Source organism: Corynebacterium sp. HMSC068H04 (assembly GCF_001811255.1).
Classification (GTDB): Bacteria; Actinomycetota; Actinomycetes; order Mycobacteriales; family Mycobacteriaceae; genus Corynebacterium; species Corynebacterium hesseae.
In genome coordinates, this window is sequence record NZ_KV804020.1 from 54,456 (window position 1) to 97,641 (window position 43,186).

Here is a 43,186-nt window from a genome sequence, read left to right on the forward strand (position 1 = left end):
GTGGCCAATCAGCACACGTGCGATGAACTAGGCACAGCGCGCTTCAGCTCCGCACACGTCCTATCGCGCAGGTCCTGAGGGGGCGTCGGCAAGCTCGGCGCTTGCGGCTGTACCTCCACCGCGCCGAGCACATCTGCGGTGAGGTCCGCGGGGGATCCGTAGGTATTTGCCGCCACACTATACCCAGGACCGAAAGAGGCGCTCGCATGCACCTGCCGGTCATCTGACCACCCAAATTTCGTTCCGATAATGCCCGGAATCCGCGCGGTGCCGAAGTCCTGACGATATCCGTCGGATGCCACAGGCGCTGCCGTCGCCATACCTTTCATGAGCGGTGCAGCAACTGGGTCACCAGATATCACCCCAATAAAGCGAGCGAGATCCTCCGTCGACGTCGTGGTATTGCCCCAGTAGTCGTTGTGATGGGTCTCCCCCAAGCGGTATTCCCCGATGATGGAAGGTATGGCCTGTGGGTACTTCCGCTCCAGGTCGCTAGCGGTGCCATCCTCAGAGAAGCGAACCATGTTTTCCACCCGCGCTTTATCCTCCGGCGCGCCATATTTCAGGACCCACATTCCTAGGTACAGCTTCGCGAGGGATAGCGCAGGACGAGACTTGTGACCATTTCCGGTGGAAACCGAGTTTCCGTCGGCATAGCGCACGGTCATTTGAGTGCGTGGCGGAACCTTTCCAGGATCAAACGTCAGGGCCTGGGCGGAGGGCGCAGCGACGGTCGCTAGCGCAAGACCAGCAATAAGGGAGCGGAGTTTAAGCACTTTCATAGATTAACTCAAGCCACAGCTTCAACAGGTTTGATTGGGGCATAAACGTCGCTGCCCTAGGGATTCAGCGCACACTTCCCCACGCTAGGGTTCGAACATTTATTTTATTAGCTTCTTACCCAACAAACCCCTCCCAACGAAGCTCAAAGCGGCGGAAGGCTGGGTAAATGCAATACCGGTAGGCACATGCACCTCTCTAATCACAACTTTCCGCCAGGGTATAGACTTTCCAAACGGTACAGAATAAACTCATTTTTCGAAACAGGATTCGGACAGTGGGGGTTCGGTCCTTCTCAATATCTCTAACGAAAGAGGGGGTTGAATTGTCTTCCACTACAGAAGCCGTTGTTTTCTATTTCTCTCATTCCAATCCGAACGACCCGGTCTGCATGAAAGGTAAAGCCATACGCCAAGCAGACTACGAGTTTTGGTCTAGCGTCCTTCCCGCCTTGGACGAGGACTCAGATACAGCGTGCATGCGCCTTGGGCTAAAGACCGGCAAGGCGGCCGGGGCGGTTGCTCGCATAATCATGGGGATTTACCGCCTGAAAGAGCTACCCCAGCTCAAGGCCCTGCAAGATGCAGATTTTTTGCTGGACTTACCCGCTTTGATTGCCATCGACCAGGTCATGGCTAAACTCGGCCAACCTTCCACTGAGGTAGTAGCCGCCATTGACGCTGCGTTGGCCCGTTGGCTTACGCCTACGAAGCCAAATCAGGTATTTCCCACCACGTCGCAGATTCGTCGCCGCATGCGTGACCTTGTCAAGGTCCATGATGACTCCATCGCAGTGGAGGATAAGCGCACAAAGAATCGATATTCCATTCTCACCCGCGACCAACGCGCCACCATAGAACTAGAGGTGGATAGCAGCGTTGGAATCATCATCCATGAGGCCATTAAGGCAGCTGCTGAAAAGCATGAGGTGTCTATGGCAGAAGCACTTATCCTCTTAACGACTGGAAAGGTAGAACCAGAAGCTGCCCGAGTAGTGCTCCACACTTATCAAGCGAGTGATGTCGAAGACGCGCCAGTATATGTAGAAGGGCACGGCTGGCAGGTAGAGAGAATCCCAGCACAAGCCGTAACGAAAAGGGACTTGAGCACCAAGCCAGAAGCCACTAATGGCTACGGACCAGCCACGTTGGTTCGCAAATATGTTGAAGGGCGCGATGGCACATGCCGTGCAGCTGGCTGCGGAATGCCGGCGTGGCTGTGTCAGTTAGACCACCGTATTAACTACGCCGATGGTGGGCCAACGCATCCAGACAACATGGTGGCGTTGTGCCAGCATCACCACAACATGAAGACCGATGGGCGGGCGTTCTATTTTTTGGACCCCGATACCGGGGATGTGGTCTGGCTCTTTGAGGATGGAACCTGGGCAATCACGGAACCTTCCGGGCCACTAGCCCCAAAGAACAAGCGCTGGGCGCGAAGCGTTGCGCAAGATATTGAAGGTTACCGCGCTAGGAAGCACCGGGAAGCTCAGGAGCTTAAAGCCGAGCTAGATCAAGAACAGCAAGCAAACACAAATAAGAAGACCGCTTATGGCAAGGGAGATGAAGAAATCCCCTTCTAGATAACTAGGTTCGTCGCTTAAAACGACGAACCACATTGGCGCTCAGCTTAGAGGAGGTAATTGAGGTCCGCCGCATCCAGCCCGCATTCAGCGAGCACCACACTGTCGCCGCGGTGTGGAATGCCTTCGGCATCCCAATGGGCTTGGGCAGCGGAGGTGTGCGCGCGACCAGTACTGTTGACCACACGCCACCAGGGCAGATCTTCGCTTTTCGCCATCACCCAGCCCACATAGCGCGCGCCGACCCCTACGACTTTGGCGATCTCTCCGTAGGTGGAGACGTTGCCAGGCGGAATGCGGAGCACAACTTCCGTGACCCTAGAGCTCGACGGGTTCTTCAGGGGCATCCTCGACCTCGCACAAGGTAAGCGTCGCACCCGTGGAATCCTCAATCAGGCACAATCGGCCGAATGGTGAATCGTGGGGCTCGCGGATAACCTGCCCGCCATTCTCCACAACAGCCTTCGCTGCTTGCTCGATGTCCCGCACACCCAAGTATGTTTGCCAGAAACTCGGCAAACCTTCCGCATGCCAGAACCCAGCGAAGGCAGCGCCTTCTTCCTCCGCAACCGCATAATGCTCATCACCACGGATTTCCCAATCGAAGAGCTCACCATAAAAGTCCAGCGCTGAGTGAAAATCCTCCGAGACCGTCAGCTCGTGCCACACCGGGGTGCCAGGCTCACCGCCGGCGACGAAGCGGTCGAGCTCCGGCTGCGTCAAGCCAAACATGGCACCGGACTTGTCGAGTACGAGCGCCAGCGGGGCACCTAAAGCGAGGATTTTTCCGCCGAGTTGTTCTACTCGGGCGCAATCGGCTTCCAAGTCGCGGGAGAGGAAATAGGTAGCCCAGGTGTCTTGACCCGGAACAATTTCTGCGATCGGCAGACCTTGAAGGCGGGCGATGCCATCTTCGAATTCCCAGCCCAGCACGGCCGAGTAAAACTTCTCGGAGGCTTTCACATCAGAACTGGCCAGAGTAATCCAGTAGGGCATTCCTACTTCAGCTTCAAAAGCGGGCATTAAAGGTTCCTCCACTTCTCCGGGTCGAAGTCATCATCGGCGGTGGCCTCATCAAAATAATCGTCGTCGTCTTCGACGACGCGGGCGCAAGTGTCGGAGACGCAGATGACGTCGCCAAGCGCCAGCGTTGCTCCGCGCTGCTTAGTCACTTCCCCATTGACGGTGACCTGCCCCTGCTCGATGAGTTCTTTGGCCTCTCCCCCGGTGGCGACCAAGGAGGCCAGTTTGAGGAACTGGCCGAGCTTAATGGATTCTCCCTTAATTGAGACTTCTAGCATGTTGACCAGCATACCCAGCTCAAAGCGCAAGAATTCCCTCTGCCAGAATGATAACGCCAAGCAGGGCAAACACAACTCCGCTGAAGATATCTACCCCAGCGGAGTTCTTTGCCATCCACTTCGCCACTGCACGGGTGCTCAACGCTACGCCGACGAAAATAATGAGGCTTTCAATAACCAACACAGAGCCAACCGTGGCATTCGCGCTCAAGCCCATGCCCGGATCGATGAAGTTGGCGAAGATAGCGCCGAAGAAGATGAGCACCTTGGGATTAGAAAGATCGCTGACCAAGCCCATGCGGTACGCCGTGCCGAGTCTGATGATGCCGTCCGGGGTGAACCCGCGCGGTTGAGGATTCATGGTTGCTGGAGCACGACGCTCTTTAATGCCGCTGCTTATTGCAGAAAATGCCATCCATAGCAGATAGCTACCGCCGGCAATCTGCAGCGCCACAAGGATTTCAGGATGGGCCGAAATCAGCGCGGTAAGCCCCGCCAGCGAAGCAACGGTCCATATCATCAAGCCAGTCGTGCTACCTATTGCGGCCCACACCGCTGCACGCGTGGAACGCGCACCCAAACGAATAATCTGAACCACATCTGGCCCCGGCGAAGCCATCGCCGCGAACCACACACCCATCAAGGCCACTATGGCGCTGAAAGCCACCTAACACCCCCATACTCACATGCGTTTTCACTAACACATGCCACTATAAGAGGCGTCTCACCTGCAGCGAAACAGGTAAATTAGCTTTGCGTGCGCGGCTTAATAGTCATGGTGTCAATGTTGACGTGCTCCGGCAGGGACGCCACCCAACGCACTGCCTCAGCGATGTCTTCTGCGGTGAGGTTGAGCTCGCCGTCATAAACTTGTGCAGCACGTTTGGCGTCACCCCGAAAACGATTGAGGGAAAACTCCTCCGTGGCTACACGGCCCGGGTCAAGTTCGGTAACGCGAACGCCGTGCTCTTCAATACGCAGTGCACGAGAAATCACGCGGACGCCATGCTTGGCGGCATTGTAACCGGAACCGCCCTCGTAGACGTTCCACCCGGCCACGGATCCCATGTTGATAATGAGCCCGCCCCGCAGCTTCGGCATGAGAGCCTGGATCATCCGAACGGTGCCAAGGACGTTGACGTCATACATCCACTGCCAATCCTCGATGGTGGTGTCCACGAGGGGCTCCAGGCCCTTAGCGCCACCGGCGTTGTTGACCAAGAGGTCAATGCGGTCGAGGTGGGAAACGAACTCGGCCACGGACTCGTCCGAGGTTACGTCGAGGGCATATGCCTCGCCGCCGATGTCATTCGCGAGGGCCTCAAGGCGCTCGACGCGCCGCGCGCCGACGACGACACGCCAGCCGTCAGCCGCCAACGCTCTTGCCGACGCCTCCCCAATCCCCGAAGACGCTCCTGTAACGACTGCCACTTTTTCCATGCGCCCTAGGATAGGGCTTCTTCCAGCTCGGCGCAGATGTTTTCGACGATTCCACTCTTGAAATCAGCCGGGGTGAAGGTGCCATCCTTCATGTCGGTATTTAGCGAGATATCCAACTGAGTGCGCAGCTGCGGCATGGAGAAGTTCGCCATGATAAGGCGCCACGCCTCTACCGCGCGGATGCCGCCGCTGAAGCTGTAGCCCACGTAAGCAATCGGCTTGGCCACCCACTCGGCACCGAGGGAATCAACGGCGTTCTTGAACGCGCCCGGCACGGAGTGGTTGTACTCCGGGGTGACGAAGATAAAGGCATCGCAGGAATCGATAGCATCGGACCAGGCCTGCACATTCGGGTCCTCGTAGTTTTTGTTTGCCGCCATAGGAATGACAGAGGTGGTGAGGATCGGGACATCGAAAGCCTTGAGGTCAATGAGCTCGTAGTCCACGTCGCGGCCCTGAGCGAGGTCGGTGACCCACTGGGCGATGGCCAGCCCGGCGCGGTCGTCGCGGGTAGAGCCGAGGATGATGCCGATTTTCGCCATTAAAGTACCTTTCTTAATTTGTTAACGCGTCAACGTCTGAGGGTACGCCGATATGTCGACGCAATCGACAAGTCACCCAGATATGTCGAAAATTCTAGAAAAAAACGACATATCCGCTCAACATGTCTATTCTTTTACCATGCCAACCTATAGCCCGGACACCCCCTACAATGGGCTTCCGCCCCTCCCACCAGCAGAAGTGGTGGAAACCGTTCCCGTGCTTAAGGCCATCATCGATGCTAAGGAAAAACTGGCTGAACTGCGTACGGCCTGCCAGCTCATTCTCAACCCGGAGATCATCACCTCAACGATTCCACTGCGTGAGGCTCGTGCTTCCTCCGAGATTGAGAACATCGTCACCACTAATGACGAGCTCTTCCGTGCGGCGTGGCACGTCGATGCTGAGCCGACTCCTGCCACCAAGGAGGCTCTTCGCTATAACGCCGCGCTCCACGCTGGACTTTCCTCGCTATCGCAGCGACCTCTATCCGAGAAGACGGCAAAAATCGTATGCAGCACCCTTCTAGATACTCAGGCCGAGGTGCGTTCACTTCCGGGCACATTTATCGGTAACCCTGTAACGAAGGAGCGGCTCTACACCCCACCTGAAGGAAAGGAGATTATCGAGGGCCATCTCGCAGCGTGGGAGGACTATATATATTGCAGCCACGACGTTGATTCCCTCGTAAAGATGGCACTGCTTCACTATCAATTTGAAGCAATCCATCCTTTCTACGATGGCAATGGGCGCACTGGACGAATCCTTAACGTCCTCTACCTCATTCAAGAAGATCTTCTTGAGCTGCCGGTTTTATACCTGTCCGGGTATATCGTCGACAACAAAGCAGACTACTATCGCTATCTCAACGCTGTTACAGCCAAGGGAGCATGGCAAGACTGGCTTCTCTTTATGATCCGCGGCGTTCACGCAGCGGCTGCCGACGCCTCCTCAATGATTACCCAGCTTCGGGCTATCCAGGAAAACACTGCGCAACGAATACGTTCTGCGGGCGTGATTAACCATCCGCTCGAGATGGCCGAGCTCATTCTTATCAAGCCCTATGTACGCATTACTGACGTGGTAGAGATGGGCTTCGTCAAACGCCAAACTGCCAGCGCGTGGCTGGCACATCTCGTAGATTTAGGAATCCTCGAAGAAATCCAACAAGGCCGCTCCAAGGTTTTCCTTCACCGTGCCGCTCTCGATGTTCTGACTCGAGACTAAGACGAGGGAATAGGATGGCTGACATGCATCACCCAGACGAAGGATCCTTTGAGCGCATGACCAGCGGGCAGTGGTTCATGCCCGGTGTCAACGAGGAGGTCAGCGCCGAACATCGCCGCGGCTTCCTGCTGGTCAAGGAGCTCAATGAGCTGCACAACACCAACCCAGAGCGCGCGAAGGAGATCTTGCGAGAGCTGCTTTCGCCCGAGTCCGAGGTTCCCGGGCTGCACGTCCCGCTCAACTTGGAGTATGGCTGCAATGTGACCATCGGAAAGGGCGTCTTCATCAACTTTGGCGCGACGATCCTGGCGCAGGCGCCTGTAACCCTCGGAAATCACGTCATGATCGGCCCGAACTGCTCGCTTATTACCGTGGGGCATCCTGTCAACGACCATGAGATGCGAGCAGAAGGTTGGGAGATTGCGAAACCTATCAGCGTCGGCGATAATACGTGGTTTGGTGCCAATGTCACTGTGCTGCCGGGCGTGACAATCGGCAAGAACTGCGTCGTGGGAGCGGGCACGCTGGTGACTAAGGATATCCCGGATAACTCGCTGGTCTTGGGCTCACCGGGACGTGTGGTGCGCAAGCTGGAGGACAACGAAGATAGGTGGGAGCGCTAGGATCTCGATGTTTGATCTCAAGGCGATCGGCAAAGGACTCCCCGTCCTAGAGACTATTGATTCGCTTCCTTCCGAAGGCCACGTCGTCGTCCAGGCCCCGCCCGGCACGGGTAAGACCACGCTCGTTCCGCCGGCGTTGGCGAACCAGGCAAACGGCAAGGTTCTCGTCACCGCACCACGCCGCGTGGCGGTGCGTGCCGCGGCCAACCGCTTGCAGGAGTTGTCAGGCCAGCGCATCGGCTATGCGGTGCGCGGTGATTCCCGCAAAGGCGCGGACGTCGAGTTTGTTACCCCAGGTGTTTTGTTACGCCGACTGTTGCGGGATCCGGAACTCACTGGTGTTGATTCCGTAGCCATCGACGAGGTGCATGAACGCCAGCTCGATACCGATCTGGTGCTGGGCATGTGCTTGGAGTTGGCTCAGCTCCGCGATGATTTCCGGGTCATTGCCATGTCCGCGACTGTCGACGCCTCTCGCTTCTCCCAGCTCATGGGAGGGGCGCCGATCCATTCCACCGAGGCCGTAACGTACCCGCTCGACATTTCCTATGAACCGATTCCGGGACGTGCCGCGGGCGATCGAGACTTTTGGAAAAGCGTGGCCAAGGTTGCCGCGCGGCAGCACGAGTCCACTCTGGTCTTTGTGCCGGGTGTGCGCGAGGTCAACCTGGTGTGTGATGCCTTGAGCGGCCACAACGTTTTCCCACTCCACGGCCGCCAAACCACGCAGGAGCAGGACGCGGCCCTGTATACGCGAGAACAGCGCATCGTGGTGGCGACGTCTATTGCGGAGTCCTCGCTGACCGTGCCGGGCGTGCGCACCGTCATCGATGCTGGATTGTCCCGCGTTCCCAAGCGGGATGCGCAGCGCGGGATGAGTGGGTTGGTGACGGTGTCGACGTCGAAAAGCAGCGCCGATCAGCGCGCTGGACGTGCCGGGCGTGAGGCGCCGGGTACCGTCGTCCGTTGCTATTCGCAGGAGGATTACCAGCACTTTTCTCCGCACGTGATTCCAGAAATCCTTTCCGCGGACCTCACGCAGGCAGCGCTGTTTATGGACTGTTGGGGCGCGGGACCGGACTTCCCCTTGCTTGATCAACCGCCGAAGGCCGCGCTTGCCGACGCCCACCGCACCCTAGATCTGCTTCATGCCACTGAAGAGTTGGCGCTTTTGCCGGTGCACCCGCGATGGGGCGCGGCACTGTTGAAGTACGGTGCGGGGGCAGCACGCACGATTGCTCGTCTGGATGATTCGGACCCGAAGCGGCTTGCCCGCCTGGTGCCCGACAAGGGGCCGGTGGACCCAGGCGTGGTGGTCGCTACCGCTTTCCCAGAGTTCGTGGCTAAGCGCGTGGGTGACAAGGAGTACTTGTTAGCGAGCGGTACCCGCGCGCGGCTACTCAACGGTGAACAGGGAGCTGACTGGTTGGCGGTGGCTGAGGTGTCGTTGGCGCAATCCGGTAACGCCGTCATTCGTGAAGCAGTGCCTATCGCGGACAAGGATGCGCTCGAGATCGTCGGCGTCACGGAGGAGACGCGAGCGTTTCTCGACGGCTCCAAGGTCCGCGGCGTGCGCGTGCGTGCGGCAGGTGCCATCGTGTTGTCGGAGACGCCAGTGAAGGTCTCTGGCGATGAGGCCGTGGAGGCATTGCGCAGGTCCGGACAGGGCTTAAGCTTGTTCCACTTCAGCGAGAAGGCCCAGAACCTGCGGGAACGTCTGCGGCATCTGTATCGGGCATACGGTGAGCCCTGGCCAGATATCGACAATGCCAACCTGGAGTGGCTGGAGCCGGAGCTGCATGATCTGGCTGCTGGGAAGCGCCCAGATATGTACCCGGCCCTGCAGCGCTTGCTGCCGTGGCCCGAAGCCAGCCGCTTGGATGAGCTCGCTCCGGAACGTTTGCCGGTGCCGTCCGGGCGTGATGCAAGGATTGATTGGTCCGGCGAGCGCCCGGTGGTTTCCATCAAGTTGCAGGAGTGTTTTGGTTTGGCGGAGTCCCCCGAATACTGCGGCCACCGCGTGCAATTCCATCTACTGTCTCCCGCCGGGCGGCCGCTCGCCGTCACCGATGATTTGGCGAGCTTCTGGTCCGGGCCCTATGCCGGGGTGCGCGCCGACATGCGCGGGCGCTACCCCAAACACCCGTGGCCCGAGGACCCGTGGAATGCGGTGGCCACCGCAAAGACGAAGAAAAGGATTTAACCCCACTGCTGCCAGGCTAGGTACACGCTCATCACCACGACGAGGGTGAGGAGTGCATAGCGGATGAGCTTGGTGCCTCCGCCGAGGACTGTTCGCGCGCCCAGCTGCGCGCCGAGGATATTTGCTGCTGCGAGAACTAAGGCAAGGCCCCATACCACGTGCCCGCCCAGGATGAAGGCGATGAGCGCGCCAACGTTGGTGCACGTGTTGACCACCTTGGACATCGCGGCGGAAGTAAGGAAGTTCTGGGAGAAGATGGCTGTAAATGCCATGATGAGGAACATGCCGGTGCCGGGGCCAAAGACGCCGTCGTAGAAGGCAATGGCCGCCACGGCGGCTAACCCCGCCCACGTGCGCCAACCGCCGCGGATTCCCTCTCCTTCGCCGCTTCCGAAGCTTGGACGGAAAGCAACGAAGGTACCCACCGCCACCATGAGCACGATGATGACTGGGCGCATGATGTCTTTGTCGATGAGCGCGACCGCCGTGGCGCCGAGGCTGGAGCATACAAGGGCAAGAAGGCCCATACGGATGAGCTCGCCCTTCGGCGGGCGGACTTTCTTGACGAGCGTAATGGCCGCTGACGCTGTGCCAGATACCGCCGCCACCTTGTTTGTGGCTAGGGCGGCGGCGGGAGCAAGCTGCGGTGCCACCGCCATGATGAGCGGAATAAGGACGAGGCCGCCGCCACCAATAACGGCGTCGATCCATCCGGCCACGGCAGCTCCAATAGTGAGAATCGCCCAACCACTCAATCCAAAGCCCATGACCATCATTAAACTCGATTGCATGTCTGTGCGTGCAAGGTGGGCCATCGTTGCCCCGGGATCTGTGGCTCTCGGGGCAGTATTCAGCTACCTGCACGTGCCCGCCGCCTGGATTCTGGGCGCCATCGTGGTCTCCGGCGCCATGGCACTGACGACGGGCAAGGAACTCACCGTCAACGATCGCTTCTATGCTGTCGCTCGCGGTTTCATCGGAATGATGGCGGGCATACCGCTGACTCTTGTGCCTGCCTCCACCCTCATTGGCTTTGTGCCGGCTGCGGTGACGATGTCCCTTATCACCGTGCTTATCGGTGTCGCCGGCGGTGTTCTGCTACACCGCTCACAGCCGAAGGATATTTCCTGGGAGACGGGCATTTTATCCATGCTGCCCGGCGGGGCCTCGCTCATGCCCGCGCTGGCTAGCGAGCTGGGTGCGGACTACCGCTACGTGGCGCTGACGCAATATCTGCGCCTTCTGGCGGTGTCGGTATCGCTCCCTTTGGTGGTTTCTTTGTTAGATGCTCCTGCGGGCGAAGGCGTCGACATGAGCGTTGACGGCGAGGTCACGTGGTGGATTGTGCTGCTGACCCTCGCTATCGCCGTGGTTGGTGAGAAGCTAGGCAAGCTCGTGCGTTTGCCTGCGGCTGCGGTGCTAGGTCCGCTCATCTTGACGGTGCTGGTCGCGCAGATTATCCCAGCCGGCCACACTTTGGAGCCGCTCTACGTGTTCAAGATCATGGCATTCATGTCCATCGGCTGGGTCTGCGGTGGCGGGCTTTCCGTGCCGGCCTTGCGGGCCTTCGCCAAGCAGCTGCCCGCGACGATCCTCTTCATTGTCGTGGTCATCGGCGTGTGTGCGCTGACCGCCCTGCCATTGACCGCATGGCTGGACATCACCTACTTTGAGGCTTACCTCGCCACCTCGCCCGGCGCGCTGGAGACGGTTCTCGCGCTGTCCGCAGAAGGAGGGGCGGGTCCCGCCGTGGTGGCCGTGCAGATTATCCGACTCATCATCGTGCTGGTCATCGCCGGCTACCTGCCGCAGATTCTGGGGCTATTCCGCAAGCGCCGCTAGTGGTACCACCCAGACCCCATCCGGACGTTGGAAAGCTGGACCGCTGGGAATCACAACTATCAGCGCTGCTGGAGGCGAAGAAAGCTTAGCGGCTACGTGCTTAAGGTGTGCTGCCGCTGCATCGACCTCGTTGTGCGAAAGTTTCGCCTCAAATCCCACCCACGAACCATCTCGAAGCTCCACTACTGCATCAATTTCTTCGCGCCCCTTCATATCCCTCAGGTGGAATACTCCGCGCGCACGCAGTGCCTGCGCATAGACGCGCAGATCGTGCACAAGTTGCGCCTCGAAGAGGATGCCTAATGTCTCTAAATCCCCAAGCAGTTTATCTGGACCCGTTCCCAACAAAGCAGCAGCCAAACCGGGATCGGCAAGCTGGCGTTTAGGCATTTGGACCATGGAAGTCTTCGACCTCGTACGCGGTGACCAAGCTGGTTGATCCTCAATAAGGAAGAGGCGCGTAGCAAAATCGTGAATGACGTTCACAGTTTCTGCGGCTGGTGTCGAGGTAGCGCTGCTGAGTTCTCCTATGCGTTTACGAATCGCTGCAGCGGTGGCCGGCTGGGCAACTAGTCCGGCATAGGCATGAAGGAAAGACTGGAAACGGCGCGGATCGCGGCGCGGTCCGCCAAGCTCCGGATAATCGTGCTCGCTCATCTCCGTGAGGTAGGATTCCATCCCTTCCTGCGCGTCGAGCGGATCAAGGTCAAAGAACTCCGGAAAACCACCAGCAACGATCCATCGGGCATAATCCGCCACGGTGGCGTCCGTCCCGGCTGTAGGCTCTTGATTGCCAGCAATGATGGCGCCCAGTGATACCCGCTCAGCAGCAAGTTCTCGCTCTGCCAAACTCAACGTGCGCAATTGAATAGAACGAATACGGCCTGCGCCCGAATGCCTGGTGGCATCGTCATTGGGCGTGGAGGAGCCTGTAAGGAGAAACTGTCCTTTCTCCGGTGAGTCATCAACTGCATGGCGCACTTCATTCCAGATAGCAGGGACAACCTGCCACTCATCAATAAGCCGCGGCCGCGCCCCTTGAAGCCCCAAAGCCGGTTGCATGCGCGCAAGGTTTGCTTCTGGGGAGTCACGGTCAAGTTGAATGACGGACTTTGCGAATTGGCGTGCTGTTGATGTTTTCCCACTTGCACGGGGGCCTTTGAGGAAGAGGGCTCCCGAAACACGGAGCCCTCTCTCGACTTCTGCATCAACGATTCGGGGCAGGTACATACCACGCATGTTAGCCCGACAAGTGGATAAATCCAAGAGTCAGGTGTGGATAAATCCAAGAGTCAGGTGTGGATAAATCCAAGAGTCTAAGAAGCGACCTGGGGTTTTAGTCCAGAATTGTCTCACGCAGGATCGACATCGGCACAGAGCCTAGGGCCAATGCCTGGGAGTGGAAATCGCGTACTTCCATGCCCTGCTCCACCGCAGCGTCGCGGGTTTGCTGCCACAGGCGCTGGCCCAAGGCATAAGACGGAGCCTGACCCGGCCAACCCAGGTAGCGGGTGACCTCGAAGGAGAGGTTGGCATCATCCATCGCGGTGTTCTCACGCATGAAGGTCTTGACGTGGGACTTATCCCAGACACCGGAAGTGTTGCAATCCGGCAAAGGCTTACCCAAGTGGAGTCCGATGTCCACCACGACGCGGGCGGCGCGGAAACGTTGGGCGTCGAGAAGCCCCATGCGGAAACCTGGGTCATCCATGTAACCCAGCTCCGCCATGAGTGCTTCCGCGTAGAGAGCCCAGCCTTCACCATGGCCGGAGTTCCAGGTCACCGCGCGGCGCCACAGATTGAGGTCAGGCTGGGTCAGCGCGGCACCAATCTGCAGGTGGTGGCCCGGCGCGCCCTCATGGTGGACAGTGGTCAGCTCCTGCCAGGTGTGGAAAAGCTCCTGACCAGACGGTACGGACCACCACATGCGGCCGGGGCGGGAGAAGTCATCCGACGGCGAGGTGTAGAAGATACCGCCGGTGCCGGCCGGGTCGATGCAGCACTCGATTTCTTTAACGGCCTCCGGGATATCGAAGGCGGTGCCGTCGAGGTCCTTAATGACGCGATCCGCGGTGGACTGCATCCACTCCACCAGCGCGTCGGTGCCGTGGAGCTGGTAGCGCTCCTCCTCGTTGAGCTTGCGCATCGCGGCGCGGACCGTCACGTCGGAGCCGTAGAGCTCGTGGGCGATCTTTTCTTGTTCCGCCTTGATGGAACGCACCTGATCCAGGCCCCACTCATAAGCCTCATCGAGGTCCACGGCATCCCCGACGAAAAGCCTGGAGAAGCGCTCGTAGCGCTCCCGGCCCACCGCGTCCTGGGACGGAGCCTGCGGTTGCAGCTCGTTGGAAAGCCAATCGGCGAATTCGCCGAAGGCTTCCTTGGCCGCGTCCACCTCGGGGCCCTCCACACCAAGGTCCTCGAGCATGGAGCCGGCGTCGGCAAGCCGCTCACTCTGCACGAATACTTCCGAGATCTGGCGTTGGGGCGCCACCATGCCACGCGACGCCGCCTCGGTGAGGGACTCCTTGTAGCCGCTGAGGGATGCCGGCACCTTCGACAGGCGCGAGCGCAGGGCGTCGAGCTGTTCCGGGGTGTCCTTCGGCATGAGCATCAGGGTGTCGCGGATGGTCTGCACCGGCGAGGCAATGTTGTTAAGACAACGGATGTCCTCACCAGCATGGTGCAGGTCAAGATCCAGGCAGAGACGGTCGCGCAGGACGGCGGCGGTGACGTAGTCCACCTCGTCGAAATCGTCGTCATCGTCGGATTCGTCGGTGGTGTCATCGAGTGCATCGAGATCCGCCATCATCTCACGGGTGCGATCCGCCACGGAGGAGTAGTACTCCGGGGAGAAATCCTCCAGCTCCCCATCGAAGCCGGGGATTCCCCACGCGGTGGCATCGGTGGGCGTGAGCTGCGCGAGGTCGTGGACGAAGTTATCGCACGACGCGTCCAGCAGCGAAGGCTGGCGCTCTGCGTTCTGGTCAAAACTCATAAGGGCGAAGTCTAACGAAGATCTGGGGCTTTGGGCCAACCCGGCGCCGCCTTATTTACCAGGTTGTTAGCTAATTGTTGCTCCACTTGCTACCCGGGCTCACCCAGGATGCGAATTCGTTCAGCACTTCAGCTGCATCGGCATTGACCACGAGCGCATCGAGGAAGCGTTTTTGAACAAACCCCTCCTGCACCATTGCGGAGTACATTTTTGTAAACGGCTGCCAGTAGCCGTTCACGTCTACGAGTCCCACCGGGCCATCGATGTTCCCCAACTGCTGCAAGGTGAGGACCTCGGTGAGCTCCTCCAAGGTCCCCACGCCACCCGGCAGGCACACGAAGGCATCGGCGAGCTCCTCCATGCGCGTCTTGCGCTGGGCCATGGTGTCGACCACCTCGAGCTGGGTTACCCGCTGGTGGGAAAGCTCGTAATCGACGAGCTGGCGCGGGATTACTCCAATGACGGTTCCGCCGGCGGCAAGGCAGGAGTCCGCAACGATACCCATCAGGCCTACGTCACCACCGCCATAGACCAGGGTGAGGTTTCGGCGCGCGAGCTCCTCCCCCAAATGGTGCGCGGCGTGGCTATAGGCCTCAGAGTTTCCGGCGGCGGAGCCGCAGTACACAGCAACAGAATCCATGGGTATCACTCTATCGCAGGAGCATTTCTAGACCATGATGTCTACTGAATCCCAATTTCTATTAGACAATGCGGTCTGGTGAATTTATACTTGACGCCATGATTAAATCCGGTCCCGTGTTCACGCGCCCCCGCACCCCAGCGGCGAAGTGCCTCCACATCATTCGACTCAACCCCGTTGTCACCCGCAGTGAACTTGTCGAAGCCACGGGACTCTCCCAGCCCACAATCACCCGCGCCACCGCCGCGCTTTTGGGTGCTGGGCTGATCCACCAGCGCACGGATTTGACGCAGTCCCGCGGTCGCGGGCGCCCCACAGTGCCCTTGGAGGTAGCGGATAATGACTGGATGCTGGCCGGCATTGCCGTCGGTACCGCCTTTACCCACATCGCCTTCTTTGACACGCAGGGACGCACGCTCCGCGAGGAAGACGTGGCTACACCGGTTTCTCGCCTGAGCGCGAGTGACGTCATCGAGCACATCATCGCTGGCGTTAATCGCCTCATGGCCGGCCTGGATCGCCGCTTGGTGTCAGTCGGCGTGACCACCTCCGGCAGCGTCAACGAGGCCGGGCGCATCACCGCCCACAACCTGGGGTGGGACGAAATGGACATCGCCAGCCGCCTGGAGTATCAGTTCGGTGTTCCGGTAGTTGTATCTTCCGTCATCCCGGCCATCCTCGGCTCAGAGACGCAGTCGACGGAGATGGGAGCGGAGAAGCCCGTCATGGTGCTCTACGCGGATGACTCCGTTGGCGCGGCGCTCACAGTCGGCGATGAGATCGTGCAGCTCGACATCGATGACCCTGACTCTCTCGCTACGCAGGCGGTGCTCGATGTGACAGGTGAGGAGTCTTTCCCAGACGTGGTTGCGAACGCTGACGATGAGACGCGAGCGCTTCTCGACGACCGCGCACGCTCCCTCGGCGCCACCGCCGCTGAGCTTTTGGCTGAGTACAAACCGGACACTCTCGTGGTAGCCGGCGGTGCTTTCTCAGATGATCCGGCAGCGCCAAAGCTCTTTGCTTCCGCTGTACGCCAAGCCACCGACCACCCGGTTGAGCTGCGCATGGTTCCCTCGCACACTGAGATTGTTCGCGCCTGCACCCGCGCTGTGGCGCTGGATCCGCTGCTGCGCGTGCCGCTCGATCTCGGCCGCGAGGCCAAGGCTGCCTAAAAGGGGATTGAAGTAATTCCCGTAAAAAGGTGGGCCTTGAGCCCAAGGTGCTGGGCGCCGGCGACGAAGTCCGGCCGATCGTCGAAGAAGTGGGTGTCCTTGGCCTGGGCCCCGAGGGCATCCACGGCCACGAGGTAGGCTTCCGGATCCGGCTTGGCCACCCCGATATCGCAGCTCAGCGTCACGGCGGCGCATTCTTCCAGCCAAGGCTGCGTCTGGCGGATCCTGGTTCCCAATGCCGCTGGCACATTCGCCAGGATGCCAACACTATGGCCTTGGCCAATAAACCCTAGGACCGCACGAACCATTTCTTCGTCGGCTACCAGCAGGTGCTCGGTATCCAATTCGATGGCGTGACTGACATCAAAAGGAGCGAGACCGGCCAGCGCGCGAATGCGGCCCCAGTATTGCGCATCGCTCAGGTGCCCAGCGTCATATGCAGGGCGAAACTCCTCATAAAGAGACCAAAAGTGCTCTACATTGTCGGGACGGAGGTAATCCTCCAGCTCAGCGTTCCCGACGGGCGTAGCTGACCGCATGAGCACGCCGTAGAGGTCGAAGAGCAAAGTGGCCATGCGCCCAGTGTAGCCAGACCGCAAGAGCGCCAGTCAGCGTGCCCGCTACGAAGAGCGGAAGCGATAGTGTGCCATGCGCCCACAGCGTCGAGGTTGCCCCCACGAGGAATAGCCCGCCCACGCTAAACAGGGAGCGGCTCAGCGCCGTCGCCGCCGCGGCGGCGCACAATAAGAGGGCAAGCCCGGCAAACGGGCCGAGCATCACCGCGAGGGCGAAGAAAAAGGTTCCCAGAGCCATGTTGGTTGCCGCCAGCCACATGCCACCGACCAATGCAATCGCTAGCCCGGCAAGGGCACCGCAGATGAGCATGAGGCGCGTTGTAGTCATAAAAAAATTCTCCCACCAACCGCAGGGGGCCGTGGGAGAATCCGCGCAAACTATATGGCTTCGTTACCGTTGCGCCAGCGAGCCATCGACGCGCAGCAGGCCAGAACCGTCATTGCCCACCAGCTTGAGCTGGTCAATGATCTCAGACACGGAGGACTCTTCCTCAACCTGCTCCTCGAGGAACCAGTTGATGAGACCACGGGAATCCAGGTCCCCAGCCGCATCTGCGGTGCGGGCGATCTCTCGGATCTGCTCCGAGACCTTCTGCTCATGCGCGAGGGATGCCTCAAAAGCATCGAGCGGGGTGGCGGCCTTGACGGAGCCGACCTGGATATCCTCCAGCTCGACGCGGTAGCCGCGGTCCAACAGGTGCTCGGCGAACTTCTGTGCGTGCTCGCGCTCTTCCTCTGCCTGCTTGAAGAACCAATCGCGCATGCCTGGGAAGGACAGGTTGTCCATCTCGTAGGCCAGCTGAGTGTAAATCAGGGCTGCGCCGTGCTCATTATTGACCTGGGCGTTGAGGAGCGTTTGCAGTTTCTCATCCATAAGAGTTATTCCTTTCGTGTGTTGTTCCCACAATACAGAAAAAAATCGGGCGCGCTAGCAAGGTGATCTTAAGCAAACTCGCACGTCATAACACTTTTTCTGGTAGGTTTACCTAACCCAAATCTGAGATCCGCTGGTAACGCGCGAGGCTAACACCATCAAGGCCCCGGAATTCCACCGCTATTCCACGGCTTGCGTACTTGCTCTGGACGGAATCGAGTACAGCCACGGTCGAAGCGTCCCAAATATCGGCCTCGGAGAAATCCACGATGACCTTCTCCACCGGCAGGGTGTAGTCGAAGGCGTAGACCAGATCATTGGAAGAGGCGAAGAAGAGCTGGCCGCGCACAGTGTAGACGTTGCCCTCTAGCTCCACCGACACGAGGTGGGCGACGCGGCGTGCAAAGGCCACCGAGGCAGTGAGCACACCGAGGATCACACCGACCGCCAGGTTATTCGTGGCCAAGGTGCCAATCACCGTCACCAGCATGACGAGGGTTTCGCTCAGAGGCATGCGGTGAATCGTGCGCACCGAGCGCCAATCCACGGTGTGGAAGGACACCATAAACATGACCGCCACAAGAGCAGCCATGGGGATTTTCCCTACGGTGTCCCCCAACACGAGGATGAGGATAAGGAGGAAGACGCCGGCGAGGAACGTCGACAAGCGCGTGCGTGCCTGCGATTCCTTGACGTTAATCATGGTCTGGCCAATCATCGCGCACACGCCCATGCCGCCGATGGCAGCGGCGAGCATGTTGCCGATGCCCTGGCCCACGGATTCGCGCGTTTTATCGGAGTGGGTATCCGTGAGGTCGTCGACAAGCTTGGCGGTGAGCAGGGATTCCATGAGTCCGACGAGTGCCACCCCCAGTGCATAGGGAAGGCAGAGGAGGAGGGTGTCCTTCGTCCACGGGATATCCGGAATGACGAAACCGGGCAGGGAGGTCGGCAGCTCGCCTTGATCCGCGACGTCGGGAACCTGCCAGCCGAAAATCACAGTCAACATGGTGACAACCACGATCGCCACGAGGGGCGCGGGGATTACCGTGGTGATGCGCGGCCACACCACCATGATGACGAGGCCCAGAGCAACGAGAGGATAGACCAGCCACGGCACCTGCCACAGGTGACCCAGCTGCGCGGTGAACATGAGGATGCCCAGCGCGTTGACGAAACCCAGCATGACGCTGCGGGGGATGAAACGCATGAGCTTGGCGACGCCCAGCATTGCCATCACTACTTGCAGGATGCCCGCCATCCAGATGGTCAGGAGCACGTACTGCAGGCCATGCTCGTGGGCCAGGGGCGCGATAACCACGGCGACAGAACCAGCTGCAGCGGAGATCATGGCTGGGCGCCCGCCAGTGATGGCGATGGACATCGCCATGATGACGGAGGCGAAGAGCCCCACCTTGGGGTCGAGCCCGGCGAGGATGGAGAAACTTAAGACTTCCGGGATGAGGGCCAGCGCAACAGCAAGCCCGCCAAACACCTCCTTGCGGAAGCGGGCGGGCGAGCTGAAGGCCGCGCGGAAAGAACCGGCGGAACGGTCAGACATTAGTGGCCGTCTTTGAAGGAACCATCGCGGGTGATGACCGGCAGGACCGACCAGGCAAAGTTGATCCACTGGTCGGTCTTCTTCCACGAGAAGTCCGGCTCAAAAATGGTGGTCGGCTTGGTGTAGATGACGGCGGACTTGACCTCGGAGGCGGTCTGCTCGAGCAGGTTGACCACGAGGTCGAGGGTCTTGCCGGAATCCGCTACGTCATCGACGACGAGGACCTTCTTGTCCTTGAGCGAATCCGTATCCAGCTGCGGGTTAAGGAGAATCGGCTCCGGCAAGGTCTCACCGATATCGGTGTAGAACTCCACGTTGATAGCGCCCATTTCTTTGACGCCGATGGCGTAGCCAATGGCGCCTGCAGGGATCAGGCCTCCGCGGGCCACGCCCACGATGAGGTCCGGGAACCAGCCCGAATCCACGATTTGTTGCGAAAGGTAGCGGCTGGCCTCACCGAAGACCTCCCACGTCAGGTTCTCGCGTTCCGGGTTCCACCACTCCGGGGTGCTCATCGTCTAGGTCTCCTTCGCCAGATTGTGCATTTCCCTCAGTCTAATCATCTACCTCAGCGGAACGGAACCTCCGCCACCGTTCGGCGCAGTTTGCGGGTGCGCAGCCGCTCCGGATTCTCCGCCAAGGCCTCCACCGCGCGCACCGCACACATGACGTGGGCTTCCTTCGAGTTCGAGTAAAAGGCCTGCGCTTGGGCGGGAAGCTTGGGCACGGCGTGCAAAGGTAGATCGGAGACCGACAGCAGCGTGCCGTAGGGGATGCGGTAGCGGTAGCCGTTGGCGGCCAGCGTGCAGGATTCCATGTCCACGGCCACCGCGGTAGAGTGGCGCAGCCATTCCCACAAGTCCCGGGAGGTGCGCCACTCCCAGTTGCGGTCATCGGTGGAGAGCACCGTGCCGGTGCGCATGAGCGAATTGTCTTTCCCATAGACCTCTTCGACGGCGGCCTCCAGCATGCGCTGGATTTCTGGAATGGCGGGAATCGGGTTGCTGGTGGTGACGGTGCCGTCGAGGATGTGGTCCTCGCGCTGGTAGGCGTTGCCCAGAATGAGGTCGCCGATGCGCATGCGGCCATCGAGCCCTGCGCAGTGGCCGATCATGATCCAGGCCTCCGGGCGCAGGACCGCCAAGCAGTCCGTAATGGTCTTGGCGTTAGAGGGGCCCACACCGATATTGATCATGGTGATGCCATCTCCGCCGGCGGTGATGAGATCAAAACGGGGCATCTGGTAGCGGGAGGTGAGGGTGAGCTCGTCGACGTCGAGAAGCACCGCGTCATTGGAGTGGATGGTCTCCCCCGTGGGCAACACGAGCGCGGTATAGCGTGAATCCTCACGTGAGAGTTCGCGCAGGCCGAACTTAACGAACTCGGTGGTGTGCATGGCGTAGTTGGTGAACAGGATGTACTTCTGCACGGTGTCCACCTCGATACCGGTGTAGTGCTCGATGCGAGCACAGGCGATGTCGAAGCGCTGCGGGCCGAAGTGGAACAGCGGCTTTTCTTTCCCGTGAAAGGCCTTCCAGGCGCCGTCAACGATCCCGTCATGAACCGCATCGAGGGTGGGCCGGGGTATATCGCCGCGGTCCTGGGGAATTTCTGTAATCCCCCGGATATATTCCGGCGGGATGCGCTCATCCGATTGACCGACGTAGATATCGCAGGGGTAGTTATTGGTGAGCCGCGTGAGCTGCTCCGTGAGGTAACTACGAATCAGCCATGGTTTTGATATCACTGCCGAGTAGCGGCCCTCTTGGTCCACGTAGCCGAAGGGCTCAGAGCGGTCGATGGGTGTCCATTGGCGGATATCCACGGTGATCTTCGGGTAGACCACGTGGCGGTAGGCGTCGTGGTCCCCCGAGGCGAGAGCGTGACGTGCCAGCTCGCAGGAACTGTCATAGAGCTCGCTGAGGCGGGAAATCGCTTCATTGACGGAGTGGACATGCTGCAGGTCGGTCATGCTCGCGAGTGTATCCATGAAAGAAGCCCGCCGCGGTGAGGCGGCGGGCTCTATCCCCATGACTAATCCGGTAACGCGTGCGGTGTGGAGCTCACCGCCCGGCCCGTATTAGGCAAGCCTTAGCTTAGTAAAAAAGTTGGAGGGGCGTCAAGGGTAAACTGCAATCCCATGACCACACTCCCCCTCGGTGCCCGCAGGCGGACGCGAGGCGTGTGCGAAGACGACTGGTCCGCGCGCCCCACCGCCGAACGACCCTGGCCGGTTATTTTGATCCACGGAACCTGCGACAGCAAAGGCGTCTGGCAAGTCCTCGCAGACATGCTCCGCGCCGCTGGCTGGGCCACCTTCGCCCCTGACTACGGGACCCGCGCCACCGCTCCCCTGCAGGAATCCGCCCGGCAGCTCGACGCCTACATCAACGCCGTCCTTGCCGTCACCGGCGCGGAAAAGGTGATCCTCGTGGGGCATTCACAAGGTGGGTTATTGGCTCGCTATTGGATGCGCATGCATAACGGTGCCGATTACGTTCGGCACGTTGTCTGCATCAGTGCGCCCAACCACGGCACGACCCAGGGCGGAATTGCCAGCCCCCTCTTCCGTGGCGAGCGCCAGGAGGAGGTCGTGCGCACGCTTATCGACGGCTGGTTTGGCCCCGCCGGCATGCAGCAAGTAGTCGGCAGCGAGGTCGTGGAGGCCACGAACCGCGGCAGTGAGGTCGAACCCGGTGTGAGCTATACGTGCATCGCCACGCGCTCCGATGCCGTCGTGGTTCCACCCAATACCTGCTTCCTCAACGGCCCTCAGGTGCGCAACATTTACATCCAGGACATCGAGCGCCGCGCGATAATCCGCCACGAAGACATGCCCTTGGACAAGCGGGTATGCCACGTGGTGCTCGAAGAACTGGAGCAACTCTAGAGTTCTAGCTCATCCAGGATCGCGTCGAAAGCCGGGCCCACCTGGGTGCGCCACAGGGTGTCGACGCGATCGTCGGCGCGTCCCGGGCCACCGTTGATGGTGGCCACGCGCTTGCCCTGTTTTCTTGGCCTCTAGGACGAACCGAAAGCCGCTCATCACCGCCAGCGAAGAACCGGCAACGAGCACCGAGTCCGCCGCGTTGACCATCGCATAGGCGGCGTCCTTTTTGTATGTAGGCACTGGCTCACCGAAATAGACCACGTCTGGCTTCAGGCGCTGGGAGCCGCACCGCACGCAGCCGGGCATGACGAATTCTTCCACTGCTTCCTCGCTGAGGGCGACGTCGCCGTCGGGGTTGACGTCGTCCTTGTTGACTGCCCAGCGTTGGAGGTACGTCGGGTTGGCTGTGGCCGCGCGGGCATCGTAGTCCGCGCGTGCTTCTTCGTATCCGCAGCTCAAGCACACGACGTGTTGCATGTCCCCATGCAGGGCGATGAGGTTGCGCTGCCCAGCTTCCTCGTGCAGGCCATCAACGTTCTGCGTGACAACGCCCGTGAGAAGCCCGGCGCGCTCGAGTTCGACCAAGGCGTAGTGCGTGCGGTTGGGGTGTGCGGCCTGCATGACCCGCCAGCCCACGAAAGCACGGGCCCAGTAGCGGTGGGAGGCCTGCGGGTCGTGGAGAAATTCCTGGTAGGTCATGGGGCGGTGCCGGCTGAGGGAGCCATTCGGGCCACGGTAGTCCGGCACGCCTGATTCCGTAGATACACCTGCTCCCGTGAGGACCATGACGTTGCCATGGCGCAGTTGCTCGGCGACGGCGTTCAACGCTTGTTGTGGAGGCGTCGGGGTCGCAATCTCGGTGACGACGCGGGAAATCGAGCGCAGCGCAGACTGATGGGCGTGGGCAACAGCGGGATCCATGGTGCCCCAGCTTACGGAAGTGCCTCCTCATAAAGGTGATCCGAGTCGAGCTTGCCGTGCCGCGAACAGCGCGCGTTCCAACCATCCGGGCGCACCTGCACCACCATGCGGCGCCCGCACAACTGGCAATAGCGCGGGACGTCCAGGCCGGCCGCGGCTGCCGGGTGCAAGGTGAATTCCTCGCTCAGTGGTTTCCCAGTGTTGGGGTGAAACAGTGGCTCCTCGCCGGCGAGTACGGCAGCGGCCAGCTCCGTCGAATTGTTCATCAGAGGGCCTTGATAGGCAGGTCGATGCGGCCGAGCATGTCGACGTCCTTCTCGATCTGCTTGCCCAGCGTGGTCAGGTAGTTTCCGGCGATGATGGCGTTGATGCCGCCGAGGAGGCCCTTTTCGGTGCCGTCGTCACCGAGGGAGAGCTCACGGCCGCCTGCAAAACGGAGGGTCACGGACGGCATAGCCAGGCGGAAGGCGGCCACGGCGCGCAGCGCCTCACCGAGCGGGACCAGCGGGTAGTCCGCGAATGGTGTGCCCGGGCGCGGGTCAAGGAAGTTCATCGGCACCTCGCAGGGCTCGATCTGGGCCAGCTGGTAAGCGAACTCGGCGCGGTCTTCTAGTGATTCGCCCATTCCGATGATGCCGCCGGAGCAGACTTCCATGCCGACTGCACGGACGTTCTCGAGGGTCTCTTTGCGCTCCTCCCAGGTATGCGTGGTGACCACGTTGGGGAAGAAAGACTTGGAGGTCTCCAGGTTGTGGTTGTAGCGCTGGGCGCCCATGTCCTTGAGGCGCTGCGCTTGCTCGCGGGTCAGGGTTCCGAGCGAGAGGGAGATCTCGATGTCCACTTCGTCGAGGATGGCCGGAATGGCCTCGGCAACCTGGGACAGGAGGTTCTCATCTGGGGCTTTGACCGCAGCCACGATGCAGAACTCCGTCGCACCCGTCTTGGCCGTCTTCTTGGCGGCCTCCACCAGCTCCGGGATGTTGAGGCGCGCGGCGCGTACGGGAGAATCAAACAGGCCCGACTGCGAGCAGAAGTGGCAATCCTCCGGGCAGCCGCCGGTCTTAATGGAGATGATGCCTTCCACTGACACGTCCGGGCCACACCACTTGAGGCGGGTCTTGTGGGCGATGTCCGCGATCTCTTCCAGCTGCTCATCCGGGATCTGGAGGACCTGCAGTAGTTCTTCTTCGTTGAGGCCGATGCCCTGCTCCAGGGCCTTCTCGCGTGCGATGTCTACGATGCTCATGCGGGAAACATTACTTGAACACCGTTCAAGTTGTGGTAAATCTGCCGGTTTCATGTAGTCCGGGCTACCCTTTAGGCCATGGATTCCACGCTCTACGACGACACCCTCGCACTGCTTCAGCAGCTCATTCGCAATGCCTGCGTCAATGACCTCACTCCGGATTCCGGCCACGAGGTCCGCAATGCCGACACGTTGGAGCGGTTTTTCGCAGGCACCCCGGTGGAGATTCAACGCTATGAATCGCACCCGGGCCGCGTCACCATCGTGGTGACCGTTCCGGGTGACCCGGACAAGGAGCCGCTCACGCTCATGGGCCACACCGACGTCGTGCCCGTCGACGAGCCCAAGTGGACCAAGCCACCTTTCGACGCCGTCATCGAAGATGGCAAGCTCTACGGCCGCGGCGCGGTGGACATGCTCTTTATTACGGCGACGATGGCGGCGGTGACTCGCGATGTCGCTCAGCGCGGCAACCCCGGCGGCACCCTGGCCTTTGTCGGCATGGCCGACGAGGAGGCCCGCGGCGGCTTGGGCTCCATCTGGATGGATAAGCACCACCCGGAGGCCTACTCGGTGCGCAACTGCCTCTCGGAAACCGGCGGCAGCCACCTGCCCGGCGCGCTCGGCTTCAACGTCGGTGAGAAGGGCGCGGGCCAGCGCCGTCTGCACGTGCACGGCGATGCCGGCCATGGCTCCACGCCGTTTGGGAAGGACTTTGCCATCGTCAAAATCGGTGAGGTTGCTCGCCGCATCGCCGCCGCCGAGCCACCCGTGGCCACGGATGAGGTGTGGCAGGGATTCGTCAAGACCTTCCGCTTCGACCCCGCAACGGAGGCAGCGCTTCTCGACGGCTCCGCTACCGCGGCCGACTATGAAAAGTTCGGTAGTTTGTCCGCCTACGCTCACGCCTTCTCGCACACGACAATTGCCCAAACTGTCCTGCGCGCGGGTGGCGCCATCAACGTGCTGCCTTCCCACGCCTACCTGGAGATGGATATCCGCCCCTTCCCTGGCCAGACCCAGGAGGAGCTCGACGAGTTCCTGCGTGAGGCCCTCGGCGATATGGCCGACGAAGTAGAGATCGAGCACCTTATTACGGAGGACGCCACACAGTCCTCCACCGATACTGAACTGTGGCGCTGCATCGAGGAGACCGCCCACGAATTTTTTCCGGATAAGGAGGTGCTGCCGGTGCTGGCGACGGGTGGTTCCGACCTGCGCGTGGCGCGTCGCCGCGGCGGCAACGCCTATGGCTTCGCGCTGCATGCGGAGGATCGGGATATGGCCAGCGCAAACTCGCAGCTGCACAGCCACGACGAACACCTCTACCTGGAAGACTTGGATTTGACTGTGAAGGCGTATTTTTCGCTGGTAAATCGTTTCTTAGGAAGCGAGCACTAACGCAAACGTGTAAAAGCTGTGGCACAATGTGGCGCATGAGAAATAAGCTTGTCCTCTGCTCCGTTGCTGCTGCCATCGGCCTGTCCGCCCCTACCGCATCCGCCGACATGGTGGATGACTACCTGGCCAAGGTCCCTGCCGGCCAGATTTCCTGTGAGCAGGCCACCAAGTACTACACCAATCCGTCTGACTACAACAGCAAGAAGTCCCAGGCGCTGGCTGCTGCCAACTTCCACCCGCGTGGTCCCGAGATCCGCGACGCCGTCGCCCGCGCCGACGAGGCCATCGCTCGCTGCGGCCTGAACGGTGGCGGCGGCAACACTGCTCCTGCTCAGAACACTGCACCAGCTAACAACACTGTCCCTGCCAACAACGGTGGTGGTGCCCCGGCAAATAACGGCAATAACGCCCCATCGAACAACGCTTTTCCGACCTTCCCGGTGACCATCGGCAACTTCACCTTCAACGTCCCGGACATTCTGGCGTACCTCAAGACCCTCGTCGAGGGCACCCCGCTGGCCCAGCTTTTGCCGTAGAAGACTAGCGGAAATACGTCCCCGCGTGCAGCGCACAGCCTGTATTGAAGGCATGCCCGCACGCGGGGCATTTATATGCTGAGTATTCGGCATAGGTCATTGTTCGGCCGCAGGCCCCGCACATGACGCAGAGCTGGTCTTTCGGCATGGGTCCGAATTCATGGTCGGTCAGCTCCGCGTGGCAGAGCGAACACGCGAACCATCCGCCGCAGGTGTGGCACTTGTTCGCAATGACGTCGACAAGCGTGTGCCAGTGACGGCACCGGCCGTCCGCATCGATGGCACCCTGGATGTGTGTCACTAACGCGTGAGCCCCCACAGAATCTGATCGTGCACGCGCGGGTCATGGGGTAGATTTCCATGTTCGACTGGGGCGGATTCCACATTGACCACGTCCGCGCCCGGAACAGCGCTCAGCTCCGAGGTCTGGTTCGGCGTCACGGTATTATCCGCCGGCGAATAGATGGACGTGTAAGTAACGCCGGGCGCGGTATCCGGAAGCTGGTTGAGATTCTCCATAAAATCCGAGCCCTCCAACTGCTCGATGCCAGCGCTGGTGCCGAGGAAATCAACCACATCGGGCGCGATCTTTGCGGCCGTCTTGAGGGGCGTTGCCCGCCCGCCCCACGTCGTCCCGTGGAAGTTCGCACCGATGGTGACCACGCGGTTCACTTCATCCGCTGAGCCGTAGAGTTGTGTGAAGGTCTTGGTGTGCAGGCCGCCCTGGGAGAAACCGACGAGGTTTACTTTGTTTGCTCCGGTGACCTCACGGATGTGTTCAATATGCCCGGCGATCTCGCGCCCGGAAGAATCTAGATCCGCAATCCCCTTCATGTAGTCGTAGGCGTTCTGGTACGCAATGTCCTCGGCGCCATAGTCGAAGGCCCACACGCACATCCCTTGGTCCTTGAGCTTCGGGATGAGATCGTTCCACTCGGCCGAGTTTGCCGAAGTACCGTGCAATAAAACAACGGGTTCAGTGACGGAACCCGTGGGCTTACAGTCAGGATCATTGATGCCGAGATCCTGCGCGGCGGAGGTCTCCATGGTCTGGGCATGAGCCGGAACGGGGGCGGCAGTGCCGAGGAGGATTGCAAGGAAAGCGCGCTGTAAAAAGCCGTTTTTCATGAGGCACCAGCTTATCCGCCGAGCCTGGCCAGCTACTGTGTGATTCCTGTGCGCAACTAGGGTACCCGTCACTACCATAGAGGTAGATAAACAAAGGACCTGAAATGAAGCGACTTCTCTGTATTGCCTCTGCGCTCTTTGTGCTCGGCGGCTGTTCCTCTCTCGACGTTGAATCCACCCCTGCGAGTGAGACGTCGTCAAGCACCAGCGTTACTGAAGACGCCCCACACCCCACCCTTCCCACTGCCGAGGAAAGCGCCGAAGATATCGGCGTGGATCAACCGCAAGAAGAAGTCATCGGCTTCACCGAGGCGCCCGGTGCGGCGCAACCTACTCCGATGGAGAAAGCCATCGAGTCCTGCGGTGATGTCTCGCTACACGAAACCGGAACGACATTCTTCAGCGATGGAACCTCTGGCTGGACACAGCAGTGTGCCGACGAAATGATGGCCGCAAATCCCCCAGTGCAAGAAGCTGCCGCTGTGTATGAAGCACCCGCCGTTGAAGAGAACTACGTTCACCCCGGCGCGTATTGCAACGGCGGAAGCGGGGTATCAAAGAGAGGTGTCCCGATGACGTGCGCCCCGGCATCGGACGGCAGGATGCGCTGGCAGAGCGCGTAACCTCATTCCGGCAGTTGCGGGCCTTTACCCCTCTTCCACAACGCAAAGGCGATGCCTCTGCGGATCAGTGCTGAAAGCCCTACGGGCAGGCAGCACAGGAGGGGCAAAGCAATGAGCATCTGGCCGATCCAGCCGAAGAGACCAAGCACTCCAATAACGACGAAAACGGCATCTAGCCGGAAATCTGTAATGTCCTTCCGCTGCATGGGCAGGGAAATAAGGTAGGCAATTCCCAGAAACACGAGTGCGGGAAGAACCACAAAGACCGCAAGGAAGCCGCTCTCAGCATCAGTTCCTTGCGTATCAACGAAAAAGACGGCCACCAGCAGCCCAACAAATGCGAACTCCACAAATGGTAACCGCAGCACAGGGAAATCTATAAGCCGCGGTGGCTGGGCGGAAGCGGGGCCGAACATACCGACAGTCTAGGCAAAACCCTTTCCCCGTCGTCTTTACCGAAGTAGTTAAGCCTTACGGAGCGTGAACTCTACGACGTCGACCTCATCATCCTCAGCTAATCCGGGATAGTGAGTATCGAGCGCTTCGTGGAGCTCAGCAAGAGAACCAAAGCCATCTCTTCGGGCTTGTTCCTCCGTCAAGGACCTCCGCTGGGTAGAGACGACAGAAGTGACTTCTGCGGGAATGGTGACAACCTCTCCGGATTCTTTCTCGAAGACAATCTGGGCGCTTCCTTCGTGGAAGGGGTCATCCACCCGAATGGTTTGTTGCTTTTCTCCGCTTCGAATTGATTCCTCGTAGCCTTCCCACATATAGATGCGTTGCTCTTTGTCCATGTCACGCCAGTTATATGCGAACGGTAAGAGCTCTTCCACGGTGAGTGCTTCAAGTCCATTGCTTCTGCGCACGATGCACCGGATAGACGGATCAGTATCAAATAGCACTTGGCGGCATTTTCCACAGGGCGAAAGCACCTGGCCAGTCGGACCGTGGACGGCGACTACCGCCCGGATGGGATCCTCGGGATGACTAGCAGCGTGGTTAGCTAAGGCCGAGATTTCACCACAGGGGCCACCGAGAAAATGGTATGCGTTCAAACCGAGCACGTGTTTGCCGGATTCAGTCAGGAGGGCTGCGGCTACGGTGTGATCTTCCCCGTCGTGGAAGCGCTGCGCATGGGTCGTGGCTACGGTCAGTAATTCTCGGAGTTCATTAGTAATCATCCTTCAAAGGTAGCTGTTACTGCCACAACTCCTAAGCCCAAGGGATCACAAATCTGTCACTGTCATTCACGGTAAATAAGGGCGAAAAACTTCGAACTTCTGGCCGCTATAATTCCCCGAAGATATCAATAACCCCGGCGATTTACTCCTACTTTCGTAGTGCAGGGATCGTTCCGGGGTTTTCAAAGCGCACATTATCATATCCATATGGAAATCCAAGCCCAGCCCAAGTACAGCTGTCCCAGTGGTTTTCATCTGCGCGAATGAGCAGGTACACCGATCATCCATCACCAGAAACGCTCTACCTTTGGAATACTCACCTCACGAAGACCTATCTCGCAGACATCGAACACCTCGAAGTACTCCTCCGAAATAGCATTCACAATGCCCTAACCGGAAGGTACGGCGAGCGATGGTTTGACGACGATCGAATCCCTTTCAACGATGCAGCGAAGAAGAATATCCGCAAAGCGAAGAAACGGGCCGGGAAGGAAGGCGCACCACCAGGAAAAATCATCGCTGAACTCAGCTTCGACTTTTGGCGCTTCCTCCTAAGCAGTCACTATCAGGCGAGCGTCTGGCCTCAGGTTAAGAAGGCGTTGAAGAAAACCCCTGGCAGCAGACAGCAGTTTGAAGATCTTGACTCCGTTGATAACGCCATCCAAATGGTGGCAAGCTTTATTGATCCTCATGCCGAAGCATGGATCAAGGACAATTCCCGAGTCCCCGATATACGGGCACAACGACCTTAGCTGTATACCGCAGGACAAAGCGGAAAAGAGCCGGGTTACTCGTAGCGAAGCGAGCTGAACATCCCGGTTTCCATGTGATAGGCGTTATGGCAGTGAAATGCCCACTCACCGGGGTTGTCAGAGATCAGGTCGGCGATCATGGTTTCACCGTGGCGGAGAAGGACGGTGTCCTTGCGTAGCCCGCCGCTGCCGGGCAGCGCCCACGTGTGACCGTGGATGTGCATGGGGTGGGGCATCATGGTCCTGTTGCGCATGACCATCCGCAGGCGCTGGCCCGCCTGCACGATCGCGGAGGAGGATTGGCCGTCGGTGAGAATGCTCCATTCATACGGCATCATCTGCCCGCCCAGGTCGATGCTGACTTCTCGGTCTGGTGTGTCCTCGGGCAGGAGTGCACGGTCTGCTGGCTTCAGGGAGGACAGAAGCAGTCCGGTGGACGACAACTCGGGGAAGTCGACATCGGGGTGAGGGGCCTGGCCGCCGGCGGTGCGGATGACGGCGAAGGCGCGGTCGTCTTTACCCACCGCCAAAGCCGTGAGCGGGAAGATGCCGTCGCCGAGGATGACCTCGACGTCGACACGCTCGCCCATCGACAGGTAGATCGATTCGGTCTCCCGGGGCTGGACGGGGAAGCCGTCGGTGTGGGTGACGGTCATGCGGTGACCACCGAGGGCCACCTTGAAGATGGTGTCACCGCCGGAGTTGATAAACCGCAGGCGGGCCTTGTCACCCGGGCGAGCCTCGAAGGTCCGGTGAGCACGGGGGATACGTCCGTTGATGAGGTAGTGCGGATACATCACATCGCCGGCATCCCCGCCCAGTACCCGGTCCGGGGTGCCGTGCATCATATGGCCGTGGCCTCCCATCCCCTTCTTCCCGTTATGGTCGCCCGAGCCCATTCCGGTGAGCTTGTCGAGCTCATCGTCGGGAGTGCCCTGAATGCCATCGACCCAGTCGTCGAGCACGATGGTCCACTCGACGTCCTGGTCCTCAGCGTCTTGCGGGTCACGGACGATCAGTGGGGCGTGGAGGCCGCGATCAAGCTGCAGGCCGGAGTGGGAATGGTAGAAGTAGGTGCCACCGTGGGGGACTTCAAAAACATAGGAGAAAGACTCGCCAGGTTCAATGGGGTCCTGGGTCATGCCGGGCACACCGTCGGCTGCGTTGTGGAGTGCGATGCCATGCCAGTGGATGGAGGTGCTCTCAGGCAGTTCATTGGTGATATCGACCTGGAGGACGTCGCCGACGGTGGCCTCAATGGCCGTATCCCCGGTGTCAGAGACGTATCCCCACGTCTTGGCTTCGATACCGCCGATATCCAGAGAGAGGGGCCGGGCGGTCAGTGTCCGGCGCACCGTCGGCTCGCCGAGCGCAGTGGGGGTGGGAGTGGGGCGAAGAGAGGAACCTGGTGCCGAGGCAGCGGGTCCAGGGTCGCTGGTGCAGGCGGCCACGGCCCCGGTGCCGGCGAGGACGAGCCCGCCGAGCAGAAACTGTCGTCGGGGAAACGCGTTCATCATGATTTAACCTTCCTTGGTGCTAGATTTCAGTGACACGGGAGACAGGTGCAGGTGAGGACCCTGCTGAGCCATCACGTCAGGCGCAGGTCTGTGACGCAGGTGGCACCGTCGTCGGCGGTGGAAAACTCCGTGGTGCCGGTACGCCCCTGGTAGCTGACCTCAATCAGGCCGGTGGCATCATCGGGAAGCCAGAAGCCAATAAACCCGTTGTCGAAGGTGGTTGTCGCCTCGTCCACCAGCACCTCACCGGTCGCCTCATCGGTGATCGTGACCTGGATATCCTCATTGTCGAGTTCCCCCAGGCAGGTCGTGAGGCTGTGGTAGAAGCAGTCGTGGGTGGAGGTGAGATAGGGTGCGATCGAGACATACGTCTGATTGTCGGGAAGATCGACCACGACTTCCTGGTCATCGCTCGAGAGCAGCAGTTCATCGGCACGCACTGAGGCGATCAGATCCGTGGGACGCTCCGTGACCTTCTGCCGGTCGAGGTGATCAATGATCTCCACCGCGTCCATGCCGGCCAGGCCATGGGTAGTCAGGAATGTATCCTGGGACACCGTCCCGTCGGCGGTGGGTTCCGGGTCGGCGGCCGAACACCCCGTGAGGGCGAGGGCAAGGGCGGCGGCTGCGATCGCTGCTCGTTTCACGTCAATCTCCTTGGATCGTGGTAAGACCGTGAGAAGACACCGCCTCAAGGTCGATGCCATACCTTTATCTAGCACGGGTGCCTGACGGACTAGAAATCAAAACCCCTGCTCACAGCCTTATAACAGGGCGAAAAGGGGGCGAATTCGGTGGGCTGGGTCACCACCGGGACACCACCCCACAGCCGTGGGCGATGTCCTTCTACCCGCCCCGGGTATGCGGTGCAGGCAGTGAAATCCCTGGTGGCGCCTGCTGAACCGACCAGGGGAGGCGATGCCGCCGGCCCGGGGTGGGGCGCAGGGGTGACGGCGGTCGAAGGGTGATGTTTGAAGATTTGATGAAGATTTCCCCGTTGGGCACTGAGCGAGGGTGATATTCCCCCTGGCCGGAGCGATACTGGGGTCCATGGCTAACCGCACACCGACCACCGCCACGCCCCCGGGGCGGGTGCTGGTCGTCGATGATGAACAACCCCTGGCTCAGATGGTGGCCTCCTACCTCATCCGGGCCGGCTTCGATACCCGCCAGGCGCACACCGGCACTCAGGCCGTGGACGAGACCCGTCGCTTTTCCCCCGATGTTGTGGTGCTGGATCTGGGGCTGCCCGAACTCGACGGCCTGGAGGTGTGCCGACGGATCCGCACCTTCTCGGACTGCTACATCCTCATGCTCACCGCGCGTGGCAGCGAGGACGACAAGATCAGCGGTTTGACCCTGGGGGCGGATGACTACATCACCAAACCTTTTAGCATCCGGGAACTGGTGACCCGGGTGCATGCGGTGCTACGCCGCCCGCGCACCAGCACCACCCCACCGCAGGTGACCACCCCCTTGATCGTTGGTGACCTCATCCTTGACCCCATCGCCCATCAGGTGCGGGTAGGGGAGACGACCGTGGAGCTCACCCGGACGGAGTTCGAGCTGCTGGTTGCCCTGGCCCTGCGCCCCGGCCAGGTGCTGACCCGCCACGACCTGGTCACCGAGGTCTGGGACACCACCTGGGTCGGTGATGAACGCATCGTCGATGTCCACATCGGCAACTTGCGTCGCAAGCTCGGCACCGACACCCGGGGCCGGGGGTTTATCGACACCGTGCGTGGCGTGGGCTACCGGGTGGGGCAACCATGAATCACGGACCCGGCCTGACCTTCCGCTTCCTGGCCGCCCAGGTGTTGGTCGTGGTGATTAGCCTACTGGTGGCCGCGGCCGTGGCCACGATGGTGGGTCCGACCCTGTTCCATGATCATATGTTGATGACCGGCCAGGAGGACCCCTCGCTGGAGCTGTTCCATGCCGAGCAGGCCTACCGGGGCGCCAACCTGATCACCCTGGCCGTCGCCCTGCCCACCGCCTTGATCAGCGCCCTGCTGGCCAGCCTGTGGTTATCGCGTCGTCTGCGCACCCCCCTGCAGGATCTCACCCGCGCCGCTACCAGCCTGACGGCCGGCAACTCCCGTATCCGCGTGCCCGCCGGAAAAGCAGGCCCCGAGGTCACCACCCTGGCGCATGCCTTCAACACCATGGCCGACCGGCTGGAACACACCGAACAGGTCCGCCGCCAGATGCTCTCTGATCTGGCCCACGAAATGGGCACCCCCTTATCGGTGCTCACGGTCTACCTCGATGGTCTCCAGGACGGGGTCGTGGACTGGAATAATGCCACCCACACGATCATGGCTGACCAACTCACCCGCCTGACCCGGTTGATGGAAGACATTGACGATGTCTCCCGGGCCCAGGAACACCGGATCGATTTGGACCTGGCGGAGGAAGGGCTCGGGGATCTGCTCCACACCGCCGCTGCTGCCGCGGGGGAAGCTTATGCTGACAAAGGCGTCGATTTACAGGTCGAGACCATTACGGACACCGCCCGGGTGCTCGTGGACCGGCAACGCTTCGGCCAGGTGATGAGCAATCTCCTGTCGAACGCGCTACGGCACACCCCGGCCGGCGGGCAGGTCCGGATCAGCGTCCACCGACAGGGGGCGTCCACCGCGCTCATCCACGTCGCCGATGACGGCGAGGGCATCCCACCTGACCAGCTCGGACACATCTTCGAACGCTTCTACCGGGGGGATGCCGCCCGCACCCGGGACAACGGCGGGGCCGGTATCGGTCTGACCATCTCCAAGGCATTGATCGAGGCCCACGGCGGCACTCTCACCGCCACCTCCCCCGGCCCCGGTCGCGGAGCGGTCTTTGCCCTCCGCCTCCCGCTGTCCCCTCCCGACAGTGAGGAGGCTGCTCGGTGACCACACCCTGCCCCGCGTGAGGGCCGCGACCTCGACCCATTGAAAATATACCCCCCTGGGGTATGCTGAAAATATACCCCCGGGGGGTATATGCTAGAGAGCGGCATCGCCGCACCCCACCGAACCGAAGGAGCTTTCCCATGATCACCTCCCCGCCCCGCCTCTTGCCGATGGCCTCCCACGGCTGCAGCTGTTGCGGACCTGCCTCACGTGCCGACACCGCCTCCATCCCTGCCGCCAGCGACTCGTCAGCAGGAGGGTCCTCCCCTAGCTACCAGGTCACCGGCCTGACCTGCGGGCACTGCGCGAAAAGCGTGACCCAGGCCCTTCAGGCCCTCCCCCAGGTCGACGACGTCCAGATTGATCTCGCTGCTGGTGGTGTTTCCACCGTCACGGTCACCGGTCTCGTACCTCCGGAGATGGTTCGCCGGGCCATCGAGGAGGCCGGCTACACCGTCTTATCCTGATCAGTTTTACTCATCATCTCGACCCCGACCGGGTTGAGCGAAAGGAACGTCATGAGCACTCCCCACCATTCGGGTGATCACCATGGTGATCACCCCGCTCCGGAAACAGACCACACCCACCACCCGGATCATGCCAGCCACGAACACCACGCAGATGCCGACACCCACGGCCAGGCGATGCCCCACGATCACCCGCACTCCGCCCTGGACGAAGACCACCACGTTCATAGTCACGGCGAACACGCCGGACACAGCACCGCAATGTTTCGGGACCGCTTCTGGTGGTCGCTGATTCTGTCCATTCCCGTCGCTATTTTCAGTCCCATGGTCGCCCACCTGCTCGGCTACCACCTCCCGGCATTCCCCGGATCCACCTGGATCCCCCCGGTGCTAGGCACGATCATCTTCGGCTACGGCGGAACGCCTTTCCTCAAGGGCGGATGGAAAGAACTGAAATCCCGCCAACCCGGGATGATGCTCCTGATCGCCATGGCCATCACCGTGGCGTTTGTCGCCTCCTGGGTCACCACTCTGGGGCTGGGCGGTTTTGACCTGGACTTCTGGTGGGAGCTGGCCCTGCTGGTGACCATCATGCTGCTGGGCCACTGGCTGGAGATGCGCGCTCTCGGGTCCGCGTCCTCCGCGCTTGACGCGCTGGCTGCCCTGCTGCCGGATGAGGCCGAGAAAATCGTCGACGGGACCACCCGCACCGTGGCCATCTCCGAGCTGGTCGTCGACGACGTCGTGCTGGTGAGGGCCGGTGCCCGGGTGCCGGCCGACGGAACCATCCTCGACGGAGCCGCCGAATTCGATGAGGCGATGATCACCGGCGAATCCCGTCCCGTCTTCCGCGACACCGGTGACAAGGTGGTCGCCGGTACCGTGGCCACCGACAACACCGTCCGCATCCGGGTGGAGGCTACCGGCGGGGACACCGCCCTGGCCGGGATCCAACGCATGGTTGCCGACGCCCAGGAGTCCTCCTCCCGGGCCCAGGCCCTGGCGGATCGGGCGGCGGCGTTATTGTTCTGGTTCGCGCTGATCTCCGCTCTGATCACCGCGGTGGTGTGGACCATCATCGGCAGCCCGGACGATGTCGTGGTGCGCACGGTCACGGTGCTGGTCATCGCCTGCCCACATGCCCTGGGCCTGGCGATTCCGCTGGTCATTGCGATCTCCAGCGAGCGGGCCGCGAAATCCGGGGTGCTCATCAAGGACCGGATGGCGCTCGAGCGGATGCGCACCATCGACGTGGTGCTCTTCGACAAAACCGGCACCCTGACCGAGGGTGCGCACGCGGTCACCGGTATCGCGACAGCTGTCGGCGTCACCGAGGGCGAGCTGCTGGCCCTAGCCGCCGCCGCGGAGGCCGACAGCGAGCACCCCGTGGCCCGCGCCATCGTGGCGGCCGCGGCCGCCCATCCCGAGGCCTCCGGTCGGCAAATCCGTGCAACTGGTTTCAACGCCGCCTCCGGCCGGGGGGTCCGGGCCACTGTCGATGGCGCTGAGATCCTCGTGGGCGGGCCGAACATGCTGCGCGAGTTCAACCTCACCACCCCGGCCGAGCTCACCGACACCACCAGCGCCTGGACCGGGCGTGGGGCCGGTGTGCTCCATATTGTCCGCGATGGTCAGATCATCGGTGCGGTAGCCGTCGAGGACAAGATCCGCCCCGAATCCCGCGCCGCCGTGAAAGCCCTGCAGGACCGCGGGGTGAAGGTCGCGATAATCACCGGCGACGCCCAGCAGGTGGCCCACGCCGTCGGTCAGGACCTAGGCATTGATGAGGTCTTCGCCGAGGTCCTGCCCCAGGACAAAGACACCAAGGTCACGCAGCTGCAGGACCGGGGTTTGAGCGTGGCCATGGTCGGTGACGGTGTCAATGACGCCCCCGCTCTGACCCGCGCGGAAGTCGGTATCGCCATCGGTGCCGGCACGGATGTGGCCATGGAATCTGCCGGGGTGGTCCTAGCCAGTGATGACCCGCGGGCAGTGCTGTCGATGATTGAGCTGTCCCAGGCCAGCTATCGCAAGATGATCCAGAACCTGATCTGGGCCTCTGGCTACAACATCCTCGCCGTGCCGTTGGCCGCCGGAGTGCTCGCCTCGATCGGGTTCGTGCTGTCCCCGGCCGTGGGCGCGATCTTGATGTCTGCCTCGACCATCGTGGTGGCCCTGAACGCCCAGCTGTTGCGCCGCATTGATCTGGATCCGGCTCACCTGGCTCCGACCGACGGGAAGGAGGAACACAGTGGGTCGATATCCCCCGTAACCGTTACTGACTGACCTTGTCTCTCGACCCCTAACTCACACCACCTTTGAAAGGAACGCTCATGAAACGCAGCATTACCCTCGCCGCCTTGGTACTGACCTCCACCCTGGCGCTGACCGCCTGCAGCGACGCCACCGACAACTCCGACGATGCCGACACCACCAGCACCACGACGGCAACCGCAGAGACCAACGAGACCCACCAGGAAGACACCACCACTGCCGACGAAGAGCACGGCGGGCACGACCACCCTGCCGACGGCGGGGCACCGCCGGCAGGCATTGAAGAGGCCGAGGATCCCACGTACCCGGTGGGCACTGAGGTCATCCTCACCGCTGACCACATGCCCGGCATGGACGGGGCTACAGCCACCATTTCCGGGGCGTTTGACACCACGACCTATTCGGTCAGCTACACCCCCACCGAGGGTGGGGCCCCGGTTACCGACCACCGCTGGGTCGTCCATGAGGAGCTCGTCGATCCGGGTCAGGCCCCCCTGCCCGACGGGGCGAGCGTTGTCCTGGATGCCGAGCACATGTCCGGCATGAAGGGTGCTGAGGCCACCATCGATTACTCCACCGAGGAGACGGTCTACATGGTTGATCTCACCGTCGACGGGATGACGATGACCAACCACAAGTGGGTCACCGAGAGCGAGATCCAACCCGCCGAATAGTCCACCCACCCTGAACCGCGAGACCAGACAAGGCACCCGCTCCAGAGTCGGTCATCAATCGCTGCCGACCATGCCGAAGCAAACCAGCCACACACGGAACCTGCACGCCCACAGGGCCCACGCTGAGGTAGGCCTTCTGTGTCACTGCTTCTCTTAGTCAGGGAAATATGCCCTGGAATGACCCTGGTGACAGGAGTTCATTCCAGGGCTTTGGGTGCTGTTGCAAAGTTGGGGCAGTAGGAAGAGCGACGTGAAATAATCACAGCCATGGGTATCTTCTCCGGTCGTCATTTCCCCCGTGATATCATTCTGTGGGCAGTGCGGTGGTACTGCCGCTAGGGGTGAGCTACCGAGACTTGGAGGAAATGATGACTTCAGCGGGGTGTGCCGGTTGATCAACCACGATCTACCGCTGGGTCCAGAAATACGCCCCTGAGCTGGACAAGCAAACACGGTGGTACCGGCAGGTACCTGACTGGCAGGCCAGTTCCTGGCGGGTGGTGAGACCTATATCCGGATCGGCGGCAGGTGGTGCTACCTCTATCGGGCGATCACCGCCGGTGGCCAGACCCTGGACTTTTACCTCTCTCCGAAGCAGAACGTGGCCGCAGCGAAACGTTTTCTGGCCAAGGCTCTCAGATACAATGCGTCAGCCGGGTATCCCAGAGTGATCAACACCGATAAAGCATCCTCCCTAGCCAGGGCAATCGCCGAGTTGAAGTCAGGGGGAACCTGCCCGCCAACAGTGGAACACCGACAGGTGAAATACCTCAACAACATCCTAGAAGGCGACCATGGTCGACTGAAGCGGATCCTCGGGCCGAAAGGCACGTTTAAGAACCGGACATCTGCATATCGGACGTTGAAAGGAATGGAGGCGATACACTCATTGCGGAAAGGGCAAGGCACTGTGTTTGACCTCACGGGCAACCGAACCCGGACGCGGTGATCGTCAACAGGGTCTTCGAGACGGCCTAACAACGCCCACACGCAGCGGCCATCAGGAAATGAGAAACTGAGTCTTCGCTGCTCTCCGCCCAACTTTGCAACAGCACTAAACAATCACTCAACGACCTGCGCATTTGCTCAAACTTTCACCACACAGCGATCCCAGTCAGAATTCGAGTATCGGCCCGCGATCTATCCAGACGGCAACCCGCCGTCAGAAAATCAAATCCGCAACCAATGCTTCATTCATCGCCACCTCAAATGTTTGGCACACAAAATTACAGCAACACGTCGAATCGGAATCCTAAGCATCCTGCGGATGCAAATGACTAAAGGAATCGCGTGCTTCCTGTTAAACGATGCGGATATACTGAGACGCTAATAAATCTCAACCTATAGAGTGAAGCCCACTCAGGCCGTAAACATCCATCAACCTCGCATGTAATGCCGCGGGAGCAATCGGAAGAAGCGAATCATTGGACGAACCGTTAACAACACTCACGGTTAAGCTCGATCACTTCACACCCCAAGGAACGCCGATGGTGCGTTTACCAAATGGGCTGCTTTTAGCCGGGGATCAAGAGATCAAGACATTGAGCCCTAAGGTAGGCGACATCCTCGTGTATTCCTCGGGCTGGGAAATCGCATCCGACGAGAGCTGGGAGGTTAAGGCCCAAATTGGGGTTATCGAACAAAAGTCCGGCCCCGACGAAATTCTTATAAAGACTCCAGACGGGTATGCCCACAAGTTGGTGCATAGAAATGCTCGATGGAGTCTGGGAGATTACGCCCTCTTCAATGAGAGTTCTTCGATTTTGAGAGTCATCCCACAAGAAGCAGCGCGAAAAAGCACTATCGAGGATGAAGCCAGTGCCTCGAAGTTTCGTATTGACCTAGACCCTGAGAGATTTCAGTGGGACTATTTTGTCGGCTCGCACGAGATACTGACCGACGCAAAACAAATAGTAGAGTTGTACACCACGCTGGAGGGACGAGATTTAATCTCACAGATGAAGGTTGATCCTGTACACGGGGTCCTTTTCGCAGGTCCACCAGGAACTGGGAAGACCTTTTTAGCTCAAATAATGGCAGCCCAGTCTGGGTCCGCCTTCTATTTGGTTACAACCGCGTCTCTAGGTAGTCAACTGGTAGGGCAAAGTGAAGAACGACTTGAAGCAATATACGAGGACGCAGCTAAACAAGAAATGTCGATCATTTTTGTTGATGAGATTGATGTTTTAACTAAAGACCGTTCGAATGCGTATGAACACGGTTCCCGTCTCGTTAATGTATTTCTCACGAACATGGACGGAGTAGGTGCACCTGAAAATGTCCTAACTATCGGGGCAACCAACCGTATTTCCGACATTGACCGCGCGCTGCGCCGACCTGGGAGGTTTGACCGCGAAGTATATTTTCGTCTACCGAATCAAATGGACCGTCTTGAGATTTTAAAGTCTCGCACGCCAACGCTAGCCAACGATATTGACTTCGATAAAATTTCGTCACAAACCGAAGGATGGACTGCCGCAGAACTACGGTCGATTCTCCAGTACTCAGGAGAGTTAGCTGTCATCGAAGGTCGTTCAAGAATATATAATGATCACTTTCTTTTGGGATTTGAAAAAGCAACTACCGCGCGAAATGCTCGAAAGGGCGAAGAAAAGTGAATATTAAGAGTTGGTTCCGAAACTATAGGAAGAAGCACGAAAGCTTCCGTCGCTCACGGATTCTAAGGAAAATCGAGCGGCTTTCCCGTAAAGCGTCACCGCTGGGCGACATAAGACAGTTCCTCTATCTCGATGAATTGGCTCTTCGCAGCTTGTATATCTCCCGGTTCGGTCCTGAGGATGCCAAAAAGACCCTTACTCAGACGAGAACAAAGGACTTTGGATTGACACCCGGCAGCGGTGCATCTATTTCTCGGGTCAATGATCGAGCCTCGAATGGCACATCATCTATCAGCTTTCGATCTGGAAAAAGCAGAACCTTACAGATCGAACAAGTCTCTTCAGAACAGTCTCTTTTCAGAGATTTTGTGTCGAGAGAATCCTACGCCGGAAAAGAAAGTCAAATCTGGGACGGCGTGCCGCAATCCAGCAATCAACCAGAGATACCAACTGGTGGACTAAACCGCGGGCAACTAATTCAGGTCAGAATACGCCTGGAAGCCCACTCAATTTATGCCTATAGCACCATTGCTAACGCGCTTGTCGAAACCTCAGCCAATACTCCAGCTCTCGGAGTTTCCCTGGACGACACCGTTATCCAGGCCGCCCAACTAATTCAGCAAATGCTAATCGGCCAAATTCCAATAAACTCGGAGCTCGTTGATTGGGGCTGGGACAAAGAATCTAGCGCACTCATCCGTCGCGCTGATGGCACGGCAAATAATCCTATCCGCCTCGTCGGCCTTACCCAACTCGACAACTATTGGGGAGATGTTCGAGGCTTCCTTTTCGACAAATCCGAGTGCATTGCCCTGGTTCGAGTTAGCCAAGATACCCTCTCGACTAGCTGGTCTCCCCTCAAGCTCTTCGATGCTGCTAGGGGATTGCCTGGCTTCGACGGCTTTGATACAAAAATCGCCGAGTTGAATTCCTTGTTAAGCGGAAAGCAGAAAGCAGAAACACCGCTTTCAGATGCAGTGGAAAGAATCCTCAGCCATTACCTACAAATCAGAACCGACAATGAGGAGCTCAAGGTTCAACTAGAGCCACGAGTTAACGAAATAGCTCAAATGGTTCCCAATAGTTCTCAAAGTCAACTTAATAATGCATTTAACCAAGTTGATGTTTTACTTTCGTCGTCGGGAAGCACAGAAACCACTCCCGATGAGATCGGAAACTTGCGAAGCAAGGCAATTAAATTAGGCCGAGGAACCGGAGCTCCACTAAAGAGCGAGGAAAACGTCTTACGCCCACCGAACGATGATTCAGATCTCTATTTGGTAGGCGATATCATCGCTCTGTACTGGTAAAGACTATTTAACCCGTAGTGACTATTTCACCGTCATTCGCAAGAGAGGGATCGGAAGCTTTGCGGGCTCTTCCGGTTTTGGGGTGCGTAGCGGGGTGAAGTAGAACACGACGGGTTCAGCGGGTCACCACAACATGTAGGGGTCCCTGGGTGTGAAGATGAAAGTTCCTACACAACCATCTAAACCCACCAGGGACCCGTACTGTGAAGCCTACTGGAAACCTCGTCGCCGACACTATCTGCCGTACCGCGGAAATCGGGCTTGCCATCACCGGTGCCGCTGATGCCGGAGCGCTGACCATCATTGAGGCCAGGCCAGTAGCCGTTGTCGGCGTGTGCCCGGACTGCGGACAGCCAGGAAAGTTACGCGACCACATCACCCGTCGACTCGTTGATCTTCCTGTCGTTGGATTCCCCACTAGGCTGCACGTAACAGTCCCTAGATTCCGGTGCACAGCCGCCTCATGTAAGAGAAAGATCTTCCAAGAATCTTTAACCTGCGCTGATGACGGCGCCAAGCTCACGCACCGGGTCACCCGCTGGATCTTGCAGCGCCTTGCTATTGACCGGATGAGTGTGTCAGCTACCGCCAAAGCACTCGGTGTGGGCTGGGACCTGGTCAACCAAGTCGCGCTGGATGCCTGCCGCCAGCTTGTCTACGGCGATCCATGTCACCTAGACGGGGTTCGCATTCTTGGAGTCGATGAACACGTATGGAAACACACCAGAAAACCAGGCCAGGCATCAAACCTGGTGACCATACTCGTTGACCTCACCCCGCTGGTGGACGGGCGTGGGCCTGCTCGTTTGTTAGACATGCGACCGGGCAGGTCCGCAGATGTGCTCAGCGGGTGGCTTAAGGAACGCGACCCCAGCTTCCGGGAGCAGATACAGGTGGTGACCATGGATGGGTTCACCGGATATGCCACCGCAGTCGAGGAGCAACTACCACAAGCGGACAAAGTCATGGACCCTTTCCATGTGGTGCATCTAGCAGCCGACAAGCTCACCAGTTGCCGACAAAGACTCCAACGTGAGACCACTGGGCGCCGCGGACGCAAAGATGACCCACTGTACAAGCACCGGCGCACCCTGTTGACCAGGACGAACTATCTCACCGAGCGGCAAAAGCAACGCTTAGAAATGTCGTGGGCCACCGATGACGACTACGTGTGCCTGGAAGTAACGTGGTTGGTCTACCAAGACATGATCGCAGCGTACGCGCATCCGAGGAAATCGGAAGGCAAAAAGCTCATGGAACGCATCATCCACACCCTGCGTAAAGGATTACCACAAGGCCTAGAAGAGCTCGCCCAACTAGGACGCACCCTATGGCGTCGACGCAAAGATGTGCTCGCCTACTTTGATATCGGTGCATCCAACGGCCC

At 59.8% G+C, this 43,186-nt stretch carries 44 protein-coding genes and 2 pseudogenes; 20 read left to right on the top strand and 26 right to left on the bottom strand.

From position 1 onward, the window contains the following. Positions 1-8: 8 nt before the first annotated feature. Entirely contained in the window at positions 9-782 is a 774-nt protein-coding gene (locus HMPREF2792_RS10555) for a hypothetical protein (protein ID WP_070533464.1), read from the bottom strand. A 323-nt stretch (positions 783-1,105) separates the two neighbouring features. Here HMPREF2792_RS10555 and HMPREF2792_RS10560 point away from each other — a divergent pair, with 323 nt between their 5' ends. Next, a complete protein-coding gene (locus tag HMPREF2792_RS10560) occupies positions 1,106-2,365 on the top strand; it encodes an HNH endonuclease signature motif containing protein (protein ID WP_070533531.1) in 1,260 nt (419 codons plus the stop codon). 47 nt (positions 2,366-2,412) lie between these two features. Here HMPREF2792_RS10560 and HMPREF2792_RS10565 read toward each other — a convergent pair whose 3' ends face one another. From HMPREF2792_RS10565 to HMPREF2792_RS10590, 6 genes are all read right to left on the bottom strand, one after another. Continuing rightward, entirely contained in the window at positions 2,413-2,670 is a 258-nt protein-coding gene (locus tag HMPREF2792_RS10565; protein WP_232748534.1) for an MGMT family protein, read from the bottom strand. Between the two features lie 13 nt (positions 2,671-2,683). Continuing rightward, positions 2,684-3,388, bottom strand: a complete 705-nt coding sequence (locus HMPREF2792_RS10570) for a VOC family protein (RefSeq protein ID WP_070533468.1) — start codon at positions 3,386-3,388, stop codon at positions 2,684-2,686. After that, positions 3,388-3,666: an RNA-binding S4 domain-containing protein gene (locus HMPREF2792_RS10575; RefSeq protein ID WP_046648682.1), complete on the bottom strand. Its 279-nt coding sequence runs from the start codon at positions 3,664-3,666 to the stop codon at positions 3,388-3,390. The genes HMPREF2792_RS10570 and HMPREF2792_RS10575 overlap by 1 nt, the downstream gene beginning before the upstream one ends. Before the next feature lie 19 nt (positions 3,667-3,685). Next, on the bottom strand, positions 3,686-4,306 hold the full coding sequence (locus HMPREF2792_RS10580) for a LysE family translocator (protein ID WP_070624719.1): 621 nt from the start codon (positions 4,304-4,306) through the stop codon (positions 3,686-3,688). 107 nt (positions 4,307-4,413) lie between these two features. Next, positions 4,414-5,106, bottom strand: a complete 693-nt coding sequence (locus tag HMPREF2792_RS10585) for an SDR family oxidoreductase (RefSeq protein ID WP_070533472.1) — start codon at positions 5,104-5,106, stop codon at positions 4,414-4,416. Positions 5,107-5,111: 5 nt separating this feature from the next. Further along, on the bottom strand, positions 5,112-5,648 hold the full coding sequence (locus HMPREF2792_RS10590; RefSeq protein ID WP_070520320.1) for an NADPH-dependent FMN reductase: 537 nt from the start codon (positions 5,646-5,648) through the stop codon (positions 5,112-5,114). An 82-nt stretch (positions 5,649-5,730) separates the two neighbouring features. On the opposite strand from HMPREF2792_RS10590, the gene HMPREF2792_RS10595 reads away from it, so the two are divergent. From HMPREF2792_RS10595 to HMPREF2792_RS10605, 3 genes are read left to right on the top strand one after another with little or no spacing between them, the layout of a single operon-like run. Then, positions 5,731-6,873 carry a Fic family protein gene (locus HMPREF2792_RS10595; RefSeq protein ID WP_070533474.1) on the top strand — a complete coding sequence of 381 codons (1,143 nt, stop codon included), beginning with the start codon at positions 5,731-5,733 and terminating at the stop codon, positions 6,871-6,873. Between the two features lie 23 nt (positions 6,874-6,896). Then, positions 6,897-7,496: a sugar O-acetyltransferase gene (locus tag HMPREF2792_RS10600; RefSeq protein ID WP_230307917.1), complete on the top strand. Its 600-nt coding sequence runs from the start codon at positions 6,897-6,899 to the stop codon at positions 7,494-7,496. Between the two features lie 7 nt (positions 7,497-7,503). Then, on the top strand, positions 7,504-9,699 hold the full coding sequence (locus HMPREF2792_RS10605) for an ATP-dependent RNA helicase (protein ID WP_070533478.1): 2,196 nt from the start codon (positions 7,504-7,506) through the stop codon (positions 9,697-9,699). Here the strand turns inward: HMPREF2792_RS10605 and HMPREF2792_RS10610 are convergent. Continuing rightward, a complete protein-coding gene (locus tag HMPREF2792_RS10610; protein WP_369822000.1) occupies positions 9,696-10,472 on the bottom strand; it encodes a TSUP family transporter in 777 nt (258 codons plus the stop codon). The genes HMPREF2792_RS10605 and HMPREF2792_RS10610 overlap by 4 nt on opposite strands. Before the next feature lie 16 nt (positions 10,473-10,488). On the opposite strand from HMPREF2792_RS10610, the gene HMPREF2792_RS10615 reads away from it, so the two are divergent. Beyond that, positions 10,489-11,541, top strand: coding sequence for an AbrB family transcriptional regulator (locus HMPREF2792_RS10615; RefSeq protein WP_369821998.1), 1,053 nt, complete (start codon positions 10,489-10,491; stop codon positions 11,539-11,541). Here the strand turns inward: HMPREF2792_RS10615 and HMPREF2792_RS10620 are convergent. The 3 genes from HMPREF2792_RS10620 to HMPREF2792_RS10630 form a co-directional block, all read right to left on the bottom strand. Then, complete coding sequence (locus tag HMPREF2792_RS10620) at positions 11,521-12,771, bottom strand: ATP-binding protein (protein ID WP_070533481.1); 1,251 nt, start codon at positions 12,769-12,771, stop codon at positions 11,521-11,523. The two genes, HMPREF2792_RS10615 and HMPREF2792_RS10620, sit on opposite strands and share 21 nt — an antisense overlap. A 106-nt stretch (positions 12,772-12,877) precedes the next feature. Further along, a complete protein-coding gene (locus tag HMPREF2792_RS10625; RefSeq protein ID WP_070533483.1) occupies positions 12,878-14,539 on the bottom strand; it encodes a DUF885 domain-containing protein in 1,662 nt (553 codons plus the stop codon). A 70-nt stretch (positions 14,540-14,609) separates the two neighbouring features. Then, positions 14,610-15,179: an LOG family protein gene (locus HMPREF2792_RS10630; protein ID WP_070533485.1), complete on the bottom strand. Its 570-nt coding sequence runs from the start codon at positions 15,177-15,179 to the stop codon at positions 14,610-14,612. A gap of 98 nt (positions 15,180-15,277) precedes the next feature. Here HMPREF2792_RS10630 and HMPREF2792_RS10635 point away from each other — a divergent pair, with 98 nt between their 5' ends. Continuing rightward, complete coding sequence (locus HMPREF2792_RS10635) at positions 15,278-16,354, top strand: ROK family protein (RefSeq protein ID WP_070533487.1); 1,077 nt, start codon at positions 15,278-15,280, stop codon at positions 16,352-16,354. Here the strand turns inward: HMPREF2792_RS10635 and HMPREF2792_RS10640 are convergent. The 6 genes from HMPREF2792_RS10640 to amn form a co-directional block, all read right to left on the bottom strand. After that, a complete protein-coding gene (locus tag HMPREF2792_RS10640; RefSeq protein ID WP_070533490.1) occupies positions 16,351-16,929 on the bottom strand; it encodes an HAD-IA family hydrolase in 579 nt (192 codons plus the stop codon). The genes HMPREF2792_RS10635 and HMPREF2792_RS10640 overlap by 4 nt on opposite strands. After that, positions 16,862-17,257, bottom strand: a complete 396-nt coding sequence (locus HMPREF2792_RS10645; protein ID WP_070525025.1) for a hypothetical protein — start codon at positions 17,255-17,257, stop codon at positions 16,862-16,864. Before HMPREF2792_RS10645 ends, HMPREF2792_RS10640 begins: the two co-directional genes overlap by 68 nt. Before the next feature lie 63 nt (positions 17,258-17,320). Further along, entirely contained in the window at positions 17,321-17,803 is a 483-nt protein-coding gene (locus HMPREF2792_RS10650) for a ferritin (RefSeq protein WP_070520355.1), read from the bottom strand. A gap of 112 nt (positions 17,804-17,915) precedes the next feature. Continuing rightward, positions 17,916-19,364, bottom strand: coding sequence for a SulP family inorganic anion transporter (locus HMPREF2792_RS10655; protein WP_070533492.1), 1,449 nt, complete (start codon positions 19,362-19,364; stop codon positions 17,916-17,918). Continuing rightward, complete coding sequence (locus tag HMPREF2792_RS10660; RefSeq protein ID WP_070520361.1) at positions 19,364-19,879, bottom strand: phosphoribosyltransferase; 516 nt, start codon at positions 19,877-19,879, stop codon at positions 19,364-19,366. Before HMPREF2792_RS10660 ends, HMPREF2792_RS10655 begins: the two co-directional genes overlap by 1 nt. A gap of 53 nt (positions 19,880-19,932) precedes the next feature. After that, positions 19,933-21,336, bottom strand: coding sequence for an AMP nucleosidase (gene amn / locus HMPREF2792_RS10665; RefSeq protein WP_070520364.1), 1,404 nt, complete (start codon positions 21,334-21,336; stop codon positions 19,933-19,935). Positions 21,337-21,504: 168 nt separating this feature from the next. Here amn and HMPREF2792_RS10670 point away from each other — a divergent pair, with 168 nt between their 5' ends. Next, positions 21,505-22,254, top strand: coding sequence for an esterase/lipase family protein (locus tag HMPREF2792_RS10670; RefSeq protein ID WP_070533494.1), 750 nt, complete (start codon positions 21,505-21,507; stop codon positions 22,252-22,254). Here the strand turns inward: HMPREF2792_RS10670 and HMPREF2792_RS10675 are convergent. The 3 genes and pseudogenes from HMPREF2792_RS10675 to bioB form a co-directional block, all read right to left on the bottom strand. After that, positions 22,251-23,175 (bottom strand): annotated as a pseudogene (locus tag HMPREF2792_RS10675) (Sir2 family NAD-dependent protein deacetylase). The gene HMPREF2792_RS10670 and the pseudogene HMPREF2792_RS10675 overlap by 4 nt on opposite strands. Positions 23,176-23,186: 11 nt before the next feature. After that, complete coding sequence (locus HMPREF2792_RS10680) at positions 23,187-23,441, bottom strand: biotin synthase auxiliary protein BsaP (protein ID WP_070533496.1); 255 nt, start codon at positions 23,439-23,441, stop codon at positions 23,187-23,189. Next, positions 23,441-24,421: a biotin synthase BioB gene (gene bioB, locus HMPREF2792_RS10685; protein ID WP_070520377.1), complete on the bottom strand. Its 981-nt coding sequence runs from the start codon at positions 24,419-24,421 to the stop codon at positions 23,441-23,443. Before bioB ends, HMPREF2792_RS10680 begins: the two co-directional genes overlap by 1 nt. Positions 24,422-24,499: 78 nt before the next feature. On the opposite strand from bioB, the gene HMPREF2792_RS10690 reads away from it, so the two are divergent. Both HMPREF2792_RS10690 and HMPREF2792_RS10695 read left to right on the top strand, forming a co-directional pair. Then, positions 24,500-25,822, top strand: a complete 1,323-nt coding sequence (locus HMPREF2792_RS10690) for a M20/M25/M40 family metallo-hydrolase (protein ID WP_070520381.1) — start codon at positions 24,500-24,502, stop codon at positions 25,820-25,822. A gap of 35 nt (positions 25,823-25,857) precedes the next feature. After that, entirely contained in the window at positions 25,858-26,358 is a 501-nt protein-coding gene (locus tag HMPREF2792_RS10695) for a hypothetical protein (protein WP_369821999.1), read from the top strand. A 4-nt stretch (positions 26,359-26,362) separates the two neighbouring features. Here HMPREF2792_RS10695 and HMPREF2792_RS12755 read toward each other — a convergent pair whose 3' ends face one another. Further along, positions 26,363-26,659, bottom strand: a complete 297-nt coding sequence (locus HMPREF2792_RS12755; protein WP_083299197.1) for a CHY zinc finger protein — start codon at positions 26,657-26,659, stop codon at positions 26,363-26,365. Continuing rightward, positions 26,659-27,486: an esterase/lipase family protein gene (locus HMPREF2792_RS10700; RefSeq protein ID WP_070533500.1), complete on the bottom strand. Its 828-nt coding sequence runs from the start codon at positions 27,484-27,486 to the stop codon at positions 26,659-26,661. Before HMPREF2792_RS10700 ends, HMPREF2792_RS12755 begins: the two co-directional genes overlap by 1 nt. Positions 27,487-27,590: 104 nt before the next feature. Here HMPREF2792_RS10700 and HMPREF2792_RS10705 point away from each other — a divergent pair, with 104 nt between their 5' ends. Continuing rightward, positions 27,591-28,109: a hypothetical protein gene (locus HMPREF2792_RS10705; protein ID WP_070533502.1), complete on the top strand. Its 519-nt coding sequence runs from the start codon at positions 27,591-27,593 to the stop codon at positions 28,107-28,109. Positions 28,110-28,111: 2 nt separating this feature from the next. Here the strand turns inward: HMPREF2792_RS10705 and HMPREF2792_RS10710 are convergent, their stop codons facing one another. Then, complete coding sequence (locus HMPREF2792_RS10710) at positions 28,112-28,525, bottom strand: hypothetical protein (RefSeq protein ID WP_070533503.1); 414 nt, start codon at positions 28,523-28,525, stop codon at positions 28,112-28,114. A 48-nt stretch (positions 28,526-28,573) separates the two neighbouring features. Continuing rightward, the gene (locus HMPREF2792_RS10715) at positions 28,574-29,290 is read right to left on the bottom strand and encodes an ASCH domain-containing protein (protein ID WP_070533505.1); all 717 of its coding nucleotides are present in this window, start codon (positions 29,288-29,290) and stop codon (positions 28,574-28,576) included. 263 nt (positions 29,291-29,553) lie between these two features. Between HMPREF2792_RS10715 and HMPREF2792_RS10720 the strand changes: the two genes are divergently transcribed. After that, the gene (locus HMPREF2792_RS10720) at positions 29,554-30,042 is read left to right on the top strand and encodes a hypothetical protein (protein WP_070533507.1); all 489 of its coding nucleotides are present in this window, start codon (positions 29,554-29,556) and stop codon (positions 30,040-30,042) included. A 35-nt stretch (positions 30,043-30,077) separates the two neighbouring features. Here HMPREF2792_RS10720 and HMPREF2792_RS10725 read toward each other — a convergent pair whose 3' ends face one another. After that, positions 30,078-31,559: a multicopper oxidase family protein gene (locus HMPREF2792_RS10725; protein WP_070520396.1), complete on the bottom strand. Its 1,482-nt coding sequence runs from the start codon at positions 31,557-31,559 to the stop codon at positions 30,078-30,080. A gap of 71 nt (positions 31,560-31,630) precedes the next feature. After that, a complete protein-coding gene (locus tag HMPREF2792_RS10730) occupies positions 31,631-32,206 on the bottom strand; it encodes a CueP family metal-binding protein (RefSeq protein ID WP_070520399.1) in 576 nt (191 codons plus the stop codon). Between the two features lie 403 nt (positions 32,207-32,609). Between HMPREF2792_RS10730 and HMPREF2792_RS10735 the strand changes: the two genes are divergently transcribed. From HMPREF2792_RS10735 to HMPREF2792_RS10780, 9 genes and pseudogenes are all read left to right on the top strand, one after another. Further along, positions 32,610-33,332: a response regulator transcription factor gene (locus HMPREF2792_RS10735; protein ID WP_118781224.1), complete on the top strand. Its 723-nt coding sequence runs from the start codon at positions 32,610-32,612 to the stop codon at positions 33,330-33,332. Continuing rightward, positions 33,329-34,456 (top strand): sensor histidine kinase, encoded by a 1,128-nt coding sequence (locus HMPREF2792_RS10740; RefSeq protein WP_070520402.1) that lies wholly within the window; start codon positions 33,329-33,331, stop codon positions 34,454-34,456. The genes HMPREF2792_RS10735 and HMPREF2792_RS10740 overlap by 4 nt, the downstream gene beginning before the upstream one ends. A gap of 140 nt (positions 34,457-34,596) precedes the next feature. Beyond that, entirely contained in the window at positions 34,597-34,923 is a 327-nt protein-coding gene (locus tag HMPREF2792_RS10745; RefSeq protein WP_070520404.1) for a heavy-metal-associated domain-containing protein, read from the top strand. Positions 34,924-34,974: 51 nt separating this feature from the next. Then, positions 34,975-37,209, top strand: a complete 2,235-nt coding sequence (locus HMPREF2792_RS10755) for a copper-translocating P-type ATPase (protein ID WP_070520407.1) — start codon at positions 34,975-34,977, stop codon at positions 37,207-37,209. Positions 37,210-37,256: 47 nt separating this feature from the next. After that, positions 37,257-37,871, top strand: a complete 615-nt coding sequence (locus tag HMPREF2792_RS10760) for a YdhK family protein (protein WP_049151221.1) — start codon at positions 37,257-37,259, stop codon at positions 37,869-37,871. Between the two features lie 267 nt (positions 37,872-38,138). After that, positions 38,139-38,849: pseudogene (locus HMPREF2792_RS12760) on the top strand (IS6 family transposase). A 446-nt stretch (positions 38,850-39,295) separates the two neighbouring features. Beyond that, positions 39,296-40,489: an ATP-binding protein gene (locus HMPREF2792_RS10770; RefSeq protein ID WP_158011601.1), complete on the top strand. Its 1,194-nt coding sequence runs from the start codon at positions 39,296-39,298 to the stop codon at positions 40,487-40,489. Next, the gene (locus HMPREF2792_RS10775) at positions 40,486-41,799 is read left to right on the top strand and encodes a DUF6414 family protein (protein WP_070533517.1); all 1,314 of its coding nucleotides are present in this window, start codon (positions 40,486-40,488) and stop codon (positions 41,797-41,799) included. The genes HMPREF2792_RS10770 and HMPREF2792_RS10775 overlap by 4 nt, the downstream gene beginning before the upstream one ends. A 203-nt stretch (positions 41,800-42,002) precedes the next feature. Beyond that, positions 42,003-43,186, top strand: a 1,184-nt coding sequence (locus tag HMPREF2792_RS10780; RefSeq protein ID WP_070533535.1) for an ISL3 family transposase, incomplete at its 3' end; no start/stop codon positions are given.

Coding starts and splice junctions, on each gene's coding strand:
- HMPREF2792_RS10680 (WP_070533496.1), bottom strand. CDS start 23,441: ATGAACAATTCGACGGAGCTGGCCGCTGCCGTACTCGCCGGCGAGGAG.
- HMPREF2792_RS10625 (WP_070533483.1), bottom strand. CDS start 14,539: ATGAGTTTTGACCAGAACGCAGAGCGCCAGCCTTCGCTGCTGGACGCG.
- HMPREF2792_RS10640 (WP_070533490.1), bottom strand. CDS start 16,929: ATGGCCACTTTGCTCTTCGACCTCTACGGCGTGCTCATGCGGTCAGCT.
- HMPREF2792_RS10735 (WP_118781224.1), top strand. CDS start 32,610: ATGGCTAACCGCACACCGACCACCGCCACGCCCCCGGGGCGGGTGCTG.
- HMPREF2792_RS10670 (WP_070533494.1), top strand. CDS start 21,505: ATGACCACACTCCCCCTCGGTGCCCGCAGGCGGACGCGAGGCGTGTGC.
- HMPREF2792_RS10590 (WP_070520320.1), bottom strand. CDS start 5,648: ATGGCGAAAATCGGCATCATCCTCGGCTCTACCCGCGACGACCGCGCC.
- HMPREF2792_RS10655 (WP_070533492.1), bottom strand. CDS start 19,364: ATGTCTGACCGTTCCGCCGGTTCTTTCCGCGCGGCCTTCAGCTCGCCC.
- HMPREF2792_RS10615 (WP_369821998.1), top strand. CDS start 10,489: ATGTCTGTGCGTGCAAGGTGGGCCATCGTTGCCCCGGGATCTGTGGCT.
- HMPREF2792_RS10650 (WP_070520355.1), bottom strand. CDS start 17,803: ATGGATGAGAAACTGCAAACGCTCCTCAACGCCCAGGTCAATAATGAG.
- HMPREF2792_RS10595 (WP_070533474.1), top strand. CDS start 5,731: ATGTCGAAAATTCTAGAAAAAAACGACATATCCGCTCAACATGTCTAT.
- HMPREF2792_RS10570 (WP_070533468.1), bottom strand. CDS start 3,388: ATGCCCGCTTTTGAAGCTGAAGTAGGAATGCCCTACTGGATTACTCTG.
- amn (WP_070520364.1), bottom strand. CDS start 21,336: ATGACCGACCTGCAGCATGTCCACTCCGTCAATGAAGCGATTTCCCGC.
- HMPREF2792_RS10695 (WP_369821999.1), top strand. CDS start 25,858: ATGAGAAATAAGCTTGTCCTCTGCTCCGTTGCTGCTGCCATCGGCCTG.
- HMPREF2792_RS10580 (WP_070624719.1), bottom strand. CDS start 4,306: ATGGGTGTGTGGTTCGCGGCGATGGCTTCGCCGGGGCCAGATGTGGTT.
- HMPREF2792_RS10635 (WP_070533487.1), top strand. CDS start 15,278: ATGATTAAATCCGGTCCCGTGTTCACGCGCCCCCGCACCCCAGCGGCG.
- HMPREF2792_RS10620 (WP_070533481.1), bottom strand. CDS start 12,771: ATGTACCTGCCCCGAATCGTTGATGCAGAAGTCGAGAGAGGGCTCCGT.
- HMPREF2792_RS10760 (WP_049151221.1), top strand. CDS start 37,257: ATGAAACGCAGCATTACCCTCGCCGCCTTGGTACTGACCTCCACCCTG.
- HMPREF2792_RS10705 (WP_070533502.1), top strand. CDS start 27,591: ATGAAGCGACTTCTCTGTATTGCCTCTGCGCTCTTTGTGCTCGGCGGC.
- HMPREF2792_RS10630 (WP_070533485.1), bottom strand. CDS start 15,179: ATGGATTCTGTTGCTGTGTACTGCGGCTCCGCCGCCGGAAACTCTGAG.
- HMPREF2792_RS10555 (WP_070533464.1), bottom strand. CDS start 782: ATGAAAGTGCTTAAACTCCGCTCCCTTATTGCTGGTCTTGCGCTAGCG.
- HMPREF2792_RS10660 (WP_070520361.1), bottom strand. CDS start 19,879: ATGAGCACCCCGGAGTGGTGGAACCCGGAACGCGAGAACCTGACGTGG.
- HMPREF2792_RS10700 (WP_070533500.1), bottom strand. CDS start 27,486: ATGAAAAACGGCTTTTTACAGCGCGCTTTCCTTGCAATCCTCCTCGGC.
- HMPREF2792_RS10745 (WP_070520404.1), top strand. CDS start 34,597: ATGATCACCTCCCCGCCCCGCCTCTTGCCGATGGCCTCCCACGGCTGC.
- HMPREF2792_RS10755 (WP_070520407.1), top strand. CDS start 34,975: ATGAGCACTCCCCACCATTCGGGTGATCACCATGGTGATCACCCCGCT.
- HMPREF2792_RS10645 (WP_070525025.1), bottom strand. CDS start 17,257: ATGACTACAACGCGCCTCATGCTCATCTGCGGTGCCCTTGCCGGGCTA.
- HMPREF2792_RS10575 (WP_046648682.1), bottom strand. CDS start 3,666: ATGCTAGAAGTCTCAATTAAGGGAGAATCCATTAAGCTCGGCCAGTTC.
- HMPREF2792_RS10585 (WP_070533472.1), bottom strand. CDS start 5,106: ATGGAAAAAGTGGCAGTCGTTACAGGAGCGTCTTCGGGGATTGGGGAG.
- HMPREF2792_RS10725 (WP_070520396.1), bottom strand. CDS start 31,559: ATGATGAACGCGTTTCCCCGACGACAGTTTCTGCTCGGCGGGCTCGTC.
- HMPREF2792_RS10720 (WP_070533507.1), top strand. CDS start 29,554: ATGAGCAGGTACACCGATCATCCATCACCAGAAACGCTCTACCTTTGG.
- HMPREF2792_RS10690 (WP_070520381.1), top strand. CDS start 24,500: ATGGATTCCACGCTCTACGACGACACCCTCGCACTGCTTCAGCAGCTC.
- HMPREF2792_RS10610 (WP_369822000.1), bottom strand. CDS start 10,472: ATGGTCATGGGCTTTGGATTGAGTGGTTGGGCGATTCTCACTATTGGA.
- HMPREF2792_RS10600 (WP_230307917.1), top strand. CDS start 6,897: ATGCATCACCCAGACGAAGGATCCTTTGAGCGCATGACCAGCGGGCAG.
- bioB (WP_070520377.1), bottom strand. CDS start 24,421: ATGAGCATCGTAGACATCGCACGCGAGAAGGCCCTGGAGCAGGGCATC.
- HMPREF2792_RS10605 (WP_070533478.1), top strand. CDS start 7,504: ATGTTTGATCTCAAGGCGATCGGCAAAGGACTCCCCGTCCTAGAGACT.
- HMPREF2792_RS10740 (WP_070520402.1), top strand. CDS start 33,329: ATGAATCACGGACCCGGCCTGACCTTCCGCTTCCTGGCCGCCCAGGTG.
- HMPREF2792_RS10715 (WP_070533505.1), bottom strand. CDS start 29,290: ATGATTACTAATGAACTCCGAGAATTACTGACCGTAGCCACGACCCAT.
- HMPREF2792_RS10710 (WP_070533503.1), bottom strand. CDS start 28,525: ATGTTCGGCCCCGCTTCCGCCCAGCCACCGCGGCTTATAGATTTCCCT.